Origin of the sequence: Flavobacterium saccharophilum, from assembly GCF_900142735.1 — a bacterium.
Classification (GTDB): domain Bacteria; phylum Bacteroidota; class Bacteroidia; order Flavobacteriales; family Flavobacteriaceae; genus Flavobacterium; species Flavobacterium saccharophilum.
This window is the reverse complement of record NZ_FRBY01000001.1, coordinates 807400-865070: the sequence shown is the minus strand read 5'-3', so window position 1 is coordinate 865070 and position 57671 is coordinate 807400. Positions and strand designations below refer to the sequence as shown.

Below are 57671 nucleotides of genomic sequence, written 5' to 3'. Positions count from 1 at the left end.
AGATTCTAAAGCTTTTAACTGCTCTCTGATTTTGTCAGAAGCCGCTTTTAAATTGATGTGTTTTAAACCGATTAAAGGGAATTCCTGCGGATTTCTCTCTTGAAATTCCTTGAAATAATCCTTCGGAACATCTAATTCTTCTTTGGTAAAAACCTCTCTTCTAATTAACTCTAAAAAGCAACGTGTAGTTGCCTCAACGTCGGCAGTTGCGTTGTGTGCTTCCGCGAAAGGTTTATTAAAAAGATAGCTGTGTAATTCTGTTAAGGTTGGTAATTTGAATCTTCCTCCACGACCTCCCGGAAGCTGTAATAACGAAGCCGTAACTTCGGTACAGGTATCCAAAACCGGCATCGTACTCATTGGAGAATCCACGCCCATTCTATGGAATTCAGCGCCCATAATATTGACGTCGAAACCTAAATTCTGCCCCACAATGAATTTGGTTTTGCTTAAAGCGATATTGAATTTCTCCAAAACTTCGGCCAGCGTGATTCCATCGGCTTCAGCCAATTCGGTAGAAATTCCGTGAATACGTTCGGCGTCATACGGAATATTAAATCCGTCCGGTTTTACCAAATAATCCTGGTGTTCGATAAGCTGTCCCATTTCGTCATGGAGCTGCCATGCAATCTGGATACAACGAGGCCAGTTGTCAGAATCGGTAATTGGGGCATCCCAGCGTTTTGGTAATCCGGTTGTTTCGGTATCGAATATTAAATACATAGGTTTTGTAAAAAGACAATTTTTAAATTCCAAATTCCAATTCTTACCATTGTAAATCATTGATTATATGGACTATGAAAAACGATATGTAGAATATGGAGGAAGTCCAAATTTACGCTTTTTTTTGGGAAAGAAAATAGATCAATCAACTATTATTGGATCGTTATTTTCAAAGATAATACACGTTAAATTTTTGTTAAAACAAGCAATGTCTTTCTAAATTTTCTTTCTTTACATTTATAACACTGAGAAACCAAATGTCTTCAAATCAACAAGGATTTACCAAAACGATATTAATTTTATTATTATTTCAACATTTATGCTTTTCGCAAACTAGCAATAAAGGAATCGTTTACTACGGACAAATTGAAAGCAGTTATTTTGGAAGTAAAAATGGTAAAGAACGCCTGGCAACTTTAGTTTTTAATAAAAAAGAATCCAGTTATGTGAGCCAAAAAGACTCTTTAGATGCATTAATGAATAATTTTCCAAATAGACAAGGAGGAACTACACTTTATACAGCCGGGCTACCTGCTACAGAAAACGGAAGCCAGGTATTTACCAGTTTACAAAAAGATAGTGTTTGGTGTAGTTTTTTAAAAAATGGCCTTCAATATGTCGCTGAAAAGAAATTTAGCTTTAAATGGAATTTACAAAATGAAACCAAAACCATAGGTAAATTTACTTGTCACAAAGCAACTTCTCAATTCAGAGGGAGAACATATATTGCCTGGTATACTCCCGAAATCCCTCTTCCATATGGTCCCTGGAAATTACAGGGATTGCCTGGATTAATCCTGGAAGCCTACGATAGCAGCGAAGAGGTTTATTATTATTTTAAAAGTATTGAATACCCCACAGTCAATAAAACTGGAATTGATTTTATAAAAAGCAATAATCGGAAGCCCATAAAATGGTTAAACAGAAAAGAATACATGCTATTTTGCGAGGAGTATTTGCAAAAAATGTATGAAAAAATGTTAATGGCCGATAAAGAAGCTCCAACTTCATCTCCATCAGAAAAGGGAACAATAGAGCAAAATTTCAAAGAAATTACAGAATGAAATTTTAAACTTTTTTTAATTACGCTTTCATAAACCTAAAATTTAAAGCTTATTAACAAATTGAAAAACAGCATAAAGCTTTCTAAAAATGAAAAAAACAATATTCCTTCTAGCCTTTCTAAATTTTTTGATAAGTACCGCTCAAAATAAAGGAATCATTTATTATGGTCACATTGAAAGCCCCGGGAAAGGTGGCCCTGTCGGGTTAGATTTTAACGCCTACTTAGTTTTTGATAAAAGTCAATCTTACTACGTAACAGCAAAAGATTCTTTAGAAAATGAAAGAAACATTGAAAATCAAAAAATTAAAAAAACAGATGGTCAAATAACAGAAATCTATGTTGGAAAACATACACTTACACAAGGAAAACAAGTTTATTACAATCGAGAAAAAGATAGCATTTGGTGGAATAAAAAATACCAGTCGCCAGTTTATGGAATAGAAAAGAGGACTAAAATTCCTTGGAAACTAATTAATGAATCAAAAAAAATTGGCAATTTCCTTTGCAAAAAAGCAACCGGAACATTCAGAGGCAGAGAATATACGGCTTGGTATTCAACAGAAATTCCGCTTCCATATGGGCCATGGAAACTTCAAGGTTTGCCTGGATTAATTTTAGAAGCATATGATACAAATAAAGAGTTATACATCTATTTTAAAGCTGTCGAATATCCGGTGAAAAAAAATATTGACTTGCATCCAATTAAGAAAACTAAAGAAGATAAAAACTTAAAATGGATATCAACAAATGAATATAATGAATTATTGAAGTCAATTGTTGAAAAAGGCAAAACAAAAGCCGTGTTAATGGCAAAGGAATATGGTGTAAATGTACAATCTGGAGAAATGAAAGATATTAGTATAGAAGTATTCGATTAAAATGCAAAAAAATATTCTTTTTACCATACATCGGTTCGGTAGAAACTACTAGTAGTGATCCTGCTGACTGGCAACGTATGGTAAACGCGCTTTGCAATATGTAGAAAAAAACCATCGCTATGGCTTACTATAGCAATGGTTAAATTTATAAAACAATTAAATGAAACCAATTTCAAAATTTATACTTATTCTATTTTTCTATTATTCCAATATTTACTCACAAAAAGGAATTATTAGATACGGCTATATTGAAGCGCTTCAAATTGGCAATAGTAGCGGTTATGACTATAATGCCTATTTAATCTTTGATAAAAATCAATCTTACTATGTTACAGCAAAAGATAGTTTAGAAAGAACCGAAAAGACTAATGAGCAAAAAACGTTAACAAATGAAAAAAATAATACAACATTAATCCACTTAGGTGCAAAAACAAGTAAATCTGGAGATCAGGTTACTCAAAATATCCAAAAAAAGACTACATGGTCAAGTCTTTATTGCAGGAAAATTTATTATACCAAAGAAATTACTCCAAAGATCGAGTGGAAATTAAGTAATGACACCAAACTAATAGGTAAATTTATCTGTAAAAAAGCTACTACTTTTTTTCGAGGAAGACAATATACTGCTTGGTTTACACCTGAAATTCCTGTCCCTTTCGGCCCATGGAAATTGCAAGGTTTACCCGGATTAATTTTAGAAGCATATGATGTAAATAAATATGTGTTTTGGTATTTTAAAACTTCTGAATATCCATCACAAACAAAGGAAACAATTAAATATTTTATGACCTCAGATAATGACATTCTAAATTATAATGAATTTAAAAAAATTCAAACCAGTCAAATTGAAAAAACTACCGACAAGCTCAAGATAGCACAAAAACAATTTCCAGATGTTACGTTCTTTCCGCCAAAATTAAATGATATGTTTATAGAATGTGAGTAATGAAAAAAAAAGTGATCTTATTATTACTATTTTTCCCAATTTTAGTTTTTTCACAAAGTATTAAAATTTCAGGAATTATAAAAGACAATACTAACAACAGAGGCATCGAAAATGTTTCTGTTGTTGTTTTAGATAATTCTGGAAATATACTTTCTTATACTTTCACAAATGAAGGCGGATTTTATGATTTATCATTCGAAAAACCACTTGATCTCTTAATAACTATAGAAGCCTCTAGCTTAGGATTTCTTAAAAAAAATCAAGTGATTAATATTAGTACAAAAACAGAAATAGAGCAATCTTTTCAGTTAGAATCAAAAGAAGAAAATTTGAATGAAGTTGTCATAGAATCGCATAAAAAAATAAAAATTGACAGAGATACCACGACTATAAAAGTGGCTTCCTTTTTAAATCAGACCGAACAGACCGTTGAAGACATTTTAAAAAAACTGCCTGGAATTGAAGTGCAAAAAGACGGTTCAATAAAAGCACACGGAAAATCAATTGACAAATTACTCATTGAAGGAGAAGACTTATTTGATAAAAATTACAAATTACTTTCAAAAAATTTAGATGCCAAAGTATTAGATGCTGTACAAATTATTGATGCTTTTGAAGACAATCCTATTCTAAAAAAAATGAATAATTCAGACAAAGTTGCACTGAATTTAAAATTAAAAAAAGACAAACAAAATATCTGGTTTGGTAATATTACGGCTGGTGCCGGAGTAGTTTCTGAAAACAGATGGAAAGAAAGCATAAATCTTGGGCTTCTGAAAAAGAAGCTCAAACTTTTCTATTTAGCTGATTATAATAATACGGGTGAAAAAGCTTCTTCTTTAATTAAGGAGGCAACTATAAGTACAGACTTTTTTGGTCAAGACCGAATTGAAAAAACAACTAAGAAGCAATACAATATTAACAGCAATGAAAACAGCTCTTTCAGCAAATCACAGAGTATTTTCAATAAGGCATTTTTCAATTCTTTAAGCTTTACTTCAAAAATAAAACCTTCGCTTACTGTTAGAGGTGTTGGATATTTTACAAATGATAATCAGATACAAAATTCATTTTCTGAGACGATTTATAGCATAAATGAAAACCCAATAATAAATACAGAAGCCAATAATTACAATGGAAAAAAAACACTTTCTTCTGGCGAAATTGAGTTAAAATATTTAGGCAATGAAGATAATTACCTAACCAATTTATTCATTTATAAAAACAATCCAAACACCATTAACTCTTATTTATTGTTTAATAATGCAAGAGTTAATCAGGATTCAAAGATTAGTAATCAGACTTTTTATAATCATTTTAATCACAGTTACAGTCTATCAAATAGGACGATTTTAAACAACTATATTTATTTTGGAAATGATGATCTAAATGAAAAAAATAATTTAAAATCTCCTTTCTTAAACGCATTTTTACAAGCAAATCCTGAGGCACAAATAAAGCAAAACAGCTTTAATAAAAATCAATATTACGGCATTAAAACCAAATTGATTACGAGATACAGTAAACTTGAATATATTTTAGCTTTTCAATTAGAAAACAGCAAAGAGTCTATCAATTCTGATTTTTTAATTGATGAAACTCCCGAAGCAACGTATGACGGAAACACGTCTTTAAAACAAATTCTCTTTTCCTTAGAAAACGGAATTCGATACAATTTCAATTCAAAAATAGATTTTACAGCTAATTTAAGTTACGTTCAAAACAGCTTTAAGCGAAATGATTTTAAAGAAAACTATTCTATATTCAACCCGACTTTATCCATTAATTTAAAGAAAACCCAATTTGGGAATTTCAGGCTGTCTTATTCAGAAAACAATTCTTTTCCCGAAATCAATTACCTTACTACCAATTTTCAATTATCTGATTACAAAACATTTGTAAAAGGAAGCAACGTAATAGATTTTCTGAAAAATAAAACAGCATCGTTAACCTACTCCTTATTTAATGATGAAAAAAGATTTTCTATTAATGCAAATTTATACTACGTAAACTCAAAAAAAATAGTAAATACGGATGATCTGATTACGGAGAATTTTAGTTTCAATAATTACATAATAACTAAGGGAGGAGAAAGTTATAATGGAACTTTTAATATTGTCAATTATTTTAGAAAATTAAAATGGGCAACGAAATTAGAAACACGCCAAAACTGGAGCAACAATCCAACAAAAGTTAACAGTCAGGAATTTTCTAACTTAAAAAGTTATAATAGTCAATATACTTTTTCGGCAACCACTTATTATAACATTCCTGTCAATTTTGATTTTGGGTTTAACTATAACTATTATCAAACAAATTTCAACAGCATCATTACGTCGAATGAAACCAAAGATGCTTTCATCAATTGTAATTATAAAATTTCAAAAACCTGGCTCGCTGAATTTAATAGTACTTTTTATGAAATGAATTCAAAAAACTACACTTTCATTAATCTTATAGTTAATTGTACTCCTCTAAAAAGCAGGTTCTCCTATAGATTGTTATTTAACAATATTTCAAATCAAAATGAATTTACACTGGTCACATTAGACAATTATACTTCTTACAAATCAACTATAAGACTTGTTCCAAGATATTTATTAGCAACCGTAAAGTATCGATTTTAAATCTTCTTTTTTTCTTTTCTTTCATAAATTTTCATAAAAATACACTTCTTGGATGTCGTAGTATTTGAATTAAAATTGAACTTACCGATATCCATTCTAAATTGATTTTTTAGCCTTCAAAATCACATTAATTGACAACTTCGTAAATTCTTCCAAAGAACAAAAAATCAACAATTATTACTATTTTTATTCATTTTTTTACATTTTTTTAAACAAAAACCTATATTTCATGTTGATTTTGAGATAAATTTGCAAACTATCAAAATTAAAAGCAATCCAATCAAAATTAGCGAGAAAAAGAAAAACAAAACCAATTTATCGTTCATTTTCCTGCCAAAATTCAACGTATAAATGCCAATAGTAATTTGTATTTTAGTTTGGGTATCGTATATAATGAAATATTGAAATTGACCACTTTGTATCTTTTTTTACTTTTGTTTTGCTATTATCAGGAATTGCTGCGATTATAGAAATTACAATTAAAAAAAATAAAAAATGAGTAAGACATTATTTGACAAAGTATGGGATTCACATGTAGTGCGTAAAATTGAAGATGGACCAGATGTGTTTTTTATTGACCGTCATTTCATTCATGAAGTTACGAGTCCTGTTGCTTTTTTAGGATTAAAAGCCAGAGGCGTTAAGGTTCTTTACCCAGAGCGTACTTTTGCAACTGCAGATCACAATACACCAACCATAAACCAACATTTACCAGTTGAAGATGCACTATCTGCAAATCAGCTTAAAGCGCTTGAAGATAATGCTGCTGAATACGGAATTTCGCACTGGGGATTAGGTCACATTAAAAATGGAATTGTACACGTAGTTGGTCCTGAAAACGGAATTACTTTGCCAGGTGCTACTATTGTTTGTGGAGATTCACACACTTCTACTCACGGTGCTTTTGGCGCTATTGCTTTTGGTATCGGAACTTCTGAGGTTGAGATGGTTCTTTCTACTCAATGTATTATGCAGCCAAAACCAAAGAAAATGCGTATCAACGTAAACGGTCAATTGAGCAAAGGTGTCGGTCCAAAAGACGTTGCACTTTATATTATTGCACAATTAACTACTTCTGGAGGTACAGGTTATTTTGTTGAATATGCCGGAGATGTTTTCGAAAACATGACAATGGAAGGTCGTATGACCGTTTGTAACTTAAGTATCGAAATGGGTGCTCGTGGAGGTATGATCGCTCCTGACCAAACTACTTTTGATTTCCTTGAAGGAAGATTATATGCTCCAAAAGGCGAAGCCTGGACTAAAGCTGTTGAATACTGGAAAACACTAAAAACGGATGCTGATGCTGTTTTTGATGCTGAATTAAACATCAACGCTTCAGACATTGAACCAATGATTACTTATGGTACTAACCCTGGAATGGGAATTGGTATCTCAAAACATATTCCGAATGCCAATCAAGTTGAAGGTGGTGAGGAAACTTATAAAAAATCGCTTGCTTACATGGGTTTCCACGAAGATGATGTGATGATTGGAAAACCAATTGATTATGTTTTCTTAGGAAGTTGTACAAACGGGCGTATTGAAGATTTTAGAGCTTTCGCTGAAATTGTAAAAGGAAGAAAAAAAGCAGATAATGTTACCGCTTGGTTAGTTCCGGGTTCTCACGTTGTTGAGGCTCAAATTAAAGAAGAAGGTATTTTAGATATTTTGACAGAAGCTGGTTTTGTATTACGTCAGCCAGGATGTTCAGCGTGTTTAGCAATGAACGATGATAAAGTTCCAGCTGGAAAATATGCGGTGAGTACATCAAACAGAAACTTTGAAGGTCGTCAGGGTCCTGGTTCAAGAACATTATTAGCAAGTCCAATTATGGCTGCCGCTGCTGCTGTTACAGGAAAATTGACAGATCCGAGAGAATTATTCTAGTCAATGACAATAGCAATAACAATTTCAAAAATTCAATAAAATTGCTTTTAGATTTAACATAGATTCTCATTTTCAGAAAATCTAAAATCTAAAATCCAAAAATCTAAAATTAAAATGGCATACGATAAATTTAATATACTTACTAGTAGTGCTGTGCCACTACCAATTGAGAACGTAGATACAGATCAAATCATCCCGGCTCGTTTCCTTAAAGCTACAAAACGTGAAGGTTTTGGAGACAATCTTTTCAGAGACTGGAGATATAACGGAGATGATACTCCAAAAGCTGATTTCGTTTTAAACGATTCAACTTATAGCGGAAAAATATTAGTTGGAGGAAAAAACTTCGGTTCAGGATCTTCGAGAGAGCATGCTGCATGGGCAGTTTACGATTACGGTTTTAGAGCTGTAGTTTCAAGTTTCTTCGCTGATATCTTTAAAGGAAACTGTTTGAATATTGGTGTTTTGCCAGTTCAGGTTAGCCCAGAATTTGCTGATACGATTTTCAAAGCAATTGAAGCTGATCCTAATACTCAATTAGAAATCAACTTGCCAAACCAAACGATTACTTTATTGGCAACGGGTCAATCAGAATCTTTTGCAATTAACGGATACAAAAAGAACAACATGATCAATGGTTTTGACGACATTGATTATTTACAAAACATTAAGGAAGATATTGTGGCTTTCGCCGATAAACTTCCTTACTAAACACAACCAACTTAAATGCAGTTACGTAAGTTTCAATTCTATAGTTGGGCTTTGTAACTGCTTTTGATTTTAATTTTTGAATTAGAAACTCTTTCTAAAAAATGAATGACAACAACATTGTATTGCCAAAATTTTATTCGGAAATCAAAACTGATTCTGAAAAAATTGCGTTTTCAATGCCGTCAGATTTACAAACAGGAAGTTTTCTTCGAACATTAATCGCAACAAAAAAAGATGGTCACTTTTTAGAATTAGGAACCGGAACCGGATTATCACTTGCGTGGATGATTGAAGGAATGAGTGAAAATTCAAACCTAATTTCAATTGACAATTCAGCAGAATATCAAAACATTGCAAAAAAATATTTCCAGCAATCAAATGTTTCATTCGTTTGTGAAGATGCTGAAAAATGGATTTTAAATTATACAGATTCAAAATTTGATTTGATTTTTGCCGATGCCTGGCCTGGAAAATATGTGGTTTTAGACGAAACTTTAAACTTATTGAATTCAGGTGGAATTTATTTGATTGATGACATGCTTCCACAACCAAACTGGCCAGTAAATCATGACAAAAACGTCGAAAAATTAATTCAGGATTTAGAAAAAAGACAAGACATTCAATTAACAAAAATGTGTTGGTCAACAGGTTTGATTCTAATAACCAAAATATAAGATATTAAGATTACTCATGCTTTCAAAGCAAACAATATTATAATGGAAAAAAGAAAAATTGAAATAATGGATACGACACTTCGTGATGGCGAACAAACCTCAGGAGTATCATTTTCTGCTGCAGAAAAATTAACCATTGCACAATTGTTGTTGGAGGAATTAAATATTGATAGAATCGAAATTGCTTCTGCACGCGTAAGCGAAGGAGAATTTCAAGCCGTAAAAGGTATCACTACCTGGGCTGAAGAAAGAGGATATATAAACAGAATCGAAGTGCTTTCGTTTGTAGATGGCGGAGTTTCAATTGAATGGATGAAAAAAGCCGGTGCCAAAGTGCAGAATTTATTGACCAAAGGCTCAATGAATCACTTAACGCATCAATTAAAAAAAACTCCGGAACAACACTTTTCTGAAATCGCACAAATCATTGCTTTAGCAAAAGAAAACAATATTGAAACCAATGTTTATTTAGAAGATTGGAGCAACGGAATGCGAAATTCTCCAGATTATGTTTTTCAATTTCTGGACTTCTTAGCAACGCAACCCGTTAAAAGAATTTTATTACCCGATACTTTAGGTGTTTTAATTCCGTCCCTGACTTTCGAATTCCTTTCAAAAATCAGAGCGAGATACCCTCAAATTCATTTTGATTTTCACGCACATAACGATTACGATCTAAGTGTAGCCAATGTTATGGAAGCTGTTAAAGCCGGCATAAATGGACTTCACGTAACCGTAAACGGAATGGGAGAACGCGCTGGAAATGCACCGCTCGAGAGTACTGTTGCCGTTATAAATGATTATTTACCAGAAGTTAGTATCAATATCAAAGAAACCTCTTTGTACTCTGTGAGTAAACTGGTAGAAACTTTTACAGGTTATAGAATTCCTGCCAATAAGCCAATTGTCGGTGATAATGTTTTCACGCAAACTGCCGGAATTCACGCTGACGGTGACAATAAAAACAATTTATATTTTAATGATTTGCTTCCGGAACGCTTTGGAAGAAAACGAAAATACGCTTTAGGAAAGACTTCCGGAAAAGCCAACATCGAAAAAAATCTTCAGGAATTGGGTTTAAAATTAAACCAGGAAGATTTGAAATTGGTTACCCAAAGAATCATCGAATTAGGTGATAAAAAAGAAACCGTTACCAAAGAAGATTTGCCATACATTATTTCTGATGTTTTGGACAGTCATACTTATCAGGATAAAATTACTATTGAATCGTATGTATTAATGCATTCAAAAGGGATGCGTCCCTCAACAACTTTACTTCTCAAAATTGATGACGAAATCATTGAAGAAAGTGCTCAGGGCGATGGTCAGTTTGACGCTTTTATGAATGCGCTTGGCAAAATTTACAAAAGCAAAAAACTAACGCTTCCAAAATTAATTGATTATGCAGTGCGAATTCCACCAGGGAGTAGTTCTGACGCTTTATGCGAAACCATCATCACCTGGGTAAACAACGAAAAAGAATTTAAAACAAGAGGATTAGATTCAGATCAAACTGTTGCAGCGATTATTGCAACGCAAAAGATGTTGAATGTAATTGCTTAATATAAGGGGCAAAGGCTCAGAGGAACAAAGGAACAAAGGCTCAAAAATAGAGTTTACATCCCAACACCTCTGGACCTTTGTTCCTCTGAACCTTTGAACCTTAAATAACACACATAGAATGAAATTAAACATAGCCCTTTTAGCCGGTGACGGAATCGGACCAGAAGTAATTAATGAAGCTGTAAAAGTATCTGATGCTATTGCAAAAAAATTCAATCACGAAATAACGTGGACACCAGCTTTAACTGGAGCTTGTGCAATTGATGCAGTTGGAGTTCCTTATCCTGATGAGACTCACGAAGTTTGTATGGCTGCCGATGCTGTTTTGTTTGGAGCAATTGGTCACCCAAAATACGATAACGATCCAAGTGCGCCAGTTCGTCCGGAGCAGGGATTGTTATTGATGCGTAAAAAATTAGGATTGTTCGCTAACGTACGCCCAACTTTTACTTTCCCTTCTTTAATTGATAATTCTCCTTTAAAAAGAGAAAGAATCGAAGGAACTGATTTGGTTTTCTTAAGAGAATTAACTGGCGGAATCTACTTTGGAGAAAAAGGAAGGAAAGACAACGGAGAAACTGCTTTTGACAACTGTGTTTACACAAGAGCTGAAGTTCAGCGTTTGGCTAAAAAAGGTTTTGAATTGGCAATGACTCGTAGCAAAAAATTGTGTTGTGTCGATAAAGCAAACGTTTTGGAAACTTCACGTTTATGGAGAGAAACAGTTCAGGCAATGGAAAAAGATTATCCTGAAGTTACGGTTTCATATGAATTTGTTGATGCTGTTGCAATGCGTTTGGTTCAATGGCCAAACTCTTACGATGTATTGATTACGGAGAATTTATTTGGAGATATTTTGACTGACGAAGCTTCTGTAATTTCAGGCTCAATGGGATTAATGCCTTCTGCTTCTGTTGGAGAACACACTTCATTATACGAACCAATCCACGGATCTTATCCTCAGGCAACTGGATTAAATATTGCTAATCCGTTAGCAACTATTTTATCTGCAGCAATGATGTTCGAAGATGCCTTCGGATTAAAAGACGAGGCAGAAGCAATTAGAGCGGTTGTAAACAAATCATTAGAACAAGGAATTGTTACTGAAGATTTAGCTGCAAAAGGAACTAAAGCATACAAAACCAGCGAAGTTGGAGACTGGCTTGTAGCGAATCTATAGTTTTATTTGTTTCAGGTTTCAAGTTTCAAGTTATTGTTGAAACTTGAAACAATTTTAAACAAAAAAAAGGGATCAACTTTCGTTGATCCCTTTTTTTTGTTTTAATAATTGATTCTCTTTTAGCAAGGAACTTATCAGTTTTTTATTCTGATAATTTTCATCGATAATTTTTTTTATATCAAAAATTATCTTTTCAGAACTAAAGACCTTATTATCGAGATTATCAGTTAATTTCCAATCATCTGCACTTTCTACTTTCATAATAAAATATTCAAAATCTTTCTGAAAATAATTGCAAATTTCATTCATTAGTAAAAAATCAATTTTTCTGGTTTTTCCATTTTCAATTTTTGAAAGCTCACTTTGCGAAATTTTCAACTCATAAGCCAGCGTAGGTTGTGTAACATTTTTCTCCTCCCGGAGCTTTTTAATTTTAAATCCTATTGACATAAAAGGGGCTTTTTATTATTAATAGTCAAGAACGAATATTCTTTATTCCTGTAGGAATATGATGTAAAAATAATAATTATAATCTTTGGTTTACAATTTAATTAACCCTAATTTTAAAACTTTTTCTATGAAAAAATTATTTTTTAGTGCAATTGCACTTGTGGCTTTTAGTGTTGTTTCAACTGCAAAGAATGTTGAAGAAAAAAAAGCAGAAACTAAGGAATTTAAAGAGACAGTGCGCATTGAAGATGACAACCAAAGAACACCTTGTGATGCAGGTTGGATTCAAGCCTACGAAAATGCAGGTGGTGGAGCTGCAGGCTGGGCTGCAGGTGATGCATGGGCAAGTGCCCACAACTGTTAATTTTACAATAATCAACTTCCAGACATAGTTCTGGAAGTTTTTACTTTATATATGAAAAAATATATTTTACTAATTACCATTTTAATTACAAATTTCAGCATTGGACAAATAAAAAACGGCTCTGTACAATATGGAAAAGTTACAAGTAAAAATGTAGAAGGAAACAAAGAAATGGTCGATTTTTTCTCTAAACTTTTAAAAGAGGCAGATAAGATTGAGTACACTCTGAATTTTAATCAAAAAGAAGCATATTTCTTTGCAAACAGTACGTTATTAGAACCGGCAGTTGACTTCAATTTAGCGGCAACTCTTGGAAGAGGTATTTTAAAATATTACCAAAATGACGAAACTAAAGAATTTCGTAATTATGCAGATAATAAAAGAACAGGTACAGTCATTTTTAATTTAAAACAAAAATACGATTGGACTATGTTTAATGAGAGCAAAATAATTGACGGGTATACCTGCTATAAAGCGACAACACCTTATTATCAAGATGGCGAAAAAAAAGAGAGCATCATTTTTACCGCATGGTATACTCCAGAAATACCAGTTTCATATGGTCCAATTGGTTTTGGCGGACTTCCTGGTTTAATAATGGAATTGCAGACAGATAAAAGTGTATTTTATGTTAAAACAATCAATCTGTCGACAGAACCATCAATAAAAATTGACAAACTTCTTTCTCCAAAAGCAGTTTCTTTTGAAAAATATAATGAAATGCTTTATAGTAGTATTTCTGAAGAAAGAAAAACAGAAATTAAGACATCCAATTCCAAAATCAAATAAATTATTACTTGATGAAAAAGTACATCTTAATAATTTTACTATTTATTACCTCAAATGGTATCGGACAAATAAAATACGGCACAATACAATACGGAAAAATCACTAACAAAGAGATCAATTTGTCAAAAAATTCACCTGTTTATAAAGATGTTACCGACTGGGTTACAAAACTTAATACAGAAGCAGATAAAGTAGAATATACCTTAAATTTCACAAGTGAAGAAGCCTATTTTTTTGCAAATACTATTTTAATTGATAATGATGGCATTGGTTTTTCATTAGCGGCTACGGTAGGGCGAGGAAAATTAAAATATTACCAAAATAAAACTACTAATGAAAATCGAGAATATAGAGACACTCAACGAACAGGGAAAGTCATTATACAAAATGAAACTGAACAAGTCTGGACCATATTAAATGAATCCAAAAAAATAGAAGGCTATACTTGCTTTAAAGCAACTACCCCTTTTTTGACAGATGAAGATGGCAAGAAAAAAGAAAATATATTTTTTACAGCTTGGTTTTCACCACAAATTCCTTTCTCTTTTGGACCTCTAGGTTACGGAGGTTTACCCGGTTTAATTCTTGAATTACAAACTGACAAGGCTGCTTTCTTTGTAAAAAAAATCAATTTATCTCTCGACAAAACTCCAGAAATAGACAAATTAACATCTCCAAAAGCAATTACCGCAGAAACCTATTTACAAATGATAAGGGGAACTTATTCAAAAGAACAATTACAGGGAATACAAGAATTAGAATCTAAATAAAAATGGTTTTTAAAATAGGCTTACAGCAAATAACATTGCTAATAGTAATGTTATTTGCTTCTTTTTTTTCATACTCACAGACCAAAACTATTTCGGGTATCGTTTCTGATACAATAAATACTCCTCTTGAAAACGCCAATATTATAGCCAAACCCTCCCAAACTAATCAGCAACTTAAGTTTTCGATTACGGACAACAAAGGAAGATTTAGATTAGAATTAGACAGCTCCGCTAAATATGAAATTGTTGTTTCTTATATTGGTTTTGTAGATCAAGTTTTAGTTATAGAACCCAATTCTACCATCACATCTCATGATTTTAAACTCAAATCAACAGGTGAAAAACTCAAAGAAATAGTTATCAAGCAAGAATTTAAAGCCGTTATTATTAAAAAAGACACTATGACATTTAACGTCAAAAGTTTTGCAAATGGTAATGAACGGAAAATGAAAGAAATTTTGGAAAAACTTCCTGGTGTAGAAGTAGAAAAAAATGGCAATGTTACTGTACAGGGCAAAAAAGTGACTAAAATGCTGGTCGAAGGAAAATCTTTTTTCGGAGGAGGAACAAAACTCGCAGTTGAAAATATTCCAGCGGATGCTTTGGATAAAATAGAAGTCATTGATCATTTTAATGATGTTGGCTTTATGAAAAAGGTTTCTGACAGTGATGACTTAGTGATGAACGTAAAATTAAAAGAGGATAAGAAAAAATTCATTTTTGGTGATGTTCAGGCTGGAATTGAAGTAGCAAACGACAATGGTTTTTACCTTGCCCATGCCGGAATCTTCTACTATAGCCCAAAAACGAATATTAGTTATATTGGCGACAGCAATAATATTGGTAAAAGTACTTTTACATTTGAGGACTTAATGCAATTTGAAGGCGGAGCAAGCAGTTTTTTATCCGGGAGAAAATCACTTACCAATTTATACACTCTTACAGATGATAACACGGATGTTGTATTAAGCAAATCACAATTTAGCGCCATTAATTTCAGTCATGATGTCTCACCAAAACTCTCTCTATCCGGTTATGCTATTTTTTCTAAAATAATAACCAGATCCCATACTGAAAGCAGAAATGAATATTTACAAAATGCTTTACTTACTTTTGAAAACCAATCTGAAGTAAATCAAAATAATGGTCTTTTAGGAATTGGTAATATAAAATTAGATTACAGCCCGACTGATAAAGAAAAATGGTATTACAATTCGCAATATCAATCCAGCAATAATGATATAAACAACACTATAAATTCAGTAACAGACACAAACAGTAGCCTATTCGAAACCATTAACAAAGCAGATAATTTCTCGTTTAAAAATTATATAGAATGGCACAAAGAATACAATCAAAATCATAGCTCGACTTTTGTAATAAATCAGGCTTATGAGGTAAATTCTCCTACAAATCATTTATTAAGCAATGCCCCTTTTTTAGAAAATTTAATTCCGTTTGAAGAAGACAATCTCTATATCATTAATCAGGTAAAAAGAATTAATAATAATTCTGTCGATGCACTTTTTAAACATTACTGGATTCTCAACAACTTTAATCACTTGTATATAAATTTGGGAAACAATTACGAAACCTCCCATTTAACTAGTAATGAAAACCAATTGCTTACCGATGGAACTATAAATAATTTAGAAAATGCGGGTTTTAGCAATAATATCAAATACAATTTAAATGATTCTTATGTTGGTTTAGAATATAAATTTAAAATAGGAGGGTGGACTAACAAACCCGGTCTTTATATTCATCGATATCATTTAGTGACCCGCCAGGATTTAACGAACACCTTAAACAAAACTCTTCTTCAGCCTCAATGGACCAGTGATTATGAATTCAATCAGTCTGAAAATATCAAGTTTGAATATTTATTATCCAACAAATTTCCAGATGTTAATCAATACGCAAACGGATATACATTAAAAAGTTACAATTCGATTTTTAAAGGAAATGCATTGTTAGAAAATGAGCGATATCACTTGGCTTATTTACGATATTCAAAAGTTAATATGTATCGCGGTATTATGATAAACGCTATGATTAACTTTAATAAAAAGATAAAAACAATACGAAATGAAGTTCTACTAAACGGAATTAATCAGCTTTACAGCCCGATTCTTACAGATAATCCAGAAACAAATTGGCGTATAAACGGAGCTGTTAGCAAAAAGATTTACAAATTCAATTTAAAATTGAACACCAATTTAACCTGGTTTAATTATACGCAAAAATTAAATACAGTTACATCGGTGAACAGTCGAAATACACAAGAAATTGGAATTTTGCTTAAAACTGCCAATAAAAAATGGCCTGATTTAAGTATTGGATACACTAAAGGTTTTAGCAGTTTTGAAGGAATAACTACATCTAAATATCAAAATGACATGATCAATTCTGATCTAGAAATTGCCCTCTTCAAATCCTGGATTTTCAAATTTGATTATGAGTATTTACAAAACACGAATAATGATGATCAAAAAAATTACTCGGATATCGCAAATACTTCTCTTCGTTATCAAAAGAAAAACAGCCCTATTACTTTTGAAGTTTCTATAAATAATCTTTTCAATGTTAAAAATAAAAATAGTTACACATTCTCAGATTATATAATTAGTCAACAAGCAACCTACATTTTACCACGCGTAATTTTATTTTCTATAAATTATAAATTGTAAAAAGCTATAATTTTACTGCAATCAAGAACAATGAACTCTGAAAATAATTTCACACCACAAAAAAAAGGGATCAACTTTCGTTGATCCCTTTTATATATTTAGAAAAAAATATTAATATCCTCCTCTACCACCACGGTCATTTCCACCACGGTTGTTTCCTCCACCATAACCTCCGCGTGAATCTCCACCACGACTGTTATTATTGAAGCTTCTTCTTTCACCTTCAGGTTTCGGTTCAGATTTATTAACCACAATTGCACGACCTTGAACAGTAGCTCCGTTCAATTCATCAATTGCTTTTTGAGCTTCAGCATCGTTTGGCATCTCAACAAAACCAAAACCTTTGCTTCTTCCTGTAAATTTATCAGTAATGATTTTAACTGAATCTACTGCTCCGTAAGCCTCGAAAGACTCTCTTAAATCTGCTTCCTCAATACTGAATGGAAGGCTTCCAACAAAAATGTTCATATGTACTTATTTATAATAATGTAGCAAATGTAGTCTTATTTTTCTCTAATCTACTATATATTAGTTTATTTATGTTTTTATTTTGATTTAAAAAAGCAGAAACCAGCAAAATCAAACGATTGTTAATTAAATATTTTAATTCTTCAGATTTGGAGTAATCGGAATTTTATAAAAAACACCTTCTTTGAAATTTAAACTTGGCTTTTCGAGATCTTCCTCGTTTACATTTGGTGCAGTAAATTTAAATGTTCCTGAAATAGTATTATTTTCCGCATCAAAATCTGTAATAACAATCTGCCCGCTACCTTTATTGGTTCCGGTGGTAAACTCAGGTTCATCAACCGAAAACAAATTCGAATACGATGCTACGGTGATATCATCAATACCTAGAACATACGTTTTTGGTGTTGTAGAAGAAACTTTAAGAATTACGACATCAGTCCCTAAACTGCCTTCAATTTGCAAAACTTTATTTGCATCAGTAGTAGCTGAATAACTTTGAGCTCTCCAAAAAACATTATCTTTCAAACCCTGAAAGGCAGGATTATTGAATTTTATATCTTCAGTACAAGATGTAAGTATAAAAAGAAGTGATAAAAAATAAAAGATTTTTTTCATATAGAATGAATTTGCTGCAAAAGTACCTTATTTGAAATAAATATTTAAAAATTGAATCCTAAAACCCTGTAAAAATGATAAAAACTCACCTTAAATATATTTAATACTGTTTGGAACGCATAATTCATAAAAAAATTATATCTTTGCGCCCTTAATTAACAGAGGTCGAGTACCTCAAAATTTAATCATAAGATTATGTCAGTAAAAATTAGATTACAAAGACACGGTAAAAAAGGAAAACCTTTTTACTGGGTTGTAGCTGCAGATGCACGCTCAAAAAGAGATGGTAAATACTTAGAGAAAATCGGTACTTACAATCCAAACACTAACCCTGCAACTGTTGAATTAAACCTTGACAGCGCTGTAAAATGGTTACACAATGGTGCACAACCAACTGATACTGCCAGAGCAATTCTTTCTTACAAAGGTGCTTTATTGAAACACCACCTTGATGGAGGTATTCGTAAAGGTGCTTTAACTCAAGAGCAAGCTGATGCTAAATTAGCTGCTTGGTTAGAAGCTAAAGCTGGAAAAGTTGATGCTAAAAAAGACGGTTTAACAAAAGCGCAAGCTGATGCTAAAGCTAAAGCTTTTAAAGCAGAACAAGAAGTTAATGCTAAACGTTTAGCTGCTGCAGCTCAGGCTGAAGCTGATGCTATCGCTGCTGCAACTCCTGCAGTTGAAGAAGAAGTTGCTGAAGTAGAAGCAGAAGCTGCTACTGAAGAAGCTCCTGCTGCTGAAGAAAATAACGAAACAACTGAAGCATAATTTTAGCTAGCGAGAATGCGTAAAGAAGAATGTTTTTATTTAGGTAAAATCGCTAAAAAATTTAGTTTCAAAGGTGAAGTTCTGGCTTATTTAGACACGGACGAACCTGAGTTATACGAAAATCTGGAATCAGTGTTTGTTGAATGCAACAAACACTTGGTTCCTTTTTTTATTGAAAAAAGTTCTTTGCACAAAAATGATTTTCTTAGAATTCGTTTTGAAGATATGAATACCGAAGAAGATGCAGATGCTATTATGGGCAATGCTATTTATCTTCCTTTAAGTATGTTGCCAAAACTTTCCGGCAACAAATTTTATTTCCACGAAGTTATTGGTTTTGAAATTGAAGACCAGCGTTTAGGCGTTTTTGGAAAAATAGTCGCTGTAAACGATACTACAGCACAACCTCTTTTTGAAGTTTTAAATGGCGAAGTCGAAATGTTAATTCCGATGATCGATCATTTTCTTGTAAAAATTGACCGCGAGAATAAAAAAGTTATTATGAACTTGCCAGAAGGGCTTGTTGAAATGTACTTGTAAAGGAAAATTCCAATTTTTTTAAATTCCAAATTCTAATCTAACAGAAGTAAATTCCAATTTTTTAAATTCCAAATTTCAACCAAATTAGAGAAATTCAAAAAAAAGGAAATTCCAAATCCCAATAATAGAATTGAACTTCAATTTTATAAATGATCTTTTTACTAAAAAATAATTTGAAAGAAAAATCTTACTTAAAAATAAATTCTTATTTTTGAACTCCACTTATTGGAATTTAAAAAATTGGAATTTTATCATGACCAAACCTTATGATTTAGAGGAAAGGACTTTCCTCGTTGCAAAAGAATGTAGAATTTATATCAGATCATTAGCAAAAACTACGTCCAATATTGAAGATGGAAAACAATTAGTAAGATCTTCAGGCTCAGTTGGCGCTAATTATATTGAAGCGAATGAAAAGCTTGGAGATAAAGATTTAATATTTAGACTTAAAATTTCCAGAAAAGAAGCTAAAGAATCTAAGTTTTGGTTGAGATTACTTCACGAATTAAATCCTGATCATAAAATACTTTCAGATCCTTTATTATTCGAAATAGAAGAATTACGAAAAATTTTATCAGCGATAATCAGCAAAACTTCAAAATAAATATTAAGATTTTAATCTTACTTTTGCAACTCAAAATTACTCCGTTTTACATTAGAATTTGGAATTTCTTTGTTGGAATTTTATTTTTTTAGTTGGAATTTGGAATTTAAAAAATTGGAATTTACTTTTATGTTTACATTCAAACAATTTTCTATTTTACAAGACAAAACCGCTATGAAAGTCGGAACTGATGGTGTTTTACTTGGTGCATGGGCTCCAATAAGCCACAATCCTTTTAGTATTTTAGATATTGGTGCAGGAACTGGAATTATTGCTTTAATGCTTGCTCAGCGAACTCATGCGGAACAGATTGATGCTCTTGAAATTGATGAGGATGCATACGAACAAGCTGTCGATAATTTCGAAAATTCACCTTGGGGAGATCGTTTATTTTGTTTTCATGCCGGTTTAGATGAATTTATTGAAGAACCCGAAGACGAATATGATTTGATTGTTTCGAATCCGCCTTTTTATGCTGAAGATTACAAAACAGAAACTGAACAGCGCGATTTAGCCCGCTTTCAGGATGCAATGCCTTTTGAAGAACTAGTTGAAGCAGCCGATTTATTACTTTCCGAACATGGAATATTCGCTTTAATAATCCCTTTCAAGGAAGAAGAAAAATTCATCGCTTTGGCAAAAGAATCCGAATTATATCCAGTCAAAATTACGCGCGTAAAAGGAACTCCAAAATCTGAAATTAAGCGTAGTTTATTGGCTTTTAGCCGAAATGAAAGTCCTGAAATTAAAATCGATGAATTAATTATCGAAATTGACAGACACGTTTATACTCCTGAATATATTGAATTGACAAAGGAATTTTATTTGAAGATGTAACTAAAATTCCATCTTTTTATTCTCCGGCATTAGATTGCTATTTTTCCAGTATTCCGGGTCTTCGTTTAATTTCACACCTAACTTTAAGCGATCAATTGGACGTTTTATAGCAACCAACTCTTCTGTTTTGATATCCTGCGACATTAAATCATAGACAGAATTTAAAACGTATAATTGCTTTTTATCCTTTATTGAAAAATAAGTACTCTCCACCTTTTCATTACAATAATTAATAAAATATTTACCGTTAACATTCTTATATGTTTGTGTAATTTTTAATGAAGATTGTATTGTAATGTCGTCATTATCGTTCGACCTTTCATCCTTTAAAATAACATATTGCTCAAACTTTACAACCGCAAAAGATTCCGTTTCTATATAAATAAATCCATTTGCCGTATTGGCCTCAGGATTTCCAAAACCTGTTGAAAAAACATCAGGATCTAAATTTGTAAAACGTATTACATAAACTCTCTTACCATTGTAGATTGTTGTTCCTTCTTTCTTTAACTCAAAAGCATCTGTTTCATAAAGAACATTTTGGTTACTCAACAATATATTTCTAAAAATTACAACTCCAAAGTATCCTACTCCTTTCCAGTTATCAGTAGATTCCGAATTTTCATTCTTTCGGAATTGTTCTATTTCGCCAAAATAATTCTGTACGGCATCATCTGAAACCTTAATTCCATTTGCACTGAAAGTATTTAGCGATGCTTCTTCATTTACTGTAAAAATTCCGTCCCTAACCGTTTGTGCTCTAAAAAAAAATTTCTGATTAAACGGTTTTTGATAATAATTATCACCCAGATTTTCTTTTGCTTTCGTTAAAATAGCTTTAGCAGATAATGCTTTTGACTTATTTTGGGACGAAACAACTATCTTATCATCCAACGAAACCTCAGCATTATTTTCCTTTTTCAACTCAATTGCCAGGATTTTATTTTTCAGTTTTTCGAGTTCAGAAACCAAAATTGTATCAGAATAATATCCCAGCGCAGAAATAATTAATTTATCATTAAAACTAATTTTCGGAACACTAAACTGAAACCCCCCATCTTCATTTGCTACTACACTTTTATTACAATTAAGAAGATATAAATCAGCATGAGGAACTACGGCGTTTGATTTTGAATCTTTTATATTACCCGTAATTTTAAAAGAATCATAATCGTTTTCACGATTTTGAGCATACAAAATAGTCTGTGCTAACAGAACAGTAATTACAAACCATTTTGTAAATTTTGTTGTAGAATTTTTCATTTATTTTCCTGTTTTAACAAATAGTAATGCTCGGTCCAAAACCTCATCTTTACCTTGTTGAATACCTAATATTGTTGGCTTCACCTCAATATCCGGAACGATGCCAATACGTTGGGTTTCTTTTTTATTGGGATAAAAAACGCCATAACAAGTAAACGAAGTATAAAATCCTTTAATGATCGGAAATCTATAATTTGCTCCATCTGCACCTCCTGTCTGACTTCCTATCACTTTAACTTTTGGAGCAGTTTGCAAACTCATCGCATTAAATTCTGCGTGGCTCACAGCTTTTTCATTTACCAAAACAATTACTTTTCCTTTGTAATATTCTGGATTGTTTTTACCACACTTTAGAATTTCATTTCTCCACAAATAACGTCCTGGATAACTTACATCTGGATCTAAGAATTTAACAAACTCCTTAGGTTCAGAATTTAGCCAGTCCGAAATAGCAAACATAACATCATTCGGACGTTCACGATTATCAAAAATAATAGCGTTTGTATTATTAAGTGCAGAGATCAAAGCAGGGACATCACTTTCTTCTAATGCATCATAATTAACATAGCCAACATTATCCTCTAAAATTTTCCATTTTTCTCTATCTGGAAACTGAATTTTTAAGTCTTGATATTTATAACGATTTATTGATTTAACAGCCGTTTTTCCGTCACGAACAAACTCTACTTCAACAGAGGATGTTTTACCGTTAAAAATTGTCCAATATGCATTTCTTAAAACAGATGGTTCGTTTGATCCTTCAACATATTTTCTATTTTCTTTTAAAAGTTCAGCAATAGTTTTTCCTTCAACTTTCGTAATTACATCACCTATTTTTAAATCACTTACTTTTGCCAATGAATCGTTTTTTAAACTAATGATTACTGCCTTTTCATCAATAATTTTGACATCCGCAGGGATAAATTTATCTCCAAAATAATCAAATAACTGAGACATTTGAGTTGATGCGTGTGTATCATTTAATTTTATAGAAATTTCACGCATTGCCAAAACAAAATCTTTCTCAGATTCAGGAGCATAAAATCTAGGAAGCATCGTATTTAATACTTTATCCCAGTTTTCATCCATTTGATATTTGTAAGGGAAAAAGTATTCTATATAATTCCAATATCTGAACAATGCCAAAAGACGCAAATTTTTATTTGTCCATTTAAAATCTGTGTACTTAATTTCATTATTAAACTGCAACGGCACTTTACCAGTATTCAACTCGAAATCAACATAATATTGCTTTACCTGAATTCTGTTTTCTTCAATAAATTTTATTTTTTTTGAAAGTGATTTAGAGAATAAATCATTTTTTGAAAACCATGACAAATCAAAGTTTTTATCAAAATATTCCTTTTTTGAAGTAGGTGTCGAAATTTTATATGCTTTTACTTCGCCTAAAGATGTTATCCAATTTTCGATCACTAACGAAAAAGCTTCGGCAGTTTGTGCTTCTTCTACTTTTGGCAAAATTTGAAACAATTGTTCGTCCCAATTTTTACTTCCATCCGCCACATTTGGATGATAATACTTTAGAAAACCCCAAACTTTGCAGGTAGCAGCGAGTTTTTGAGTTTCGGTAATTGGTTTTGAAAATGCATTTTGAAATAATAAAACAAGGACAAGAAGTAATGTTTTCTTCATTAGAAAAAAATGGTTATGTTAGTTATTTAGGTTTGGGTTAATTTTAAACTTGCTCAAATATACTCTTAAATTGATATAAAATTCTTTCAATTAATCGTAAATCTTCCGTAACAATTTCAGCGCTTCCTTTCATTTCCTGCTGAAATACAATTTGTTTATTATACGAAGTTTGCAATCCATCAGGGAGCGCAACATCTAAAAGCAGATTACCATCTTTATCCGGAACAAGAGAAATATTCTGAATTTTGCCTTTTAGCACTCCAAATTCCCTATCGGGAAAATTGGCCAATCTGATATTTACTTTTTGTCCTACTTTTATTTTGCCTGAATTTAGTGCCGGAGCCTTTACCTTTCCTATGAAACCATTCTTTGCATCAGGAATAATAGAAAAGACATTATCGCCAACATTTATAGTTTGGTTTTCATTCCAGACCTGTAAAAAAGTAACGACACCACTAATTGATGATTTTAGCGTATAGGCCAATTCCCAATCTTTTATCACTTTTTTAAGCTGAAAAAAGGACTGTGCCATATTGCGACCAAGGTTAACTTCTTCTTTAGTGCCGCTTATCTGCGAATTACGGCTCAGTTTTGTGTTATCTATCAAAGAGGACCTTAATTCAGAAATCGACGTTAATAAACTCTTATAATTCTTTTGGGCCTGGAGGTAGCCTAGTTTTTTAGCTTCCATTTCCTGCGCTGAGATAATTCCTTTATTAAACAGTGTTTCAAAACGGGCGATTTCATTTTTCTGAAGCTGTAATTCACTCTCGTTAAGTACTTTTTGCTGCTGCAGAATATCTAACCTTTCCTTAATCTGAACTTTTTCAGAAATCTGCGCTCTGTTTTCGACTTCAAAAGGCTGTAAATTTTCATTTAGTTTGTCTGCTTCATAATCTTTTTGAAAAACAGCAAAAGCACTTTCAATTTCCCCTAATTGACTATTTTTTAAAACAGCAAATGGAAATGTTTTTTTGGGATCGTTGATATTATAATTTTCAACTATGCTTTTTAATAAAAAAACATCCTTATAATTTGCCGTGTTTTCAATAATTGCCAATGTCGTACCTTTTGACACTACGGCTCTATTCTTTACCAAAATCACTTCGATCCTTCCTGATGATTTTGATACAATCTTCTCCGGTGGAATATTGGTTGTAATTACAATCTCTGTATTTACAACATCTGGGTATTTTATGAACCACGAAATAAAAAAGAGCATAAAAATAATGGCAAATATCAAGACCGTTCCCCATCGGATCATCCAGTGCGGTACTTTAGTCAGGATGTCCTGAACTTCTTCACTTCTTAATTCGAATGTATCTTCAGCCATAATTAATTTCCTAACTGCAATTGATTTTTAACCAACTCAAAATAATTTCCTTTTTGTTCCACCAATGCTGAATGGTTTCCAATTTCGATAATCTTTCCCTTATCTAAAACCACAATCTGATCTGCATTTATTACTGTACTCAATCTATGCGCAATTACGATCACTGTTTTGTTTTTGAAGAATACATCCAGCTTTTGCATGATTGCTTTTTCATTATTAGCGTCCAAAGCCGATGTTGCTTCATCAAAAAATAGTATTTCCGGATTTTTATAAACCGCTCTTGCAATAAGTAGACGTTGTTTTTGTCCGGTACTCATTCCTACTCCTTCTGCTCCAATTTTTGTATTGTATCCCAAGGGCAACCCACTGATGTATTCTTTTATATTGGCCACATCTGCTGCATATACTAAACGCTCTTTATCAATTTTATCAACTCCAAAAGCAATATTATTCGCAATCGTATCACTAAAAATAAAACCCTCCTGCATTACTGCCCCAATATTGGATCGCCAGGCTTTTTGTGAAATATTTTTTAACTGGGCATTTCCAATATTTATTTCGCCTTTTTCGGGATCGTAAAACTTAAGAAGCAATTTCATCAACGTTGTTTTACCACTTCCGCTAACGCCTACAATCGCTGTTACTTTATTAGCCGGAATTACCAAATTCAAATCATTCAAAACAGGAATATCTGATCCCAAATAGCGATATGAAACATCTTTCAGCGTAATATCACAATCAACCGGAACTTCATTTGTCTGATGGACTTCCTGTTGTATTTCATCTTCTTTTTCATGAATTTCAGATAACCTTGCCAACGATATTTTGGCATCCTGCAATTCCCTTACAAATTCTATCAGCTGCGTTATTGGCCCGTTTAAACTTCCTACGATAGAGCTAATGGCCAGCATCATTCCGAGTGTAATTGAACCATCAATAACCAATTTAGCCGAAAGAAATATGATGAAAATGTTTTTTAATTCATTAATAAAAGAAGATCCTATAGTTTGGGTTTGTTCTAAAATAAGGCCTTTTATTGAAACCCTGAAAAGTCGTGCCTGCACATATTCCCAACCCCAGCGTTTTTGTTTTTCGGCATTGTGGAGTTTGATTTCCTGCATGCCATTTATAAGCTCCATCACCTTACTTTGCTCCTGAGACACTTCGGCAAAACGTTTATAATCCAGCACTTCTCTTCTTTTCAAAAACAAAGTAATCCAGCCAAAATACAACAAGCTTCCTATAAAAAACACAAGGAAAATTTTCAGGTTAAAATAGGCCAGAACTGCGCCCAAAACAACCATATTAATCATAGAAAACAATACATTTAAAGACGATGTAGTCAGGATTCTCTCTATGCGCCGATGATCATTAATCCGCAGCATAATGTCGCTTGTCATTCGGACATCAAAAAAAGAAATGGGTAAATTCATCAGTTTAATAAAGAAATCTGAAATAAGCGAAATATTGATTCGGGTAGACAGATGAAGCAATATCCAGCTTCTGATCAATTCTAAACCTGTTTTTCCGGCAAAAAGAAATAATTGTGCAAATAGAATCAAATAGACGAAACGAAGATTTTGATTCTGTATCCCAACATCAACTATACTTTGGGTTAAAAACGGTGAAATAAGCATTAATAAACTACTGGCAACCAAACCAATACTTAACTGCGTCAAAAAAGACTTATAGCGCAATACATATTGGGACAACAACTTAAAACCTAATCCTTTATTTTCCTCCTTATCAAAATCAGACTGAAAGAATTTTGGTGCTGCTTCCATCAGCAATGCAATGCCTTCTTTAGTCGCGTTATCTGCATTATTTCCAATCCAGAATTTTATAAAATCCTCTCTGTTGTATTCAATGAGTCCAAAAGCCGGATCTGAAATGTAATAGGTATTTTTCTTGATTTTATAAAGAACAACATAATGGTTTTTATTCCAATGCAGAATACAAGGCAAAGGCGCCTCTTCTAGTCTTTCTAAATTTAACTTTACCCCTAAAGTCCTAAAGCCAATTTTTTCTGCGGCATCGCTTAAAAACAGCAAATTACTCCCCTCACGAGTTGTCTCGCTAATATCTCGCAAATCCTGAATATTGATCGTTTTACCGTAATGTTTGGCAATAATTTTCAAACATGTTGGACCACAATCTTTAATATCAGCTTGTTTAAAATGGGTAAATTTTTTCAATTTCTAAATTATTTTTTTCAGTAGCAATTTAACATTATATTTTTTGATTTAACAGTAAAAAAAAACAGAGAAGAAATAAATCTACTCTGTTAAGTATCTAAAAAATAAAAAATTAGCAATACAACTTTTTCTCTAGGACATGGCACTGGCTAACCCTAACCAAATAAAATTAACACAGCGACCAATTTCCTGAGAATCCCGACACCAATCATCAATGTTGGGATATTTGCTCAATGTTCCACGATCGAGCGCCTACAAATTCAAAAAAAAACATGACTAAATTTCTGATAAGGCTTTATATTATTGCTTGTATAAAATTTAAAATCAACAGCAAAGGCGACTTGTATCGCAAATGCCCGGCATTTTATCTATGGGGCACGGTTCACCAACTGGAACTAAAACACATCCCGCTTCTATCGCATAAATCCAACATTCAGGAATTCCTCCTTTTATTGTCTTTTGCTCACTTTTACTTATATGCTGAGCATTTTTTAGATTTAAAATTTTCTTTAACATGGCTGTTATGTTTTAATTTTTAATCAATTTAATTGCCACAACTCTCTTCTGTCAGAATATGATGTACAATCTTCTTCACTAATCCAGGCCTCGCATCTTGGAGATACTTCTTTTACATTATTAGCAATAATCATTTTTTGCTCATTTGCTGTTAATTCCTGCGTTCCTTCAAGGTTTAAAATATTCTTTAGCATAAGTTCTAAGTTTTAGGCTTCAATCGTTTTAAGACATTTGAAGATTCTGTCTGCTTTTCTCCTGTTAGGCAATTTTCTCGAGAATTTCGACATCTTCTACATAATCGTTTAGAAAATATTTCAGCTCGTTTAGCTCGTATTCGTTCGGAAACAACTTCTCATTTACAATTTTAACCGGTGTATAATTAAAATTATTTTTCGAACACCACTCATATTGTTTATTAATCTCCTGATTAATCATCATGCTCACTGACTCAACATGCCATTTTTTAAGCCATTTTTTAAGACTCATCTTTTTAATATGCCAGTCTGAAATAGCTTCAACCGTTTTTCCCGGTGTAGATCTGTTTATTGTCAATAGTCTTTCTACAACCGCTTTATATGGATTATCTGTGTTTTCCGGGTTGATATTAAACAGTACTTTTAGAAATATTCTATCCGGAAATTTTAAAACCAATTCAAATGCTTCCTGGAATGTGGTGTTACATAAACCACAACTTGGGCTTATAATCACAGAGAGTTTTACTGCTGCGTTTCTGTTACCAAAGTTCAATCCTCTTAGATCATCAAATCCGTTTGTGTTTATTACTTTTCTAGACAGGAAGTTTAATAATGAATAATTTCTTTTGAATTTTTTCAACTCTTTAAGTGAGTTATCACTTTTCAGCATGCTTTTTATCATTGGTTTTGCAATAAGCCACATTGGTAAAAGAAGAGCCAAAGAAAATAAGAAAGGAAACATGCTTTCAAATGCAAAAGTCAGTGTGAAAAAATCTGATGCAAACCATATTGCACTTTGCGTAAAAATTAAGAACGATACTACCAGACACATTACGCACCATTTTTGAATTTCAAATTTTTGAATCCAAATAGAGGATACTATGACAGGGATAGCGAGTAAACTTAAAAACCCTATAAATATTGCCGAATCAAAAGGCTTTACTAAAATTGCGATCAAACTTGCACCGAAAAAAATAAGTGGTAAGTCTGAAAAATTAAGCAATTTGTTTTCGGTTCCTTCATTAGCATTAATAACAGAATTACATGAAGAATTTGAACTCAGATTGCAAAATTTTGAGATCATTGTATTTTTAAAACCTAATTTCTCCTGTACAATAAGTATGCTCACAACAAGACCGAATATAGAGGTTGCTAAAAAAGCAAGACTAAACCAACTATATGTATTATAAAAAAACGACAAGCCAACTAAAAGAAGAAAAGGCAGAGAATATTTTAACCAATTATATTCTACTTTCAAATTTTCTCTTGCGATTACATTATTTGGTTCGATCGCTACAATTACGCCATTCCAATCTAAAAGGAATTTTTCGTAAGCCATTTTATAAGGTCCCTTTTTTTCGGTTGTAACACGAACATCATTTTTGGCTTTTTCTACTAATATAAGTTCATCCTGAAAATAAGCTAAAAAATTTGCTGGCAAATCTACTATCTGTTCTTTCGGAACTCTTATTGCTGCGTTCTCTATAGATAAAAGATCTAACGAATCTGTTATCGCAAATAGACTTGGATAATTTGGATGAGAAAGAAACAAATCCTTAAACTCATTTTTTATCTCTGAGTATCTATTTATCTGTAGAAATTTTTGGACAAGTTTTAACATCTTTCGGATCGTTTAAAATCATAATTACAGTACAAAGATTAGTGTTTTTATCCAAAATAAAACGCTGAAGGCACACATTTTATCAATTATACTACATACAATTTATAAATTATATCAGTCTGAATTAAAGATTTAATCATTTGATTATCAATTAATTATCAAACAAAGTGTTTCGCAAAAACTTGCAAAAACCTATTCTCGATGAAGCGTTTTCCTTTTTGTCTAGTTTTGATATACAATAATTCTAACACACAATAAGATGGCAAATATGAAATTAAAATTCGAAGATTTTCAGGCAGAAAAATTATCTAAAAACCAACAAAAAATGGTTCGAGGAGGAGATGATGTACCTACACCACCACCAGCGGTTGATCCTGGAAAAGATGGTAAGGGAGGAGTTAGTTAATAAATTCCCTGATGGAGCTAAAGCTCTAAAGAAACAAATCAATGTAAATCATAATAAAAAATAATATTGCAAAGTATACTGAACTTTCAAGTATACTTTGCAATATTATTTTATAAAAACATTAGATTATTTTTATTTCATTCCGTTCTTCTTAGAACATTTCTTAAAAATAAGCTCTTGTTTTACTGAGATAATTTTAGCAATAGACTGATTCTTATTTTTTATTTTTTTTCGAAACATCAGAAATTAATGCAATCATTTTTTTCTGGGATTTCTTTTTATCTCTACTATTTTTAATCAGCAAAAAGACAATCCCAAGAAATAAAATCACATAAAACACATTTAGCATTCTATTCAAAAGGGAGTCTTCTTTATATTTTTTCTCAATAGAGAGCATTTCGGCTTTAAGATTATCTTCTCCTTGCTTATAATTTACTTTTACTCTTTCTTCATTCAATTTCCCTTCAAGTTTATCAAAAAGATCCAAATAAATTCTGGAATGCTTATGAGCAAGTTCAGGCATATTCAGCTTATTATAAATTCTTGCCTGATAGTAATTAGATCTTAAATAAGAGATTTCATTTGAATGGTATAAAACCTGAAGTGAATCCGTTTTTTTTAAAAAAGGCAATGCTTTGTAGTATTCTCCATTTGATTGAAAAAGATCCCCTAGATTATAATAAGCAGAGCTTAATAAATCAAACTGTTCATTTTTTAGCGCCAGATTTACAACCTCAAAATATATTCTCTCTGCGCTTTTGTAATCTTTTCTCCAACTCGCAATATTTCCTAAACTTAATCTAGAAGTTGCTTCGATATAAGGAAAGTTTCCAGAATATTTTATTGCCTTTTTATAAAAATATTCAGAAGAATCTAATAGTTTTATTCTTCGTTTATCTATATAATACGATTCATAAGCACTTCCTAAACCAAGATATACATTACTTCTTCTGTTTAAAAGTTCTGCACTGGTAAACAGATTTTCATTTTTATCTACAAAGTCAATGATTTCTCGGTCGTTTTTGATTGCTAATTTGTAATTCCCAACAGATTCATTGAGCAATGCGATATTTGCCTTAAATTTTATTATTTGTTTAATATCTCTTATTTGAGAAGAAACTTTAATTCCAGATTGAAATATTTCCAATGCAGCACCATGATTTCCTCTGTACCATTCTGCTAATCCTCCATAATTATATACGTCAGCTGTAACACGTTTTTTTTCTTTAGAGTCAGGTATTTTAGCTAAATAACCAAGTGCCAACTTGTATTTTTCTTTAGATTTATCTGTTTCACCTTTTAATTGTAATATACTAGCCATTGCACCATTTGCAAAAGCCAAATGTTCATAATTACTAGATTTTGCCATTTGCTCAGCATAGACTAGAGAACGATCAACAGAGGAGTTAAAGTAAAGACGGATCTTATCTTTCAAAGTTTCGTAATCGTCTTCAATGACTGTGTTTTTCTGTTGAGAAAATGTAGCAGTAAGGACAAAAAAGAATAGGAAACAATAAATTCGGTTCATAAAATTTATTTTGAGAATTAAACTTCTATTTTATTACTCAATTCCACCTTTTTCGTTTTAGATTTCGCAATTAAGACAACCATATTTTTCCGGGCCTTATTTTTTGCCCTTACATTTCTTATCAAAAGAAATGATATTCCTAAAAATAAAAGCACACATAAAACAGTAAGAACCCTATTCAAAAAAAGATCCTTTTTATATTCTTTTTCTAGCGAGAGCATTTCAGCCGTCAGATTATTAACTCCCTGTTTATAGTTTACTTCTAAAGCTTCTTTACTTATTTTCGTTTCGTATTTCTCATAATTAGCCAAATAAATTTTAGAATGTTGATACGCTAAATAAGGCTGTTTAAGTAGTGCATAAATTTTGGCCTGATAATAATTAGATTTTAAGTAGTCAAGAGTATTACCTGAAATCATTGAAATTGAATCTGACTTTTTATAAAAGACAAGCGCTTTGTCATAATTTTTGGTTGTATAGTATATGTCTGCCAAGTTATAGTTAGCAGTACCCAATATTCCCAATAAATTATTTTGTTTCGCTAAAAAAGCAACCTCGTAGTACATTTTTTCTGCATTCTTAAAATCGTTTTTCCAGCCATAGACATTTCCTAAACTCAATTTTGCAGAAACTGTATTTTCAATAAAATTTTGAGAATATTTAACTGTTCTTTTATAATAATATTCTGCAGAATCAAGCAAATATCTCTTACTTAAATTTTTCATAAAGTAACCTTCATAAGCAGTACCTAAACCACGACTATTATTGCTTTTGTAATTTAACATTTCCTCTTTGGTAAAAAAACCTTCCTTCTGATCTACAAAATCATTCAGATATTTTAGATTTTTAATACTTAACTGATAATTACCTACTGCCTCATGAACTAATGCAATATTAGCCTTAATCTTAATTATTTGTTTGATGTCACCTATTTGGGTTGAAAATTTTAAACTTTTCTGGTAATTTTCAAAAGCTTCACTATAATTTCCTCTAATAAACTGTGCTATAGCCCCGTAATTATAAACATACGATTTCATCTGTATCTTATCATGGGATTCTGGCATTTTTTCCAGATAATAAAGAGCCGCTTTATATTTTTTTTGGGATTGTTTTATATTACCTTTTGACTGATATAAAACAGTCATAGCACCATTTGCGAAGGCCAAATGCTTGTAATTGGTGGATTTCGCCATTTGTTCAGCATACATTAGGGAGCGATCAACTGATGAATTAAAGTATAATCGGATTTTACCCTTTAATGTTTCATAATCATCCTCAATCAATGTATTTTTCTGTTGAGCAAATGCTGGGTTGAAAACAAAGAAGAGCGACAAAAAGATAATAAGTCTTGGTGAAATTGTTTTTGAAAAGATCGAGGCAATAGGAAACATTAGGAAACTAAATATTACTGGCAAATTGAGCCGGAGACACACCTGTTCTTTTACGGAAAGATTTTGCAAATGAAACCGCATTTTTAAAACCTACACTTTCTGCAATAGCCTGTGTAGAGTATTTTCTATACATGTGATTGGTAATCATCTCGTTGATTACGTAGTTAATTTTTAATTCATTGGAATATTCACCAAAAGATTTACCAAATCTTTTATTTACTACATAAGATAAATAAGTTGTATTTGTTTTTATTTTTTTTGCGACATAAGGCAATGTAAAATCGGCATTCAAATATTCTAATTTATTTTCAAGTGCCAATAATTTTTCAACTATTTTATTCTCTTTTGCTTCATCAATACTTAAATTGACATTCTCCTTTTTGAGATGAATTTCTTCTTGTTCGAGTATTGCATCTTCTTTTTCTAATACTTCAAATTCAGGATTGTTTTTCTTCTCAATGTTTGCTTTAAATTCTTCAATTAAAGCATTCATCTTTTTATGGGCTTTATTTTTATCTCTAATGTTTTTTATTAATAAAAAGACAATTCCTATAAACATTAAAACATAAAAGACTTTAAGTCCTCTATTTAAAAAGACTTCATTTTTATATTTTTCTTCAATAGAAACCATTTCAACTGCCAAATCATCAACTCCCTGTTTGTAATTTACTTCTAAAGCTTCCTCACTTATTTTTGCTTCGTATTGCTCATAATTATCCAAATAGATTTTAGAATGCTTATAAGCTAAATCAGGTTTTTTAAGAATATTATAGATTTTGGCCTGGTAAAAATTAGATTTCAAATAATCAATCGTATTATCTTTTGATAATAATGCCAGCGAATCGCATTTTTTAAAAAAGATCAGTGCCTTATCATATTTTTTAGTCGAATAATAAATATCGCCTAAATTATAATTTGCTACACACAGCGTAGTGGTCGAATTATTTTGTTGTGCTAAAAAGATAACATCATAATACGTCTTTTCAGCATTCTTAAAATCATTTTTCCAACTGTACACATTTCCCAAACTCAATTGGGCAGAAATTTTATTTTCAGCGAAATTTTGAGAATAATTGATTGTTTTCTTGTAATAGTATTCTGCAGAGTCAAGCAAATATTTTTTAGTTAAATTCTTCATGAAGTAACTTTCATACGCACTACCTAAGGCACGATTATAATTACTTTTATGATTCAACAATTCTATTTTAGTAAAGGCACCTTCCTTTGCATCAATAAATGTAATAAGCTTTTTTAGATTTTTTATAGATAGCTGGTAGTTACCTACAGCCTCATTCAGTATAGCGATATTTCCGTTAATCTTAATAATTTGCTTAATATCATCTATTTCAGTAGAAAACTTTAAAGCCGTTTGATAACGTCCGAGCGCTTTACTATAATCACCTCTCCAATACTCTACTATGCCAGCATAATTATAGACATACGATTTCATGAGTGTTTTATCGCGAGATTCTGGCATTTTTTCCAGATAATAAAATGCTGCTTTGTATCTTTTTTGTGATTCCTTTATATTACCTTTTTTTTGAAAGAAAAAGGTCATGACACTATTTGCAAAGGCTAGGTGTTTATTGTTATCCGACTTCTCCATTTGGTAGGCATATACAAGTGCACTGTCGACATTTGCATTAAAATGAAGTCGAATTTTATCTTGCAATCGTAAATATTCCTGTTCACTAATTTGTTTTTTCTGAGCAAAACCAACATTAAGAACAAAAAGTAGTAGAAAAGAGATGATTAGCCTCATTTATGTGTTTTTGGATTTCAAAAATAACGCTTAAATTTTCAATAAACTAAAATTAATTTGCTACTTTGTTGTTAATTTTGTTACGAAATTAAAAAAATATAACAATTCAACGCTGTTTTGTTATATTTTTATTACGTAAATTTGTTTTAGTAAAACTATCAAAAATGAAACCAGATTTATTTCAAGCTCCAGATTATTACAACCTTGACGATCTATTAACAGACGAGCACAAATTAGTTCGCGAATCTGCACGTGCATGGGTTAAAAGAGAAGTTTCTCCAATTATAGAAGAGTACGCTCAAAAGGCCGAATTTCCTAAACAAATTATAAAAGGACTTGGGGAAATTGGTGGATTCGGGCCCTATATTCCACATGAATATGGTGGTGCAGGATTAGACCAGATTTCATATGGTTTGATTATGCAGGAAATAGAGCGCGGTGATTCTGGTGTACGATCGACTTCATCAGTGCAATCGTCTTTGGTGATGTATCCTATTTGGAAATATGGAAACGAAGAACAGCGAATGAAATATCTACCAAAACTAGCAACAGGAGAATTCATGGGCTGTTTCGGTTTAACAGAGCCTGACCACGGTTCTGATCCCGGAAGTATGATTACTAATTTTAAAGATATGGGAGATCATTATCTTTTAAATGGTGCCAAAATGTGGATTTCAAATGCTCCGTTTGCTGATATTGCCATTGTTTGGGCTAAAGATGAAACAGGAAGAATTCACGGTTTAATCGTTGAACGTGGCATGGAAGGCTTTACAACTCCCGAAACACATAATAAATGGTCGCTTCGTGCGTCATCAACCGGAGAATTGATTTTTGATAATGTGAAAGTTCCAAAAGAAAATCTATTACCAAACAAATCAGGATTAGGAGCACCTCTTGGCTGTTTAGATTCTGCCCGATACGGTATTGCATGGGGAGCAATTGGAGCTGCTATGGATTGTTACGATACTGCTTTGCGTTATGCTAAAGAAAGAATTCAATTTGGAAAACCAATTGGAGGAACACAATTGCAACAGAAAAAGCTAGCCGAAATGATCACCGAAATCACCAAAGCACAATTATTAACATGGCGTTTAGGTGTTTTGAGAAACGAAGGAAAAGCGACAACTGCTCAGATTTCGATGGCAAAACGTAATAATGTCGATATGGCCATTCATATTGCACGTGAAGCCAGACAAATGTTAGGCGGAATGGGAATTACCGGTGAATATTCGATTATGCGACACATGATGAACCTTGAAAGTGTTATTACTTATGAAGGCACTCACGACATTCATTTATTGATTACCGGAATGGATGTAACTGGAATTCCAGCATTTAAATAGTAAACGTTTATTAAAATATATACAAAAACAATACTAAAAGCTTCTTCTAACCAAGAAGCTTTTTATCTTTGCACAAAAATTCCAAAAATGAATATTGAAACTATAAACAATAGCATTCAACCTCAAAAAGAACAACTTTTACAACATTCTTTATACAACAAAATCCAAAGTATTGACGATTTACATATTTTCTTAGAAAATCACGTATTTGCCGTTTGGGATTTTATGTCATTATTAAAAGCTTTACAAGCCAAACTTACCTGCACAACAACACCTTGGTTTGCTACAAAAAACCCTGAAACAAGATATTTAATCAACGAAATTGTTCTTGCAGAAGAAACAGATTTGACGATTGACGGAAGAAGACAAAGTCATTACGAAATGTATCTTGAAGCCATGGAAGATTGTGGTGCTGACACTACTGGAATCAATAAGTTTTTATCAGAAGTACATTCGCTGCATAATATTTTTGTCGCCATAAAACAAAGCTCGCTACATCCTGATGTAAAAGCCTTTTTAGATTTTACTTTTAGAGTTATCGAACAAGGAAAACCGCATGAAATTGCTGCTGCTTTTACTTTTGGAAGAGAGGATCTAATTCCGAGTATGTTTACTGCAATCTTAAAAAACTTTCAAAAAAATCTTCCAGAAACGGATCTAAGCAAATTGCTTTATTATTTTGAAAGACACATAGAACTGGATGCAGATGAACACGGACCAATGGCAATGCAGATGATCACAGATTTATGCGAAGATGATGCTCAAAAATGGAAGGAAGTCGAAGAAATTTCGATTCTTGCCTTAGAAAAACGAATCGGACTTTGGAACGCCATTGAAGAAGAAATCGTTATGAAAGCAGAAATGGTATAAAACCAAATCAATACATTTAACGTAAATATTTGTTTAGAATGACTCAGAATCTAATTTATTCAAATTATGAAACCACATTTCAAACAAATAGTTATCGTTATACTTTCCATCTTTTTATTAAGCTGTAGTGCTGAAGAATCAGGTTCAGGCAATGCTGTTACTCCTCCTCCAGTTAAACCTCCCACTACACAGGTTCCAACTACTCCAATCTCAGGTTCAATCAATTATTTAGCATTAGGCGACAGTTATACCATTGGACAAAGTGTTTGCGAAACCTGCCGATATCCTGAACAGCTAAAATCGAACTTAAATGCAATTTACCCGCAAAGTAATTTTTCTTTAAAAATAATTGCCACTACAGGCTGGACAACTACTAATTTAATTTCAGCAATAAATACTCAAAATCCAGAATCAAATTATGATTTGGTTACGTTGTTAATTGGCGTTAATAATCAATATCAGCACATGGATTTTTCAGTGTACGAAAAAGAATTTCCACAATTATTAAACAAGGCTATCTCTCTCGCTAAAGGCGATAAAAACAATGTAATTGTACTCTCCATTCCAGATTATGCCTACACTCCTTTTGCAGCTAATTATAGTTATGAAAACCGAATGAAAATTTCAAATGAGATAGATCAATACAATGCTTTCGCTGAGACTTACTGCCTAAGTAAAGGCATAACTTTCATCTCTATTACTGATATCACCAGACAAGGCTTAAGCAATACTAATTTAGTCGCGTCCGATGGATTACACCCTTCAGAAACAGCTTATAAGATGTTTGTTGACCGTATACTGCCTCAAGTAAAAATGGCTTTACAGAATTAGTTTTTTTAGAAGCAAAAGATCCGTTTTCAAAAGACCACTCGTCCCGCTATCCACTATATCTTTTGTGGTGTCCCGAGGCTTCGGGACCACCACAAAAGGATGTCGTTTCTATCGGGGCTAAGTAAGAAGTTATAGATTTTCAAATCGAAACTTCGAGGATTGAAATTTAAAAAATTACCTTTGAAGAATTCATTAATCTATAGAATATCCTTTTAATAATGGAATTTTTCAAAACTACAAATGAAGATATCGATGCTGTTTTCGACATCTATAACGAAGCTACTTCTTATCAAAAAACGGTCAATAATAAAAGTTGGAGAGGTTTTGAAAGAGCACTTATTGAAAAAGAAATAGCGGAAAATAGCCATTTTATTATCAAAGAAGGAAATGAAGTCGCCTGTACATTTGTCATTACCTTTAATGATTTGGTTATTTGGAAAGAAGCCGCCAAAGACCCTGCAATATACTTACATCGTATTGCAACAAATCCAAAATTCAGAGGACAATCCTATGTCAAAAAAATCATAGAATGGGCTAAAATTTATGCCAAAGAAAATGATAAACAATACATCAGACTTGACACTCATAGCGGTAACGAAAGAATAAATAAATATTACTCAAGCTGTGGTTTCGATTACAAAGGAATTAGCACTATCGAATGGACAAAAGAACTACCTGAACATTACAAAGAAGGTTCTTTTAGTTTGTTTGAAATTAAACTATAATAATTTCTAAAAGCAAAAATCCCTTATGAATTTTCATAAGGGATTTTCTTCTTGCAGAGAGGAAGGGATTCGAACCCTCGATACAGTTACCCATATACTAGCTTTCCAGGCTAGCTCCTTAAACCACTCGGACACCTCTCTTTATTGGTCTGCAAAGAACACAAAAAAAACTGAGTTACAAAAACAAAATCAAAAATTAGTTTACATACTTTTTCTGAATTCTTCCATAAACAATTTTACTGCTTTTTTTTGGTACGCTCCTTCTATCGTTAACATAAACGAATCTCTTTGTGTTGCGACTCCTGTAATATTTATCGCTTTGATGTTATCCCAGCCTTTTAGGGCCTTCTCGGTCACAATTGTCGCCCAATAATCACTATCACCCACTAATCGCAATAAAGCATGAACTGCATTTAATTCTATTGAAACGGTGGGCTTCATATTGTTTTTCAAGAACAATTCATCAAGAAATTCTCTCGAATTAAATCCTTTTACAGGTAAAATAAGCGGAAGATCTTCTATTTTCTTAAAGGAAATTTTATCTAAAACAGCTAACGGATGCGTTTTTGAAACGGCCAAAACCAACTTTGAAGTAAACAATGGCACTTTTTGAAACGGAAGTTCAATTTCATTAGAGGAAATAACCAAAACCAAATCTAATTCGTTATTCAATAGTTTTTGTTCCAAAGGTTCTGTTGTGCCATATTCAACAACAATTTTTAAATGTGGGTAAGTTTTGGCAAACAAATCGACGATTGGCAAAACCAAAAGCCCGAAAATATAAGTTACTCCAATTCGCAATTCTCCACCAATCATTTGGTTTAAATCATCAATAGCCTGTTTACCGCTTTGGACATTTTCTATAATTTGTTTGGCATGAATTAAAAAAACAGATCCGGCTTCAGTAAGCTGCACTTTCTTTCCAATCCTTACAAACAAAGGCATTCCGAGTTCTTCTTCCAGTTTTTTAATTTGCTGTGAAAGTCCGGATTGGGTTACAAAACACAATTCGGCCGCTTTGGTAAAATGCAAAACGGCAGCTGTTTTAATAAAGTATTCCAATTGATAGATTTCCATATTGATAAGTTTTAATACTTGTTATCAGTAAAATTATTAATTTTTCTAATGAAATCATAATCCCGAACTTTGTAAAAAAATAATAAGAGTTATGTTTAAAGCGCTAAAATCAAAAAACTTCAAATTGTTCTTTTACGGACAATCGGTTTCTGTTATCGGAACCTGGCTTCAAAAAACAGCTGTAAGTTGGATGGTTTACAGCGTTACAGGCTCCGTTTTTTTATTAGGATTAGCTACTTTTTTAAGCATGATTCCGTCTTTATTTTTGGCACCAATTGCAGGAAGTATCATCGGGCGTTACGACAGACACAAAAGTATGATCCTGTTGCAGTCTTTGGCAATGTTTCAGGCTGGGGCTTTGGCTTTGCTGATTTATCTAAAAATATACAACATCAACTTTATTCTGGCTTTGAGCCTTTTTCAGGGAATTATTAACTCCTTTGATATGACTTGCAGACAAACCATGATGATTGATATTGTCAATGATAAAGAAGATTTACCAAACGCAGTCGCTCTTAACTCCACCTTAAATAATTTCGCCCGAATTGCAGGCCCAGCCTTAGCAGGAATTATTTTGCACCAATACGGAGAAGACATTTGTTTTATTGGAAACTTCTTAAGTTATATTCCCGTTTTGATCTCTTTGTTAATGATGAAAATCACACCGCACATTAAAGCAACTGACAAATTGAAAATGTGGGATGATTTTATTGAAGGTCTTGATTACGTCAAAAAAGAAACTGATATGGCAAAAATGCTGCTGATGCTAATGGTTAGCAGTTTATTCGTAATTTCTTTCAATACTTTGATGCCGGTTTTTGCCAAAGATATTTTTAGTGGAAACGCCCAAACTTTCAGCTGGTTTGAAAGTGCCGCCGGAATTGGATCCATCTTATCTGCAATATATTTAGCAAATCTTAAAAAAGCCGACAATATGAACAAAATAATGATCGCTGCGAGTCTATTATTAGGTTTTAGTGTCATTATACTTGCCTATTCAAATAGTTTAACTGTGGCGCTTATTTGCATGGCTTTAAGCGGTATTGGAATGATGGCGCAAACTTCATCGATAAATATTTATGTACAAACGCAAAGTACTGTAAAAATGCGTTCAAGAAGTATCAGTTATTATCTAATGGCGTATCAGGGAATGATTCCTGTTGGAAGTTTGATAATTGGGTATGTTTCGCATATTATTGGAACACGAGAAACGGTTGCAATTCAGGGGATAATTTGTATTATTTCAGTGATTGTGTATGTTTATTATAAGAGACATAGTTCTGAGGAAGAATTGGAGACTTGTACGGTAACCTATAGAAATTCCAAAAATTAAATTCCAAATTCCAATCTTTGGAAGGGAAATTCCAATAAATATTTATCGTAACCTCAAAGTATTTCATTTCCACGCAGGAGACTCGAGCGATAGCGACTGGCGTAGCAAATCCCCGCAAGAAACTCTACAAAGATCAGCAATTAGGAACGGAGCTACTCGCGGGGATTCCTCATTCTTCGGAATGACAAACTACACGAAAATCTCTCAATTACTAATAGTATATTTATAAAGTGACCGCAGAATATGTCATTTCGACGGAGGAGAAATCCTCGCGAGAAACTCGACAAAGATTGGTTATTAGGAACGGAGCTGCTTGCGGTGATTCCTCATTCTTCGGAATGACAAACTAGATCAATTCACTTTTAGACTTAAACTAAAATGATCCGATCTAAGATTTGGAATTTGGAATTTTTTTATTGAAATTTTTCTTTTTATAACGAAATCTCCCCTCGTAAAGCCGTTTCAAAAATCTTTTTGAAATTTTCCTGCTGAATATTATGTCCTAGCAAATACATCAATTTTGTAATTGCAGCTTCTGTAGTAATGTCTTTTCCTGAAATAACACCCAGAGATTTTAAGGCGGTACTGGTTTCGTATTGTCCCATATTTACACTTCCTCCTGAACATTGTGTAACATTTACAATATGCAAACCAGATTGAATGGCTTTCTGAATTAAATTCAAAAACCAATCTTCGGTTGGCGCATTTCCTGAACCATAGGTTTCAAGAACAATTCCTTTTAAATCTTTAATGGCAAGAATTGAAGACAGAACAACTTCGCTCATTCCGGGAAACATTTTTATAATGGCTACATGATTGTCTAAATTCTTGTGCACAATCAATTTAGCATCTTCCTTTACTGGAAGAAATAAATGTCTGTTTAATTTAAGATGAACGCCAGATTCTACCAATTCAGGATAATTTGGCGCTGTAAAAGCTTTAAAATGTTCTGCATTTACTTTTGAACTTCGGTTTCCGCGATATAATTTATATTCAAAATACAGACAAACTTCTGTAATAACCGGTTTTCCGTTTTCCTGAAGTGAAGCAATCTGAATTGCGGTGATCAGGTTTTCTTTTGCATCCGTTCTCAAATCTCCAATTGGCAATTGAGAACCTGTAAAGACAACTGGTTTTGTTAAATTCTCCAGCATAAAACTCAATGCTGAAGCTGAATAGGACATAGTATCGGATCCGTGAAGCACTACAAATCCATCAAAAGCATCATAATTTTGCTCAATAATTGTGGCAATTTTGGTCCACATTTCCGGATTCATGTTCGACGAATCTATTGGGTGTTCAAAAGAAACAGTTTCAATTTCACAATCTAATTGTTTGATTTCCGGGATCTTTTGCAATAATTTCCCAAAGTTAAACGCTTTGAGTGCACCGGTTTCAAAATCCTTGCTCATACCGATGGTTCCTCCGGTATAAACTAAAAGTATTTTAGCTTTAGATGACATCCTGGTATTTTAATTTATTGACTACAGGATTCGCATACATACAAAGAAATCCTTGTCTTGTAACAGGATTATCGCTTCCGATACGCATTTCTAAACGACGTAAAAAAAGTGATTTTTCACTTTCTCTGTACAAATGAGAAAATTTATCTGTTTCGTTTAAAATATCGTAAGCTATATAATTTGTTGGCCATAATCGGTAACTCTTCAAAATAGAATCATCAATAACTTGTGCCAAAGCCTGAATTTGTTTGTTTGCATTGTCATTCTCTGCAACAATCTGATCGATTTCAGTATCTAAAACATCTCCAACTGAAATATGTATTCTTTTTTTGGTTCCCATAATACCACTTAAAATGGTCATGAAATCCTCATTTTTCTCTTTAATATAAACTTCGTTCTTTGCTTCTGCCATTAATTGTGGCATTTTCAGAACATCTGTCGGATCGTATTCGTAGGAGATTGAAACCGGAACGATTTTTAATTTCTTAAAATAATCCATCAAATTGGCTTCGTCAGAACCCATACCGATCATTTTTAAAACTCCCGGATTGGTTTCGTCATTTCCGTCTTTCGTACGTCCTTCACGTTGTGCAATCCAAACCGAACGATTTTCACGAAGCAACAATTGCCCCATATATTCAGACAATAATTTAGAACTCTGCAACATTTCTCTTGGCGTTAAACCTCGTAAAACCAAAAAGTTTCGGTTTAGTTTTGCCAAAGTACTCAGGAAAGCTTTCTTAACTAAATTGTCTCCAATTGCAGATGCAGTCATTACTAAACCATGTTCGAATAAACAAACATTCAGCAAAGTAGTATCTAATAAAATATCTCTGTGATTCGAAATAAACAAATAAGAAGTATTTTTTTCAAGTTTCTCGAATCCTGAAGTTGTAAGGCCTTCAGAACTTTTCTCTAAAACCTTTTGTATTGTATTATAAATAAAGTTGCATTGAAAATCACGAATAGAATGTGTTTTTTTAAGCTGCTCTTTCCAAACCTCATCTTCTACTTCTGGAAAAGTAAAGTTCATCATGGTTTTCATCATCGGATGATTCACAACATCACGAAGTGCTTCATTTATTTCTGAATCATAAAACGGTCGAATGGCATCAAATCTCTGCATTATAAATATTTATTTAGGTGGGCAAAAGAACAAAAAAAAAATTAAAGTATTGTTAGTTGATGATTAAATCCCAAAAACGTCTTTTGAGTTTTGCGTTGTAATTTCTGCAATTTCTGCTTCAGAAATAGTATAAATATAAGATAATTTTGCTAAAACATTGACTAAATAGCTACTTTCATTTCGTTTTCCACGGTACGGAATGGGCGCCAAATAAGGAGAATCGGTCTCTAAAACAATATGTTTTAAATCGATTTGATTTAGAAACTGATCGATTTTTCCGTTTTTAAAAGTTACGACTCCGCCAATTCCCAACTTCATATTATAAGATATTGCCCGCAGCGCTTGTTCGTGTGTTCCGGTAAAACAATGAAAAATTCCGAACAAATCATCCGATTTTTCTTCTTCTAAAATTTCAAAAATTTCATCAAAAGCTTCACGGCAATGAATTACGATGGGCAATTTATATTGTTTTGCCAACTGAATTTGCCTTCTAAAAGCGATTTGCTGCTCTTTTAAATGCGTTTTATCCCAATACAAATCGATCCCGATTTCGCCGACAGCGTAGAATTTTCTTCTGGCTAATTCGGTTTCAACATGTTGTAATTCTTCTTCATAATTATCTTTCACATAAGTAGGATGCAAACCCATCATCAAAAAGACATAATCTGGATAGTTTTGTTCTAAATCGTACATTGATTGTGTGGCAGCGGCATCAATTGCGGGAATAAAAAAACGTGTTACTCCTGCATTTATGGCTCTTTGCATCATTTCGTCACGATCCTGATCAAATTCTTCAGAATATAAATGAGTATGTGTATCGGTAATTATGGGTGTTGAATTCAATGGTGAAATTTTTAAAAAGCCAAAATTACGACAATATTAAAAACTTTCCCAATCTTGATGAAATGGCACGCGGATGACACGGATTCACTTCATGAAAGCGCGGATGAACACGGATTTTTTATTTGATAATGATCTGAGCGAACTCATGTTATGTCGAGGAACGAGAGGTCTCCGCAAGTATCTTTGTACAGAGACCCCCAATCTTTGTCTAGATTCTTGTGTGACCCTTCGTTCCTCAGTCTAACAAACTATGTATTATTTTCCAGTTTCAACAAACAGCAAAGCGCGATCTAAAACCTCGTCTCTTCCTTCCTGAATTCCTTTGATAGTTGGTTTTACTTCAATATCAGGAACGATACCGATTCTTTGAGTGTCTCGTTTATCTGGATAGTAAACGCCAATTCCTGAGAAATTCGTATTAAATCCCTCAAAATCAAAAATAGAAACATTGCCGTCTGCACCAGCCGTTTGGCTTCCAACAATTGTAGCGTGGCCACAAGTCTGAAAACACATTGCTGTCCATTCTGCCTGACTTTGAGCGTCTTCATTTAATAAAAGGACCACTTTTCCTTTGTAATAATCTTTATTATCAAAACCAATTGAGGCTCCACTAGTCCATTTATATCTTCCTGGATAAGTTAAATCTGGAATTGTGTAAATGGCAAATTTCTTTTCCTGAGCGTTTAAAAAATTTCCTATTGGTTCAAAAGTCCCTTTTGGGTAATTTCTCATATCAAAAACAATTGCTTTTGTATTTTTTAGTGCTTCAATCATATCTGGAATGTTTTTTCTATCTATAATTCCCATATTAACATAGCCGATATTATTCTCCAAAAGTTTGAATTTTTCCTTCTTTTTTCGCGCTCCTTTTTTAAATTCATTTCTGTGAGAATCATGATAATCATACCAGGTCATTGTTTTTGTCACATACTTTTCATTTTGAAGGAATTCTACTTTTACCTTGTCATCTGTATAGGTTATTAAAATTTTCTCTGCCAGTTTGTCCAAATATTTAGGCTCGTTTGAAGCACAAATCAAATCTCTGTTCTCTGCAATAATTTCTCTTATCGTTTTATCATTTATTTTGGTAATTACAGTACCTACTTTGATATCATCGGCCTGAGCCAGACTATCGGCTAAAATCTCTGTAACGACCAGTTTCTCATCAATTATTTTTCCTCGAGCGGGAAAAAAATTCTTTGCTGTTGCATTGTCTTTAAGAGATGGGTACAAGTAAAACTCCGTATGACTGTCATCAATTCTGGATACTAATTTTCGCATTGCCAGATAAAACTCATCTTGATTCCCTGCTTTAATTGCAAGTGGTATTATTTTTTCTAAAGTAACATCCCATTTCTGATCCATTAAATATTTATCCGGAAAAAAATATTCTACCAGATTCCAGTACATAAATACCATTCGAAGTTTTGAGTTTTTATCTGCAAAATCCGGATGCTTCGTATTCTCATTTTTCAGACCAACATGACCACCACCATCTCTACCAAAAATATAAAATTGTTCTCCCTGAAATCTGTTCTCTTCAATAAATTTCAACTTCTTAGAAAGCTTTTTCGAAAACAATTTATTACTGTTAATCCACGATAAATCGAAGTTTTCATCAAAATATTCGACATCTTTTGGCTGTGCAATTGGTGCAATTTCTGGCACAACTCCCAAATCATCGATCCAGTTTTCGAGAACTAATGAAAATTCTGCTTTTGTTTGTGCTTTATCAATTTTAGGTAAAACATCAAGAAGCTGTTGATCCCAATTAAAATCGCCAGTGGCTATTTTTGGGTGATAATATTTTAAGAAACCCCAAACCTTGCAGGTTGCAGCAAGTTTTTCAGTTTCTGTAATTTTGGCTTGACCAAAGGTAATTTGTGTAAAAACTAAGAGAAAAAACAGGGCATTTTTTTTCATTTAAATAGGATTAGACTTTAAATAGGGTAGTTTATTAGATATAATTATTTTCCGTTTTTAGCAAACAATACAGCTCTCTCCAGAACTTCATCTTTACCTTGCTGGGCGCCTACAATAGTTGGTTTTACTTCAATATCCGGAACAATACCGATACGTTGTGTTTCTTTTTTATTTGGATAAAAAACACCAGCAGAAGTAAAGGACGAATCAAAACCTTTGATAATGGTAAAATAGTAATTGGGTCCGTCAGCACCTGAAGTCTGACTACCAATAACAGTAGCATTTGGTGCTGTTTGGAGACTCATTGCTGTTTGCTCACCAAAACTATGAGTTCCAGCGCCTACCAAAACAACTACTTTGCCTTTATAATACTCTGGATTAATTTTACCACATTCTTCCATCTCATTATTGAAATAGTAACGACCAGGATAACTCAAATCCTGATAAAGCAATCGCAATATCGGTTTAGGTTCTGGATTTAAATATTCGCTTACTAGAAAATCAGTATAGGTTGGTCTGTTTCTAACATCAAAAATAATAGCCTGAGTATTTTTCAATTTTTCCATCATTTCAGGAACTTCCTCTTTTGGCACTTTATTCATTTTTACATAACCAATGTTATTTTCCAGAATTTCCCATTTTGGTGACGTCTTTTGCGGTGATCTTTTAATTTTTTCACCTGGATAACGATGTATCTTTTTTTGTGAGGTGACGTTATCCCTAATAAATTCAATCTCTATTTCATCAGTATTTCCGCTAAACATCAAAAAACCGCCATTTACTGTTGCCACAGCCTTGTTAGAACCCTGCACATATTTAAAAATTTCTTCTAATCTTTTTCCAACAGTTACACCATCAATTTTGGTTACAATATCTCCTATTTTTAAGTCATCGATTTTTGCCAAAGAATCATTTGCTACCGTAGTAATTACCGCTTTATCGCCTATAAATTTAGTTCCGAAAGCAGTATATTTTTCACCGCCTAAGTATTTCATCATTCCCGAATTAAAAGTCGCGGCATGGCTATCGTTAAGTTTTATCGATATTTCACGCATGGCCATTAAAAATTCTTTTTCAGAAGAAGGATCTGCAATTTGTGGCAAAATTTCAACCAGAGCCTGATCCCATTTCTGATCCATTACATATTTATATGGGAAAAAATATTCTGTATAATTCCAAAAACGGAATAATGCTAATAGTCTCAATTTTTTATCTGTCCATTGAAAATCAGGATAAGCAGGTTCGTTTACAAATTGAAGCGCCACTTCTTTTCCATCACGATTTACATAATGATTTGAACCCTGAAATCTATTTTCATTAATAAAATTAAGCTTCTTTGAAAGACTTTTTGAAAACAATTTGTCTTTTTGTGTCCACTCTAAATCCAGGTTTTTATAAAAATAATCTCTTTTCTGATCATCTGCCAAAGGTTTATTTACGGATACAGTACCTAAGTCATCTATCCATTTTTCTATAACTATCGAATAGGCTTCTTTAGTCTTTGCATTTTCAATTTTTGGTAAAACTTCAAAAAATTTTTCATCCCAATTTGTTTTGCCAGCAGCAACTACAGGATGATAGTATTTTAAGAATCCCCAAACTTTACAGGTTGCGGCAAGCTTTTCGTTTTCAGTAATTTTGGCCTGGCCGAAAGTAATTTGTGTAAGAACTAAAAGAAAAAAGAGGGTAATTTTTTTCATTAAATAATGGTTAAGTTGTAAATAGTTTTGGGTAATTTGGCATAAAATAAATTCGAATGTAGTTATTAAAATTTGAATTTAATTACGGGTTTACGTAAAGACGAAAAAGGATTTTACCACAAAGTGCACAAAGAGTTTTCACAGAGATTCACAAAGATTTAATTTGAAATGCTACATTTTGTAGAGATCATACAGTTTCTCTATATAAATCCGTTTTAATCAGAGTAAATCTGTGGCTAAAAAAAATTCGCAAAGCTTTTAAAACTCTGCGAACCTCTGTGCTATTCTTCGTGTATCTCTGCGAAATAATTACTAATCTAAAGCATCTAAAAGCTCCTGAACTTCATCATAATCTTCATAGTCCTGAGAAATGGTTTGCAGGATTTGCTTACAGCTTTTATAATCTTTTTGCTTCAATTTCATTAAGGCTAAATTCCAAAGTGCCTTGTCTTTGTAAATTGGACTTGATGCTTTTAACTCATTAAAAACAGCTTCTCCTTTTTGGTATTCACTGGTTTCTAATAAAGAAACACCATAATAATATTGAACTTCTGGTGTTTTGTTGTCTTTTAAAGCCATTTCAAAAAACAGAATTGCCTCTTTAAATTTTCTGCTATTAAAAGCTTTTTCGGCTTGTAAGAGATGCATATCCGTAGTGCTTCTTTCCGTAAAATGAGCTTGCCCGGGATGATTGTAATCATGAAAAGACGGATTTTGATTGTAGTCAAAGAAGAACAATCCGAATAAAAGAACAACAGAGGCTGCCGCCGCTAAATACCACGGACGCATCAGTACTACCTTTGGTTTTTCTTTATTGAAATGTTTTTCTGCAATCTGATCCAGATTTTCCTTAAAAGCTTCTCTTTCGGCTTCAAATCCAAATTTATTTTGCAATTGAAGCTCTACTGCTTTAAAAGTCTCGAACTCTGCCGCAAATTCCGAATCTTCGGCTAATTGCTTTTCAAAATCAGTTTTTTCAGCAGCAGTCATTTCGCTTTGAAGATATTGATCAAATAATATATAGCGCTCTTCGTTCATGACTAATTGTTTTTTAGAGAATTAAAATTTTTAGCTTCCTGAATCCACTGCGTTAACTGACCAACGCACAACGATTTCTTTTTACGGACATAACCATAAGTTACGTTGAGTTTTTCAGCAACTTCTTCCATCGACTTAATTGAAAAACTTAGCTTTAAAAGCTCCTGACATTTCTCTCCCAATTTTTGAAACATACTATCAAAAAGCTGTTGTTTTTCGTCAAATTCTTCTGTTTGTCCAATCAAATCCAGTGCAGATTCATTCATAGATACTATATCTTCATGAATTGTTACCCCTTTATTAGATGTTTTTTTAAACTCATTCAGCCATTTTCTTTTGCACAATAAAAAGAAGTAGGCATCAAATGGGCAGGTCAATTTTAAGGTATTGGTTTTTGCCTGATTAAAAAGCAATATCATCACCTCCTGAACAATATCTTGTGCCTGCTCTTTATCGCCAGAATTATTCATGACAAAAAAAACGACTTTGGGAACGAACTTTTTATAAATAGACTGAATGATTGCCGAGTCATTTGCAGCAAGACCTTCAATATACATTTGGTCAGGATGAATTTTATTATTGCCCATAAAAAAACTTTTTGATAGCTAATTTAGAAAAAGAATCTGAAATAATACTCCTTTCATGGGGTAACAATTACAAAATCAAGTTGATATAGAACTGTCGTTATTCCTTACACCCAAAAAACAAGGTAAAATAGAAACGTATCAAGTCACCAACAAAAAAAAACTGAATCAATTTTATGAAATGACTTCGGCCAAAAAACGAAATGGTTTTGTCATTGTCGAATACGAAACAAATCAGAAAGATTTATAAAAACCAGAAATCACGAACTCAAAATTGCTAAAATTACGTTTTTGAATTACAAATGGATTCCAGATGCGCAGAAATGGTCTTACTACTGGAGCTCGTTTGCGTATTAAGGTTCGATCTCACAGACAGAAAAACATCAAATTATATCTATTACATCATTAGTTTATTGACTGTAATTGGTTTATTTTTGATACTCAATCACTATCGAAAATGGAAAATCTTCACGAGACTCTCAAGAAAAAGAATTACAAAAAAATAAAATTCAAAGTTACCAGAACACAGCATCTTTTGATAAAAGCTAAAATTAATGGTATTTTGGGAAATTTTATTCTTGATACAGGAGCTTCCAATACCTGCATAGGTTTTGAAGGTGTTGAACTTTTTAGTATTACAGCAAAAAAATCAAAAACCAAAGCTTCAGGAGCTGGCGGAACCGGCATGAGAACGCAAATTTCGGCTAGTAATCTTTTACAAATCGGAAGCTGGAAAAATGCAGATTTCAGTTTGGTCATTTTTGATCTTTCTCATGTTAATGAAGCCTTAGAAGCCTATAAATCAAAAGCGGTCGATGGCATTATTGGTGCCGATGTCCTACTTGAAGGCAAAGCTATTATCGATTATTATAATCATTATTTATACCTAAAATTATAAATTCTAATTGTTGAAATTCCGAATTCCGAAACTTTAAAATTCAACATTTCCTATTTTAAAGAAAATTTTAATTGCATTTATTTTTGCAAGAAAATTATGCTTTACACAATTGTAGAATAGCTTTTTGTATATATTTGTTAAGTCCATTTTAACAAATCTAATACTATGAAAAAAACTCTACTTTGTTTTCTTTTCTTGTTTACTACTACCTTTTTTTATGCTCAAATCAATGATATTGTGCACTGCCCCGGAGACAATAATTTTGATCTGGCTAAGCAAAAACCCCTTTTAATTGGAAATCTGAATCCGGATGAGACAACCGTAAGTTTTCACTTAAGTCTGGCTGATGCAACCAATAATACAAATGCAATCGCAACCCCTTCAAATTACAATGCAGCTGTAGGTGTTACAACTATCTACGTCAGAATTGATAATAACGGGACTATTACAACCAATTCTTTTAATATAAAAGTTGTTTCAGCTTTAAATATAACAGCAACAAACACCCCTGTTTTTTGTAGTGGGGAAAAGGTATCATTGACAGTTACCCCTTCTGGAGGAGTTGGTCCATATTATTATTCTTTAAATGGAGGTTCTTTCTCAAGTAACGCTACTTTTAATAATTTATCTGCGGGAGTTTACAACATACAAGTTTTAGATACTGGTACCAGCTGTCCGACTACATTTATCTACACCATAGCAGCGTCACCGCTTTTAAATGCAACCGCAATGATCTCAGGCCAAATGGTGACTATTACGCCAATTGGAGGAACTACACCTTATCAATATTCATTAGAAGGAATAAACTATCAGCTAAGTCCGAATTTTGCAAATTTAACACCTGGAAACCATGTTTTTATGGTAAGGGATATTAATGGTTGTATAGCAACTGTTTCAGCAACTGTCTTACCTTCTTTAACTACAACAGCCATTATTACCAAAGAAATGGATTGTAGCCCAAATAGCAACGCTTCAATAACCATAGCTGCTGCCGGCGGGCAATCTCCTTATACTTATTCTCTAAATGATGGACCTTTTCAAGCCAATAATGATTTTAATAATTTATTTCCGGGGACTTATTCTATAAAAGCAAAAGACGCCGTAAATACAATTTCAAATCCAACCGCAATAACAATAAATCCACTTGTGGTTTTAAGCACAACTGCTTTGGTTACAAACCCAACAAGTTGTAGTACAGGAACAATAACTGCCATGGCAACAGGAGGAAAAGCGCCTTATGTTTACTCTTTTGATGGCGGAATAAATTTTATCTCTTCTAATATTTTTAGCACTCCCAATCCTGGGACTTATGTTATAATTGTAAAAGACAGTAAAGGATGTTTATCTTCATCATTTACGACAACAGTACAGCCTGCTCAGGCATTAACTATTACAGCTTCAAATAAACCAATATTATGCAACGGAGAAACTGCATCGCTAACAATTAATGTTTCTGGTGGCAGCGGTTCTTACCAATACACCCTTAATGAAGCTTCGTTTGTAAATGACAGCTATTTACCCGCGGGAATTTACAACATAGAAGTACGTGATATTGCTACTGGTTGTATAGCCACAACTAACTATACGATCACGGAACCAACAGCTGTAACTGCGACCTATATGGTGCAAAATCAAAACATAGCCGTTATTACTGCTAGTGGAGGAACGGGTCCATATCAATACTCATTAGATGGAATCAGCTACCAGGCAAGCAATGTTTTCACGAACTTAATTCCGGGAACATATGATATAAGAGTAAGAGATGCTCAAGGATGTTCAACAACTCTAAGAGCAATTATTGCTCCTTTTTTACATGCTGCTGTCGCTATAACTAAAGAATTAGATTGTACAGGTAATGGCAATAATGGTGCGATAAATGTTGCTGCTATAGGTGGACAAGCTCCATATCTATATTCAGTAGATAGCGGATATACTTATCAAGGACTTAATATTTTTAACAATCTAAGTGCCGGCACCTATTCTGTTACGGTAAAAGATGCTTTAAATTCGGTTACTAATCCAACTTTAATAACGTTAGACCCGCCTGTTCCTGTTAACGGAGTTGCACTTGTTACCGCCGCTACCAGTTGCACAAGTGCATCGATGATGGTACATGCAACGTCTGGACAGTCTCCGTTTTACTATTCTATTGATAATGGACAAACTTTTACCAATAGCAATATTTTTAGTAATTTGAGTCCGGGCAATTATACTTTTTTTATAAAAGATAGTAAGGGTTGTGTTTCTCCTCCCCTATTTAATATGGTACAGCAATCTCCTCCTCAATTACTTGCAACAGCCTCAAGCACGCCACTAGTTTGTGCTAAAGACAAAACGACAGTAACAATTAATGCTACAGGAGGACAAACTCCCTATCAATATGCATTAAATAATGGTACTTTTACAGGTAGCAATACTTTTAATATTCCTCATGGAACTCATTATATTACTGTAAAAGATGCTGTCGGTTGTATGGTTTCTGTCGAACACATGGTAGTACAACCAACACCTATATATCCGGATATTGATATTGATGGTCAGACTATAACTATAAATGGTCAGGCGGGAACCGCGCCTTATCAATATTCAGTGGATTCTGCACCTTATCAGACTGAAAATGTCTTTACAAACTTAAGTGCCGGCAGTCATAGTATAAACTTAAAGGATGCAAAAGGATGTGAATCTTATGGCTTTAGTGTTACTATTTCAGATAAAGATCCTTTAATTGCTACAGCAGCTATTACAAAACAAGTAGATTGTATTAGTAACGCTGAAATTACAATTACCGCTACTGGTGGGCAACTTCCTTATCAATATTCACTTGATGGCGGAGTAAATTTTCAAGATAACCCTGTTTTTACTAATTTACCTGCAGGAACTTATACTGCTTTTGTAGCAGATGCTCTTTATAGTGCAGGCAATAGCAATACAATCAAAATAGAAGCGCCGGCAACGGTAACTGCAACTGTCGCAATCTCAAAGGCGGTAGCTTGTGGCGAAAGTGATACCGTGACTATTACTGCTGCCGGCGGAAAAGCCCCTTATTTGTATTCTTTTGATGAATCAAACACATACTCATCTGTAAATATTTCTAATAGCTTACAACAAGGATCGCATACTGTATTTGTAAAAGATAGTAATGGCTGTTCTACTATTCTCTCTGTTCTAATAGAATCTTCTGATGTATTATCTGTATCCCTAACAACTAAAAATCCGTACTGTTTTCATGATACAAGTGGAAAAATAATTGCAACAGCAACCGGAGGAAAGGCACCTTATGCTTATTCAATTGGAAACGATTATGTTGGAAGTAATACTTTTGATAATTTATCCGCCGGACAATATACTGTAAGCGTAAAAGATGCCCTTGGATGTATCAGTACAGCAATTGTATCTATCGTAGATCCTACTATTTTATCAGCAACTGCTAGTAGTACAAACTCAACGACAAGTACTAATAGTGATGGAACGATTACGGCTACTGCTACCGGAGGAGCTGCTCCTTATCTTTATGCAATAACAGATAGTAATGGTTTACCAATGAATTTTCAAAACTCTTTTGTTTTTACAGGCTTAAAAGCTGGATCATACGACATTCATGTAAAAGATTCATTGGGATGCACAACTTTTCAACCCAATATTATTATCGTTAATAAACCGACTCCAATTGTGGTTAATGTTGACATAACAGCAGTAACTTGTGTTAATCCGGTTGGAATAATAAAAGTTAATGCTACTGGAGGCATACTTCCTTATAAATATTCATTTAATGGTGCTAGTTATGTTCCTTCAAACATTTTTACTGTGGCACCAGGTAGTTATATAATAACGGTAAGCGATGCTGACAATAACCAACGCTCAATTGTTGCAGATATAATTCCGGTAAGCGCGCCTTCTGTTACAGCAGCAGTAACTTCAAATGTGCTTTGCAAAGGTGATAATACAGGAAGCATAAAAGCTGCCGCCATTGGAGGAAAGGCCCCTTATAGTTATTCTTTAGATGGCGTTAGCTTTAACACTACGGATACATTTACTAATTTACGTGCCGGTACTTATACTATTACGGTCAAAGATGTCAATAGTTGTTTTTCTACAACAACAATTACTTTAACTGAACCTATTGAAGCGCTATCAGCAACAGCTTTTCCTGTTAATGATCAATCAATAGTTGTAACTGCAAAAGGAGGAACTGCACCTTATAAATATTTTCTACAGGATAAAGGCGGCGTTGTAGTGGCAGGTCCGCAAGACAATGGAGTATTCGCCAGACTTCCTCTGGGGCTGTATGGTGCACAAATTACAGATGCTAACGGATGTGGCTACATTGTTGGTGGAATTAACATTATACCGTCACCTCCACTTTCTGCCACTGCTGATGTTGTTGCTACAAATTGTATAAATCCCGGAACAATAACTGTTCAGGCGACAGGAGGTTTCCAGCCCTATTATTATTCATTTGACGATGGTGCAACTTTTACCATTTCAAATGTATATTCAAGCTTTATACCAGGTAACTATGCAATCAAAGTTCGTGATTATAAAAACACTATAGTTTCTCTTACTGCGTCACTTACTCAGGGAAATCTTCCTGTAATTAATGCGACAGTTACCAACGTTACTTGTAAAGGCTCAGCTAGTGGTTCGATAACTGCAACTGTATCTGGCGGATATGCTCCTTATACTTTTTCCCTCAACAACGAACCATTTATAACTACTATTGGCAATAATATAATTTTTTCTAATTTGCAGGCTGGTGTTCATAGAATAACAATGAAGGATGCTAACGGGTGTCTAACAGAAAATCAGGTTGTTATTTCAGAACCTACATCTAAATTAACGACAGTAACAACAGTAAAAAATCAAACGATTACTGTCAATGCTTCTGGCGGTGCTGGCAATTACAATTATGCAATATCCCCTAACTTAGATAAATTCTCAACAAATAATGTATTCTCAGATTTAACTCCGGGCTTTTACAACGTTATTGCTATGGATGCAAATGGATGTTTTGTAATGATGAACGTTCTGGTTGATCCACCGGCTCCTTTAATAGACGGTAAAGATAAAATGACTCTTGAATTTAAACCAGGGCAAACATTAGCAGACCTTATCATTGATGGTGAAAATATCAAATGGTATAGTAGTCAAAATCCTTTAGCTGGTAAAAACAATAAAGCAAACGATACTCCACTACCATTAACAACTGTTCTTGTGGATGGAACTACTTATTATGCTTCTCAAACCATAAACGGAGTTGAGAGTAAAGAGCGACTTGCCGTGACTGCAAAATTGAATGGAGCGCTTTCTACTCCAAATTTTGTATTGCCTAATTTTACATTCTATCCAAATCCAGTACTGCATAGTTTAACAATAAGCAATACTGCTGTTATTGATGAAGTTGAAATATTCTCAGTTGCCGGAAAATCTATTTTAGCTAAAAAAATAAATAGCGAGCATTCTGAAATTGATTTGTCCAATATTGCTTCTGGCTTTTATTTCTTAAAAGTAAACTCAGAAGGTCAGACCAAAACAATCAAAATTGTGAAGAAATAAAGGATTGTTAAATTCCAATATTTAAAATCCAAATTCCAACCTAAAACTTCATCTAAATAAAAAATCCCAAATTCCAATTAAGGAATTTGGGATTTTATTTTTTACCAGTTCCAAAATTGGAATTTGGATTTTAAATATTGGAATTTTTAAAAATTCTTAATGTGTATGTTTAGGATTAAAACCGTCTTCACTTAATTCGGTATGCTCATAATCGGCAACCATTTCAGCTTCGTAATCGATTTTTTCTCCTTTGCTAACTTTAGCAATTATTTTTTCCATGATGTTATAAATAACCGGAACAACAATCAGCGTTAGGAATAAAGAAGAAATTAATCCTCCGATAATTACCCAAGCCAATCCGTTTTTCCATTCAGCTCCAGCTCCAGATGCTAATGCAATTGGGAACATACCAAATACCATCGCAATTGTAGTCATCAAAATCGGACGTAAACGAGCGTGGTTCGCCTGAATTAATGCCGTTCTTATTGATTCTCCAGCTGCTCTTCTTTGGTTCGTATAATCGACAAGCATGATTGCATTCTTACACACCAGACCAATCAACATGATGATACCTAAAATGGTAAAGATGTTTAATGAGTTATTTGTTAAAGCTAATGCCAACATCGCACCAATAAACGAAAGCGGGATAGCAAACAATACTACGAATGGGTGAACGAAACTGTCGTACAAACTCACCATTACTAAGTAAACCAAGATAATAGCGGCTAATAAAGCGATTCCTAAAGTACCAAAACCTTCTGATTGGTTCTCCTGGTCACCTCCCCAGATATAGTTAACACCAGCTGGTTTTTGAAGTTTATCTAACTTCGCCTGCCATTGTGTTACAATTGTTCCTGAAGGAACCCCAACGTTTTGTCCTTTTACAGTTACCGACGCTGATTTATCTCTACGCTCTAACTGGCTAGGTCCAGAACCTTCTGTAATTGTTGCAAATTGAGATAATTTAATTTGTTGGCCAGCTGCATTGATGAAAATCAAATTACTAACATCAGTAATACTTTTTCTATCGAATGCATTGTATCTGATGTTGATATCGTATTCGTATTCACCAGCTCTGTATTTACCATCTGTGTTTCCGCTAAAAGCAGTTTGCATGGTTAAACCAACTGTTTGTAATGTCAACCCTAAAGCAGCCATTTTATCACGATCTACTTTAACGTTGATCTCAGGGTTACCATCTTCAACTGTTAATTTGATCTCTGTTGTTCCAGGAATAGTACGTAATTCAGCTTCTGCTTTTTTAGCAAATGCCATAGCCGCTTCTGTTGAAGGACCTGTTACAATTAATCCTAAAGTTGCATCTTCAGCAGTACCTAAGATACCAA

The 57671-nt window shown here is 33.0% G+C and carries 48 protein-coding genes and 1 tRNA gene (2 of these 49 only partly in view); 25 read left to right on the top strand and 24 right to left on the bottom strand.

Annotated features, from left to right (window positions below; genetic code table 11):
* A protein-coding gene (dnaE, locus tag BUA98_RS03630) for a DNA polymerase III subunit alpha (protein ID WP_072970595.1) crosses the window boundary here: on the bottom strand, positions 1-723 show its beginning. It extends 3816 nt beyond the left edge of the window; the window shows 723 of its 4539 coding nt (coding positions 1-723); its start codon is at positions 721-723; its stop codon lies beyond the left edge, outside the window.
* Positions 724-980: 257 nt separating this feature from the next.
* Between dnaE and BUA98_RS03625 the strand changes: the two genes are divergently transcribed.
* The 9 genes from BUA98_RS03625 (at position 981) to leuB (ending at position 12258) form a co-directional block, all read left to right on the top strand.
* On the top strand, positions 981-1787 hold the full coding sequence (locus BUA98_RS03625) for a GLPGLI family protein (protein ID WP_072970256.1): 807 nt from the start codon (positions 981-983) through the stop codon (positions 1785-1787).
* 88 nt (positions 1788-1875) lie between these two features.
* Positions 1876-2667, top strand: coding sequence for a GLPGLI family protein (locus BUA98_RS03620; protein ID WP_072970255.1), 792 nt, complete (start codon positions 1876-1878; stop codon positions 2665-2667).
* A 160-nt stretch (positions 2668-2827) separates the two neighbouring features.
* A complete protein-coding gene (locus BUA98_RS03615) occupies positions 2828-3613 on the top strand; it encodes a GLPGLI family protein (protein ID WP_072970254.1) in 786 nt (261 codons plus the stop codon).
* Positions 3613-6240 (top strand): TonB-dependent receptor, encoded by a 2628-nt coding sequence (locus BUA98_RS03610; protein WP_072970253.1) that lies wholly within the window; start codon positions 3613-3615, stop codon positions 6238-6240. Before BUA98_RS03615 ends, BUA98_RS03610 begins: the two co-directional genes overlap by 1 nt.
* 495 nt (positions 6241-6735) lie before the next feature.
* Complete coding sequence (gene leuC / locus BUA98_RS03605) at positions 6736-8130, top strand: 3-isopropylmalate dehydratase large subunit (protein ID WP_072970252.1); 1395 nt, start codon at positions 6736-6738, stop codon at positions 8128-8130.
* Positions 8131-8244: 114 nt separating this feature from the next.
* Positions 8245-8841 carry a 3-isopropylmalate dehydratase small subunit gene (leuD, locus tag BUA98_RS03600; RefSeq protein WP_007809710.1) on the top strand — a complete coding sequence of 199 codons (597 nt, stop codon included), beginning with the start codon at positions 8245-8247 and terminating at the stop codon, positions 8839-8841.
* 101 nt (positions 8842-8942) lie between these two features.
* A complete protein-coding gene (locus BUA98_RS03595) occupies positions 8943-9515 on the top strand; it encodes an O-methyltransferase (protein ID WP_072970251.1) in 573 nt (190 codons plus the stop codon).
* Between the two features lie 42 nt (positions 9516-9557).
* Positions 9558-11078 (top strand): alpha-isopropylmalate synthase regulatory domain-containing protein, encoded by a 1521-nt coding sequence (locus tag BUA98_RS03590; protein ID WP_072970250.1) that lies wholly within the window; start codon positions 9558-9560, stop codon positions 11076-11078.
* 118 nt (positions 11079-11196) lie between these two features.
* Positions 11197-12258, top strand: a complete 1062-nt coding sequence (gene leuB, locus BUA98_RS03585; RefSeq protein ID WP_072970249.1) for a 3-isopropylmalate dehydrogenase — start codon at positions 11197-11199, stop codon at positions 12256-12258.
* Between the two features lie 72 nt (positions 12259-12330).
* Here the strand turns inward: leuB and BUA98_RS03580 are convergent, their stop codons facing one another.
* Positions 12331-12708 carry a helix-turn-helix domain-containing protein gene (locus BUA98_RS03580; RefSeq protein WP_072970248.1) on the bottom strand — a complete coding sequence of 126 codons (378 nt, stop codon included), beginning with the start codon at positions 12706-12708 and terminating at the stop codon, positions 12331-12333.
* A gap of 127 nt (positions 12709-12835) precedes the next feature.
* Between BUA98_RS03580 and BUA98_RS03575 the strand changes: the two genes are divergently transcribed.
* Genes BUA98_RS03575 through BUA98_RS03560 form a run of 4 tightly spaced genes read left to right on the top strand, consistent with a single transcriptional unit; the run spans position 12836 to position 17321 of the window.
* Complete coding sequence (locus tag BUA98_RS03575; protein ID WP_072970247.1) at positions 12836-13072, top strand: hypothetical protein; 237 nt, start codon at positions 12836-12838, stop codon at positions 13070-13072.
* 51 nt (positions 13073-13123) lie between these two features.
* A complete protein-coding gene (locus BUA98_RS03570) occupies positions 13124-13861 on the top strand; it encodes a GLPGLI family protein (protein ID WP_072970246.1) in 738 nt (245 codons plus the stop codon).
* An 11-nt stretch (positions 13862-13872) separates the two neighbouring features.
* On the top strand, positions 13873-14631 hold the full coding sequence (locus BUA98_RS03565) for a GLPGLI family protein (RefSeq protein WP_072970245.1): 759 nt from the start codon (positions 13873-13875) through the stop codon (positions 14629-14631).
* A 2-nt stretch (positions 14632-14633) separates the two neighbouring features.
* On the top strand, positions 14634-17321 hold the full coding sequence (locus tag BUA98_RS03560; RefSeq protein WP_072970244.1) for a carboxypeptidase-like regulatory domain-containing protein: 2688 nt from the start codon (positions 14634-14636) through the stop codon (positions 17319-17321).
* 111 nt (positions 17322-17432) lie between these two features.
* On the opposite strand, the gene BUA98_RS03555 is transcribed toward BUA98_RS03560, so the two are convergent.
* The gene (locus BUA98_RS03555) at positions 17433-17789 is read right to left on the bottom strand and encodes an RNA recognition motif domain-containing protein (RefSeq protein ID WP_072970243.1); all 357 of its coding nucleotides are present in this window, start codon (positions 17787-17789) and stop codon (positions 17433-17435) included.
* Between the two features lie 135 nt (positions 17790-17924).
* The gene (locus BUA98_RS03550; protein WP_072970242.1) at positions 17925-18407 is read right to left on the bottom strand and encodes a DUF6252 domain-containing protein; all 483 of its coding nucleotides are present in this window, start codon (positions 18405-18407) and stop codon (positions 17925-17927) included.
* A 195-nt stretch (positions 18408-18602) separates the two neighbouring features.
* Here BUA98_RS03550 and BUA98_RS03545 point away from each other — a divergent pair, with 195 nt between their 5' ends.
* From BUA98_RS03545 to BUA98_RS03530, 4 genes are all read left to right on the top strand, one after another.
* The gene (locus BUA98_RS03545; protein ID WP_072970241.1) at positions 18603-19175 is read left to right on the top strand and encodes a 30S ribosomal protein S16; all 573 of its coding nucleotides are present in this window, start codon (positions 18603-18605) and stop codon (positions 19173-19175) included.
* Positions 19176-19190: 15 nt separating this feature from the next.
* Complete coding sequence (gene rimM, locus BUA98_RS03540; RefSeq protein WP_026982649.1) at positions 19191-19715, top strand: ribosome maturation factor RimM; 525 nt, start codon at positions 19191-19193, stop codon at positions 19713-19715.
* Positions 19716-19968: 253 nt separating this feature from the next.
* Positions 19969-20319 (top strand): four helix bundle protein, encoded by a 351-nt coding sequence (locus BUA98_RS03535; protein WP_072970594.1) that lies wholly within the window; start codon positions 19969-19971, stop codon positions 20317-20319.
* Between the two features lie 129 nt (positions 20320-20448).
* Positions 20449-21156 carry a tRNA1(Val) (adenine(37)-N6)-methyltransferase gene (locus BUA98_RS03530; RefSeq protein WP_072970593.1) on the top strand — a complete coding sequence of 236 codons (708 nt, stop codon included), beginning with the start codon at positions 20449-20451 and terminating at the stop codon, positions 21154-21156.
* Here BUA98_RS03530 and BUA98_RS03525 read toward each other — a convergent pair whose 3' ends face one another.
* The 7 genes from BUA98_RS03525 to BUA98_RS03500 form a co-directional block, all read right to left on the bottom strand.
* Positions 21157-22419, bottom strand: coding sequence for a carboxypeptidase-like regulatory domain-containing protein (locus BUA98_RS03525; RefSeq protein ID WP_072970240.1), 1263 nt, complete (start codon positions 22417-22419; stop codon positions 21157-21159). It lies immediately after the preceding gene.
* On the bottom strand, positions 22420-24072 hold the full coding sequence (locus tag BUA98_RS03520) for a S41 family peptidase (RefSeq protein WP_072970239.1): 1653 nt from the start codon (positions 24070-24072) through the stop codon (positions 22420-22422). It lies immediately after the preceding gene.
* Positions 24073-24115: 43 nt separating this feature from the next.
* Positions 24116-25405, bottom strand: coding sequence for an HlyD family secretion protein (locus tag BUA98_RS03515; protein ID WP_072970238.1), 1290 nt, complete (start codon positions 25403-25405; stop codon positions 24116-24118).
* Between the two features lie 2 nt (positions 25406-25407).
* Positions 25408-27600: a peptidase domain-containing ABC transporter gene (locus BUA98_RS03510; RefSeq protein ID WP_072970237.1), complete on the bottom strand. Its 2193-nt coding sequence runs from the start codon at positions 27598-27600 to the stop codon at positions 25408-25410.
* A gap of 324 nt (positions 27601-27924) precedes the next feature.
* Positions 27925-28116, bottom strand: coding sequence for a hypothetical protein (locus BUA98_RS03505; protein WP_072970236.1), 192 nt, complete (start codon positions 28114-28116; stop codon positions 27925-27927).
* A 23-nt stretch (positions 28117-28139) separates the two neighbouring features.
* Complete coding sequence (locus BUA98_RS22320; RefSeq protein WP_159433446.1) at positions 28140-28310, bottom strand: hypothetical protein; 171 nt, start codon at positions 28308-28310, stop codon at positions 28140-28142.
* A 64-nt stretch (positions 28311-28374) separates the two neighbouring features.
* A complete protein-coding gene (locus BUA98_RS03500) occupies positions 28375-29931 on the bottom strand; it encodes a vitamin K epoxide reductase family protein (protein WP_072970235.1) in 1557 nt (518 codons plus the stop codon).
* Positions 29932-30190: 259 nt separating this feature from the next.
* Between BUA98_RS03500 and BUA98_RS22245 the strand changes: the two genes are divergently transcribed.
* Positions 30191-30337, top strand: coding sequence for an rSAM-modified peptide (locus BUA98_RS22245; protein ID WP_099049338.1), 147 nt, complete (start codon positions 30191-30193; stop codon positions 30335-30337).
* A 214-nt stretch (positions 30338-30551) separates the two neighbouring features.
* Here BUA98_RS22245 and BUA98_RS03495 read toward each other — a convergent pair whose 3' ends face one another.
* The 3 genes from BUA98_RS03495 to BUA98_RS03485 all read right to left on the bottom strand — a co-directional run bounded on the left by BUA98_RS03495 (position 30552) and on the right by BUA98_RS03485 (position 35018).
* A complete protein-coding gene (locus BUA98_RS03495) occupies positions 30552-31865 on the bottom strand; it encodes a hypothetical protein (RefSeq protein ID WP_072970234.1) in 1314 nt (437 codons plus the stop codon).
* 17 nt (positions 31866-31882) lie between these two features.
* Positions 31883-33148: a tetratricopeptide repeat protein gene (locus BUA98_RS03490; RefSeq protein WP_139256989.1), complete on the bottom strand. Its 1266-nt coding sequence runs from the start codon at positions 33146-33148 to the stop codon at positions 31883-31885.
* Positions 33149-33263: 115 nt separating this feature from the next.
* Positions 33264-35018: a helix-turn-helix domain-containing protein gene (locus BUA98_RS03485; protein ID WP_072970232.1), complete on the bottom strand. Its 1755-nt coding sequence runs from the start codon at positions 35016-35018 to the stop codon at positions 33264-33266.
* A gap of 164 nt (positions 35019-35182) precedes the next feature.
* Between BUA98_RS03485 and BUA98_RS03480 the strand changes: the two genes are divergently transcribed.
* The 4 genes from BUA98_RS03480 (at position 35183) to BUA98_RS03465 (ending at position 38787) form a co-directional block, all read left to right on the top strand.
* Positions 35183-36361, top strand: coding sequence for an acyl-CoA dehydrogenase family protein (locus BUA98_RS03480; RefSeq protein ID WP_072970231.1), 1179 nt, complete (start codon positions 35183-35185; stop codon positions 36359-36361).
* Positions 36362-36448: 87 nt separating this feature from the next.
* On the top strand, positions 36449-37231 hold the full coding sequence (locus tag BUA98_RS03475) for a DUF3050 domain-containing protein (protein WP_072970230.1): 783 nt from the start codon (positions 36449-36451) through the stop codon (positions 37229-37231).
* A gap of 66 nt (positions 37232-37297) precedes the next feature.
* Positions 37298-38062, top strand: a complete 765-nt coding sequence (locus BUA98_RS03470; protein WP_072970229.1) for an SGNH/GDSL hydrolase family protein — start codon at positions 37298-37300, stop codon at positions 38060-38062.
* Positions 38063-38280: 218 nt separating this feature from the next.
* Positions 38281-38787, top strand: a complete 507-nt coding sequence (locus BUA98_RS03465) for a GNAT family N-acetyltransferase (RefSeq protein ID WP_072970228.1) — start codon at positions 38281-38283, stop codon at positions 38785-38787.
* Positions 38788-38841: 54 nt separating this feature from the next.
* On the opposite strand, the gene BUA98_RS03460 is transcribed toward BUA98_RS03465, so the two are convergent.
* Positions 38842-38928: transfer RNA gene (locus BUA98_RS03460), tRNA-Ser, on the bottom strand.
* Between the two features lie 60 nt (positions 38929-38988).
* Entirely contained in the window at positions 38989-39864 is an 876-nt protein-coding gene (locus BUA98_RS03455; RefSeq protein WP_072970227.1) for a LysR substrate-binding domain-containing protein, read from the bottom strand.
* A 91-nt stretch (positions 39865-39955) separates the two neighbouring features.
* Here BUA98_RS03455 and BUA98_RS03450 point away from each other — a divergent pair, with 91 nt between their 5' ends.
* Complete coding sequence (locus BUA98_RS03450; protein WP_072970226.1) at positions 39956-41197, top strand: MFS transporter; 1242 nt, start codon at positions 39956-39958, stop codon at positions 41195-41197.
* 431 nt (positions 41198-41628) lie between these two features.
* Here BUA98_RS03450 and BUA98_RS03445 read toward each other — a convergent pair whose 3' ends face one another.
* The 7 genes from BUA98_RS03445 to BUA98_RS03415 form a co-directional block, all read right to left on the bottom strand.
* Positions 41629-42660 (bottom strand): asparaginase, encoded by a 1032-nt coding sequence (locus BUA98_RS03445; protein ID WP_072970225.1) that lies wholly within the window; start codon positions 42658-42660, stop codon positions 41629-41631.
* Entirely contained in the window at positions 42650-43786 is a 1137-nt protein-coding gene (locus BUA98_RS03440; RefSeq protein ID WP_072970224.1) for a 1-acyl-sn-glycerol-3-phosphate acyltransferase, read from the bottom strand. Before BUA98_RS03440 ends, BUA98_RS03445 begins: the two co-directional genes overlap by 11 nt.
* 63 nt (positions 43787-43849) lie before the next feature.
* On the bottom strand, positions 43850-44629 hold the full coding sequence (locus tag BUA98_RS03435) for a TatD family hydrolase (RefSeq protein ID WP_072970223.1): 780 nt from the start codon (positions 44627-44629) through the stop codon (positions 43850-43852).
* A gap of 255 nt (positions 44630-44884) precedes the next feature.
* Positions 44885-46552 carry a S41 family peptidase gene (locus BUA98_RS03430; protein ID WP_072970222.1) on the bottom strand — a complete coding sequence of 556 codons (1668 nt, stop codon included), beginning with the start codon at positions 46550-46552 and terminating at the stop codon, positions 44885-44887.
* Between the two features lie 44 nt (positions 46553-46596).
* Positions 46597-48252 carry a S41 family peptidase gene (locus BUA98_RS03425; protein WP_072970221.1) on the bottom strand — a complete coding sequence of 552 codons (1656 nt, stop codon included), beginning with the start codon at positions 48250-48252 and terminating at the stop codon, positions 46597-46599.
* A gap of 312 nt (positions 48253-48564) precedes the next feature.
* Positions 48565-49290, bottom strand: coding sequence for a tetratricopeptide repeat protein (locus BUA98_RS03420; protein ID WP_072970220.1), 726 nt, complete (start codon positions 49288-49290; stop codon positions 48565-48567).
* Positions 49291-49292: 2 nt separating this feature from the next.
* Positions 49293-49877 (bottom strand): RNA polymerase sigma factor, encoded by a 585-nt coding sequence (locus BUA98_RS03415; protein ID WP_072970219.1) that lies wholly within the window; start codon positions 49875-49877, stop codon positions 49293-49295.
* Between the two features lie 454 nt (positions 49878-50331).
* Here BUA98_RS03415 and BUA98_RS03410 point away from each other — a divergent pair, with 454 nt between their 5' ends.
* Positions 50332-50772 carry a retropepsin-like aspartic protease gene (locus tag BUA98_RS03410; RefSeq protein ID WP_072970218.1) on the top strand — a complete coding sequence of 147 codons (441 nt, stop codon included), beginning with the start codon at positions 50332-50334 and terminating at the stop codon, positions 50770-50772.
* Between the two features lie 165 nt (positions 50773-50937).
* Complete coding sequence (locus BUA98_RS03405; protein ID WP_072970217.1) at positions 50938-56325, top strand: T9SS type A sorting domain-containing protein; 5388 nt, start codon at positions 50938-50940, stop codon at positions 56323-56325.
* Between the two features lie 156 nt (positions 56326-56481).
* Here the strand turns inward: BUA98_RS03405 and BUA98_RS03400 are convergent, their stop codons facing one another.
* Positions 56482-57671, bottom strand: the 3' end of a protein-coding gene (locus tag BUA98_RS03400) for an efflux RND transporter permease subunit (protein WP_072970216.1). The gene runs 1987 nt beyond the window's last position; 1190 of the gene's 3177 nt are visible here — the last part of the coding sequence; its start codon lies beyond the right edge, outside the window; it ends in the stop codon at positions 56482-56484.

What these genes read in the sequence shown, in the direction of transcription:
- BUA98_RS03625 (WP_072970256.1), top strand. Translation starts at nt 981, where the DNA reads ATGTCTTCAAATCAACAAGGATTTACCAAAACGATATTAATTTTATTA.
- BUA98_RS03620 (WP_072970255.1), top strand. Translation starts at nt 1,876, where the DNA reads ATGAAAAAAACAATATTCCTTCTAGCCTTTCTAAATTTTTTGATAAGT.
- BUA98_RS03615 (WP_072970254.1), top strand. Translation starts at nt 2,828, where the DNA reads ATGAAACCAATTTCAAAATTTATACTTATTCTATTTTTCTATTATTCC.
- BUA98_RS03610 (WP_072970253.1), top strand. Translation starts at nt 3,613, where the DNA reads ATGAAAAAAAAAGTGATCTTATTATTACTATTTTTCCCAATTTTAGTT.
- leuC (WP_072970252.1), top strand. Translation starts at nt 6,736, where the DNA reads ATGAGTAAGACATTATTTGACAAAGTATGGGATTCACATGTAGTGCGT.
- leuD (WP_007809710.1), top strand. Translation starts at nt 8,245, where the DNA reads ATGGCATACGATAAATTTAATATACTTACTAGTAGTGCTGTGCCACTA.
- BUA98_RS03595 (WP_072970251.1), top strand. Translation starts at nt 8,943, where the DNA reads ATGAATGACAACAACATTGTATTGCCAAAATTTTATTCGGAAATCAAA.
- BUA98_RS03590 (WP_072970250.1), top strand. Translation starts at nt 9,558, where the DNA reads ATGGAAAAAAGAAAAATTGAAATAATGGATACGACACTTCGTGATGGC.
- leuB (WP_072970249.1), top strand. Translation starts at nt 11,197, where the DNA reads ATGAAATTAAACATAGCCCTTTTAGCCGGTGACGGAATCGGACCAGAA.
- BUA98_RS03580 (WP_072970248.1), bottom strand. Translation starts at nt 12,708, where the DNA reads ATGTCAATAGGATTTAAAATTAAAAAGCTCCGGGAGGAGAAAAATGTT.
- BUA98_RS03575 (WP_072970247.1), top strand. Translation starts at nt 12,836, where the DNA reads ATGAAAAAATTATTTTTTAGTGCAATTGCACTTGTGGCTTTTAGTGTT.
- BUA98_RS03570 (WP_072970246.1), top strand. Translation starts at nt 13,124, where the DNA reads ATGAAAAAATATATTTTACTAATTACCATTTTAATTACAAATTTCAGC.
- BUA98_RS03565 (WP_072970245.1), top strand. Translation starts at nt 13,873, where the DNA reads ATGAAAAAGTACATCTTAATAATTTTACTATTTATTACCTCAAATGGT.
- BUA98_RS03560 (WP_072970244.1), top strand. Translation starts at nt 14,634, where the DNA reads ATGGTTTTTAAAATAGGCTTACAGCAAATAACATTGCTAATAGTAATG.
- BUA98_RS03555 (WP_072970243.1), bottom strand. Translation starts at nt 17,789, where the DNA reads ATGAACATTTTTGTTGGAAGCCTTCCATTCAGTATTGAGGAAGCAGAT.
- BUA98_RS03550 (WP_072970242.1), bottom strand. Translation starts at nt 18,407, where the DNA reads ATGAAAAAAATCTTTTATTTTTTATCACTTCTTTTTATACTTACATCT.
- BUA98_RS03545 (WP_072970241.1), top strand. Translation starts at nt 18,603, where the DNA reads ATGTCAGTAAAAATTAGATTACAAAGACACGGTAAAAAAGGAAAACCT.
- rimM (WP_026982649.1), top strand. Translation starts at nt 19,191, where the DNA reads ATGCGTAAAGAAGAATGTTTTTATTTAGGTAAAATCGCTAAAAAATTT.
- BUA98_RS03535 (WP_072970594.1), top strand. Translation starts at nt 19,969, where the DNA reads ATGACCAAACCTTATGATTTAGAGGAAAGGACTTTCCTCGTTGCAAAA.
- BUA98_RS03530 (WP_072970593.1), top strand. Translation starts at nt 20,449, where the DNA reads ATGTTTACATTCAAACAATTTTCTATTTTACAAGACAAAACCGCTATG.
- BUA98_RS03525 (WP_072970240.1), bottom strand. Translation starts at nt 22,419, where the DNA reads ATGAAAAATTCTACAACAAAATTTACAAAATGGTTTGTAATTACTGTT.
- BUA98_RS03520 (WP_072970239.1), bottom strand. Translation starts at nt 24,072, where the DNA reads ATGAAGAAAACATTACTTCTTGTCCTTGTTTTATTATTTCAAAATGCA.
- BUA98_RS03515 (WP_072970238.1), bottom strand. Translation starts at nt 25,405, where the DNA reads ATGGCTGAAGATACATTCGAATTAAGAAGTGAAGAAGTTCAGGACATC.
- BUA98_RS03505 (WP_072970236.1), bottom strand. Translation starts at nt 28,116, where the DNA reads ATGTTAAAGAAAATTTTAAATCTAAAAAATGCTCAGCATATAAGTAAA.
- BUA98_RS22320 (WP_159433446.1), bottom strand. Translation starts at nt 28,310, where the DNA reads ATGCTAAAGAATATTTTAAACCTTGAAGGAACGCAGGAATTAACAGCA.
- BUA98_RS03500 (WP_072970235.1), bottom strand. Translation starts at nt 29,931, where the DNA reads ATGTTAAAACTTGTCCAAAAATTTCTACAGATAAATAGATACTCAGAG.
- BUA98_RS22245 (WP_099049338.1), top strand. Translation starts at nt 30,191, where the DNA reads ATGGCAAATATGAAATTAAAATTCGAAGATTTTCAGGCAGAAAAATTA.
- BUA98_RS03495 (WP_072970234.1), bottom strand. Translation starts at nt 31,865, where the DNA reads ATGAACCGAATTTATTGTTTCCTATTCTTTTTTGTCCTTACTGCTACA.
- BUA98_RS03485 (WP_072970232.1), bottom strand. Translation starts at nt 35,018, where the DNA reads ATGAGGCTAATCATCTCTTTTCTACTACTTTTTGTTCTTAATGTTGGT.
- BUA98_RS03480 (WP_072970231.1), top strand. Translation starts at nt 35,183, where the DNA reads ATGAAACCAGATTTATTTCAAGCTCCAGATTATTACAACCTTGACGAT.
- BUA98_RS03475 (WP_072970230.1), top strand. Translation starts at nt 36,449, where the DNA reads ATGAATATTGAAACTATAAACAATAGCATTCAACCTCAAAAAGAACAA.
- BUA98_RS03470 (WP_072970229.1), top strand. Translation starts at nt 37,298, where the DNA reads ATGAAACCACATTTCAAACAAATAGTTATCGTTATACTTTCCATCTTT.
- BUA98_RS03465 (WP_072970228.1), top strand. Translation starts at nt 38,281, where the DNA reads ATGGAATTTTTCAAAACTACAAATGAAGATATCGATGCTGTTTTCGAC.
- BUA98_RS03455 (WP_072970227.1), bottom strand. Translation starts at nt 39,864, where the DNA reads ATGGAAATCTATCAATTGGAATACTTTATTAAAACAGCTGCCGTTTTG.
- BUA98_RS03450 (WP_072970226.1), top strand. Translation starts at nt 39,956, where the DNA reads ATGTTTAAAGCGCTAAAATCAAAAAACTTCAAATTGTTCTTTTACGGA.
- BUA98_RS03445 (WP_072970225.1), bottom strand. Translation starts at nt 42,660, where the DNA reads ATGTCATCTAAAGCTAAAATACTTTTAGTTTATACCGGAGGAACCATC.
- BUA98_RS03440 (WP_072970224.1), bottom strand. Translation starts at nt 43,786, where the DNA reads ATGCAGAGATTTGATGCCATTCGACCGTTTTATGATTCAGAAATAAAT.
- BUA98_RS03430 (WP_072970222.1), bottom strand. Translation starts at nt 46,552, where the DNA reads ATGAAAAAAAATGCCCTGTTTTTTCTCTTAGTTTTTACACAAATTACC.
- BUA98_RS03425 (WP_072970221.1), bottom strand. Translation starts at nt 48,252, where the DNA reads ATGAAAAAAATTACCCTCTTTTTTCTTTTAGTTCTTACACAAATTACT.
- BUA98_RS03420 (WP_072970220.1), bottom strand. Translation starts at nt 49,290, where the DNA reads ATGAACGAAGAGCGCTATATATTATTTGATCAATATCTTCAAAGCGAA.
- BUA98_RS03415 (WP_072970219.1), bottom strand. Translation starts at nt 49,877, where the DNA reads ATGGGCAATAATAAAATTCATCCTGACCAAATGTATATTGAAGGTCTT.
- BUA98_RS03410 (WP_072970218.1), top strand. Translation starts at nt 50,332, where the DNA reads ATGGAAAATCTTCACGAGACTCTCAAGAAAAAGAATTACAAAAAAATA.
- BUA98_RS03405 (WP_072970217.1), top strand. Translation starts at nt 50,938, where the DNA reads ATGAAAAAAACTCTACTTTGTTTTCTTTTCTTGTTTACTACTACCTTT.